The following is a 57,671-nucleotide window of genomic DNA, read 5'->3' on the forward strand; positions in this document are numbered from 1 at the left end:
CAATGCCAACCGCTATACGTTTGTCTGGGGGAAATCCGTTCTTTCTGAAAAACAATCCGTGAACCAAACAAACGCTGTAATAAACTTAATTAGGAGGAAAAAAGATTGATCGTACAACCGAGCTCGATAGATACCTTTATAAAAAGGGATAACGTTATTGATACAAACGTTTTATTGCAGGCCTATCAATGGAAGGGGATTGAGATGGATGCAGTGCTGGATCAATTAGCTCATTGGCGATGCTTTTCAGGCCGCGTCCGGCAGCGTATAGCTCGAATATCTTTCGAACAATTAAGGCTTCGTCTGGCACAATAATAACGGTCTTGAAACGCTTGGAAAGGTTGCCGGGGTCGGGGTTACCCGATACCCCAGCGGCAGCTTGCCGTAAGGATGGCCCTCAAACCTAAAGCCAAAGGGAGCCATGATATAAAGCGCTCCCTTTGGCTTGTCGTCTTTTTCTTGTGAGCCTCGATTACAGCGCAGGCTTATTATCTCTTGGCAGAGGATATTTTCAGTGTAACGCCTTCTGTTTTCCTTGTTCTCTGTCCCTGCATAGTGGCTAGAACTACGCCGGAAATAATAAGAACAGATCCTGCCACCTGCGTTAAGGAAATCGGGGTGCCGAGCGTGATATAACCTAAAATCATGGCGACAAACGGTTGTAAATTCAGAAACAGGGATGCTTTAGCCGCCCCTACCTTGCGAATCTGCGCATTCCAGATTACGGCGCATAAGCCCTGAATAAGCAGCGCCGAACCGACCAAGAGAACCCACCACCAAAAGTGAGGCTGTAATTGTACGTTAGGCTCGCTCCAGACCGCCACCGGGTATACCGAGATGCAGCCGAGTACGGTGGTATACACCGTTGCGACAAAGGCATCCATACGTTCCGTCAGCTTTTTCATGAGGATCATAGATCCCGACAATGCCAACATACAGATAAACACTATCCAGACGCCTTCGCTAATGGCTGTGCTCATCCTTCCGCCAGTTCCAACCACGAAGAAGACACCGGTGAGGGCGACAATCGAGCCTGCAACCATGCGTTTCGTTAACGGCTCTTTCAAAAATAAGCGGGCAAATAGCGCCGTAAAAATTGGAGCTAACGATAAGATGAGCGAAGCTGTGGTTGCGTCCGTTGTCCGGAGACCTGTAAAGAAAGAAACTTGGTGAAGCAGCATCCCGATTAGAACGAAGGGGACCAAATAAACGAAGTCGCGGAACGAATCTTCGCCAAGCCACGAGTTGCAACCAAATAAATAAGCAGGAACGCCGATGAAACCAGAAGCCGATATGCCGACAGATGCAAGGCGGGGAATGCTTCCAGCAGCAGCGAGCCTAAGACGAAGTTGCTCCCGTAAAGGGCTGCGCAAAACAAGAGAAGTAAATAAGTTCGCAAGCAGATGCGCCTTCTTTCACAGAAATAAAGGATAATGGAGCGGATTTAATTGCGTTTGACTGCGATAAGCTCTATTTCAATCTTGGCGCCTCTTGGAAGTTTAGACACTTCTACGGTTGTTCTGGCAGGGTGATGATCGCTGAAATATTGGCTGTACACTTCATTCATCTGCTGAAAATGCGCTAAATCCGTCATGAAAACGGATGTTTTTACAACGTCTGCTAAAGATAATCCAGCTTCAGCTAAGACGGCTTGCAGGTTCTTTATGATTTGATGGGTTTGGTCAACGATGCCTTCTTTCAGATTTCCTTCGGCATCAATCGGAAGCATGCCCGACGTATAGACGGCATTTCCTAAAGCGATGGCCTGCGAATAAGGGCCGATAGCTGCGGGTGCTTGTGTTGTTGTAATAGCGATATGGCTCATCGTATTTAATTCCTCTTTCGTCTCTTTGATAAATGGGTGAAGAAAAAGGCCCGAGGCGACAAGCCCGGGCCTCTCATTAGGCAAGCGATATAATCTTAGAATCCGACTGTGCAGCGGCAGCGTTACTTCGCTGGCGCGTACGCTTCATCCAAGAAACCGCGAATGGCTTGAAAAGCCTGAAGTCTGTTTTTCTCCAGCAATACCATGTGCGTCCCTTCACCGATTTCCACCCAGCGGCGGTAGGCGGCTCCTGTCAGGGAAGTGAAGAAACTCTGCGCCAATTCAAGAGGGACATCGATATCCCACTCGGCATGGACAAGAAGGACGGGAACCGTGATATCCTTAGGATCATAGAAAGCTTTGCCAACCGTCCAGTATTCGCGGATATCCAGGATAGGGCCGTTGGTCGCCCGGATATGCCCGGGATGATCGGTTAAGCTCCCCGGATCCGAAGCAAGAGTGGCTTCAACCCATTGTTCAAACCAGCCGTCCGGAATCAGATCACTGCGTTTATGCTCTGGCGCCGCGCTAAGCCAGCGTTCCTTCGTGTTGCCGGCAGCAACAAGGCGATACGAACCGAGCGGGCCTCCGGTATCGATCGGAACCGGTTTGGAGCTTAGCCATTGTGGTGCAACAAGCGTAAGCTTGTTTACTTTCTCGTTGTTTTGGCTGGTATAAGCTCCCGCAACGGTTCCCCCCCAAGACATTCCCAGTATGTTGACCTTCGTCAAATTCCGGCGTTTCAGAACGTAGTCCACGGCTTTACCAAAATCCCGGACACCTGTCTCCGTGCGGACAAGCGGCGGATTAAGGTCGGAAGGCTGCTCCATCTCAGGCGGTCTTGTCGAGCCGCCGTAGCCGCGAACATCCACGGCGTATACGTCATAGCCATGGCTGGCAAGGTAGTCCAGAAAAGTGAAGCCGTCCAGCTTCACATCGTACAGACTGCCAATTGAATAGGTAGCGCCATGAACCATTACGATTGTTTTTTCGTTAGAGAAGGTATTCATGGAAGCGGGACGTTTATTTCGTACATAAAGCTCAATTCCCGGCGTATCGCTCGGGATATGCAGGTCTTCGGTCACGATAGGGTTATTTTTAAGAAAATGATGGGTTGTCATAAGCTCAGCGCCTTCCGTTGGATTTTGTTATCAGGCTGTATTAAATAAAGGTCCACTTATACTTGCCCCCGCTGCGAGTCACGTACCCCGCCGCACTTCCGGGGAAATGCGTACTGAAATAAATGACCGGGCGATCCGCGATGAGCTCCAGCACCCGGAGCCGTGAAACACGCGCTTGATCGGAAAATTCGCAGTACATTGAATTCCATTCCGGATTATAGACCTGAAACGGATGATGCATCACATCGGCGCCGAATAAAGCTTCTTCTTCGCCGGATTTAAGACGGATAGACATTTGGCCGATGCAGTGGCCGGGTGTCGGAATGAATGTGAATAGATCAAGGAATTCCCCGCCCTCAGGGCCAATGGTCTGCGTTAAGCCGGCTTCAACAACAGGCAATACGCTTTCTTCGTAAACGTTAAAGTTTGCTTCGTTTGCCTCGTTATGGCTGGCCTCGCTGGAGTAATATTGCTGCTCTGCGAGAGGAAATACGTATTTGGCATTGGGGAAGGTCGGTACCCATTTTCCATCCACAAGCTTTGTATTCCAGCCAACATGGTCCACATGCAGATGCGTCAGTAGAACGTAGTCCACTTCCTCCGGTGTAACCCCAGCCTCCTTCAGCCGCTCGAGATAGGGGAGCTGGAGATTGGCTAGATCGGGATTTAAAGGCAAGTTTTTATCGTTTCCTGTAGCCGTATCGATAAGGATCGTATGCTTCGGGGTTTTCACCACCCACGTTCCAATGCTGACGATAAGCTGAGAATTGTCATCGATCAGGCCAGCTGGAAGAGAGTTCCGATTCTGCTCCAGGAACAGGGGGTTCCACGATCCCGGAAAATATACTTCTGGCGGAATACCGTCAAGCATCATCTCCGTGACACGCGTCACGGTAACATCACCGACTCGGTAGACCTTGGGAATTTTAGCGGTCATTCTTTTCACTCCTTTCGTCCTTCGGGCATATCTCTTTGAACCGAAAAACAAGGAAGCCGTTGCATCATTGTGATTCGTTTCTTATTATCTACGAGAATTTCGCTGTAAATGAAAATGATTCTGTTGGAATGAACGATGCTCAGATACCCGGGTAAGATTCGTTCACCAAGCTTGATTAAATGTTAGTCCAATAATGGCGCCAAATCAACGTTTTTACACCGTAATTTCGCACTAGTGAAAGGGCTTGATATTGCTCATGTTTACGCCTATTATAAAGTTATAAATTTCGCCGTCAGCGAAATCATATCGAAAATTAAGGAGGCTTGCATATGAATTCGATCGGCGAAGCCATTCGAAGCACGCGAAAAAAACATAAATTAACGCTCAAGAAGGTAGCTCAAGCAGCCTCTGTATCCGTATCTTTTCTTAGTGAAATTGAACGCGATAAGGCGAATCCGTCCATCAGTGTTCTGAAGCGTATAGCAAATGCATTAAACGTGAATTTTACCGATTTGTTTGGCGAGGAGAAACGAAGCATTGTCGTTAGGAAAAACGAGCGCAAACCTTTGGTGCATTCCGAAGGTTCCCGTATTACCTGGTACGCGCTCAGTCAAGGAAGCAGCAATCGAATGGGACCGATATGGGGAGTGTTGGAAGAAGGAGCGGCTTACGGCGACATTGGCGTCGGCCATAGCGATGGAGAGGAATTTCTATTTGTCCACTCCGGGCGTTTGGAGTTTATGCTGGGCAATGAACGTTACACGCTCGAAGAAGGGGACAGTATCTATTATGATGCCAGAATCCCCCATAGTTATAAGAATATTTGGGAAGGCGAAACGCTGCTCATAGCGGTTGCTACTCCGCCTACTTTTTGACGGAACGGAAGTGGAGGTACATCCGTACGAACCGCTGATGATCATTTATAAAGAACGGCGGAAGGGAACCCCTTTAGTATTTTTCGCCGATAGCCCCGTTAAGCTGAACCATATCACAAGTAGGGCGAAATTTTAGGAGAAGAGGCCGCGTGAGTGTGTTAATTACATTGCCTTTAGGGTATTACTGGTGTTGCTAGTTGGCAACAGTACGCTCAGCTAACATGGCGTACTAATTCCTTTAGTTCCTTTACCGCCTTCTTTTTAAGAATCTTTTTTAGGTATTCTGTATTCGTTTTTATGAGTAATGCAACTTTTCCCTGTATGTCACGTTTGATCTAGTAGAGAATGTAAAAGGGGGGACATTGTGAGAACAAAGGCGAAGCTGCGCAGCCTCCTGATCACAGCAACCTGTTTGGTTGTAGGGTTGTTGTTTACCGCGTGCGGAAGTGACAAACAAGCTACATCGTCTTCCTTGAAGGAGTTTGTCGTTCCCATGGCGGGCGAGGAGAACGAATCCGGTATCGTTGAGGAAGATGAGAAGGCCGGTTCCGAGCAAGAGACTGATCATGTGATGGCAGATCGAACTGTAGGATACGCATTTCCCGAGTCTATCGAACTCCAGTTCAAGCCAGTAGAATTGACCGCACTTGTCAATTCGAAGATTGGGGAAGGATGGGTAAAGACCCGAACCGTTCCGTTCGGTTCGATCAATGGGGATCCCGTCGTGCTGGACGTGTATAAAGTGCCGGAAGATGATTTATGCGGATTCGATTACGAAAGAGTCGTGCTTCTAACCCACAAGAACGAGAATTACAGGTATCCAGACTGTTTTTCGTCCAGTATTGAACACGAAACTCCCGAACAACAGCAGGCGTTGTTTAGGCTGGATTATAAGCAGAAAGAGCAAGGGGTACAGTCTATTGTGCATGGAGCCGTTGAATTGGCTGCCAATGGACCAGGTCGAATGGCTTATTATTATTACGATGGCATGCAAGGAGAATGGTTCGGATTCGAAGATTGGGGTTACCCAAGGGTCTCTGATTTGGATGGCGATGGAGTCGAAGAGCTCATAAATCAATTCCCTGGGTTGCACATGAGCTGGCCGGATGTAACCATTTACCGATGGAGTGACCAAGGTCTTTCGTATAGTGCTTCTATTAAGAATACGCTCAGGATGCCGAATGTTTCCTTCAGCAGTGCCACGCTAGACGAGCAGACCAATCACATCAAGGTCACGGCCGTTATGAGCCTCGAACAAGAAGCGTATGAAGCGGCAAACTATTTTTATGAAAGAGGGAAGCTCCAGCGTCAACCAAAGTGAACCTGGACATTTATGGGTGTGTACTATACTGAGAACTGAGAGGCCATCCTTTGCAGGATGGCCTAAAACTTGCCGTTACAGACAACGAGGAGAGCCGTATCATAAGTGACGGCAAGGTTGATCCATCCTAATGCAAACTAGAAATACTTATGCCAAAATAAGATAAAAGGTTGGGATGTGAGAAGGTAATGAAAACAATTGGACTTATAGGTGGGATGAGTTGGGAATCATCTTTACTCTATTACCAAATCATTAATGAAAGGGTAAAAGAAAGGAAAGGTGGACACCACTCTGCAAAAAGTTTGATGTATTCCGTAGATTTTCAAGAAGTTAAGGATCTCCAGCATCAAGCAAATTGGACAGCGGCAACGAAGATCATGATTGAATCGGCACAAAAACTTGAAGCAGGTGGAGCAGATGTCATCGTCATATGCACGAATACGATGCACAAGATGGCGTTGGAAGTGATGAACTCGGTATCGATTCCTTTACTTCATATTGCAGATGCAACAGCAAATAAAATTATTAGCGATAAAATAAAAAAGGTGGCTTTGTTAGGGACCGCTTTTACTATGGAGGAAGAATTTTATAAGGGTAGGCTTATCAACCGGTTTGGACTTGAAGTTATGGTTCCGGATGAAGCAGATAGAGTGGTCATCCACGATATCATTTATCATGAACTTTGTCTTGGCATTATAAATGAACATTCAAAGAATAATTTTTAGAGATAATTGACAGTCTTATCCGTAAGGGAGCGGAAGCTGTTATTCTAGGATGTACGGAAATCACAATGCTCATTTCGCAAGAAGACTGCAATATCCCGATTTATGATACAACACGACTTCATGCCGAGGCCGCCGTTGACTTTGCGTTAGGGGACGAGGCGTAAAATGAAGGCAATCCGTATGGACAGAATAGTAGAGCTGTATCATAAGTAAGCACAAACTCATCGCTAAGGGAAGCGTCAAAGAACAGTTCAATGTCCTTGACGCTTCTTTTGGTTGGATGGCGCCAGCATGCATAGTTATAATCTTTATCAGAAAAGAGAGGGACACAATTATTTGATCAATTCTTCTAGCGAAACGGGGAATAACGGTTTTACCAACTCATAAACTGCCGCAGCATATTGTTGAATTTCATATTGTGAGTCATGGGCAAGCCTTTGATTGAGGAAGTGACAAACAGATTGAAGTGAGGCTGTCCAATAATACGCTGTGTACATTCCATACGCTGAAGGGATAAGCAGACGTGCTTGTTCAGGAGCGATATTATTTTCTAAAGCCCATTCATAATCCTTTAGCCCTTGTTCAATCTGCCGAAGTAATCTTTGTGTGGCTTCAAGACCGATTGTATTAGTTACAGGCTCTCCGCTTCCTTGCTTGGAGTTCTCAGGCTTACTTCGCCAATCAGTTGGGTTAGGAACATAATTCTCTACATCAATCGTTATGTATCTTCTAGAAGCTTCATTCCAAGCATCCATTGTGTGGTCACTTCCCACTACGTACTTCCAATGTTGCCGCGCTACCATAAGGGGGGCGTAAACTTCAAATTGAATAGTAGCATGGCGGAAGGGGGACATGTGATCTTCCCTTGCTAAAAACTTGATAAGCTTAACATCGTTAGGTGTAAGTTCCTTTGATTCTTTTGCGTAGGAAACCCTTGCACTATTTACAACGGAGAGATCCCCACCCATATGGTCTACGAGTCTAACATATCCTTTATCAAGCACATTGATTTTCATGATAAGGCATCCCTCCTAACATCATATGTTCTCAAAGAAATATCATAACAAATAATGGGGAGGTGGACCAGACTCTTTAAGTGAAGATGGAACATGGTTATACTCACCCTATATATTAATTTAAACTTTGTGGTCAAACCGTAGGACGAAGATAGCAAAAATATATTGCATCGTATCATAGCAGAGTTCAATTGACCGTAGGGGCAAGATACTCAGAATAGTGAAAGCCATTCCATTAGAGGAGTGGCTTCTTCTTTATCTACTGATGTAGATTTAGCGGTCAAGCTTTGTACTTAGATATATTGCAGAGAACCGTACAATTGTAGGAAAAAATTATTATATTGGAAAATATTGAGAAGGAGAAGCGGTATATCTTAACGAATACTATAAATTAATTTATAGATGGGGGAGGGACTCATTATGAATAGATGAATGGAAAGTCGCGGTCATACGAACGCCTACGATCAAACGTAATAATAAGCTGATTAGCTACTAGGATAAGTCAGTGATTATATACTTCCTGAAGAATACCCGGATTTTGTTTAGAAGGTTTATATGTATACCGGCTTAACGAAAGCTGGTATAGCACAACTATAATCTATGGAGGTTTTAAAATGACTAATAAAAAGTTTTCTTTTAAAGCCCTCTCACTTATGCTGGTCTTTGCATTCATCGTATCCACATTTTACCCGGCCTTGCCGGCAGATGCAGCCGCTAGAGGAGCATGGGCTCCTAATACTGCCTATGCAGTAAATGATACGGTAACGTATAACGGAAGCACGTATACCTGTCTTCAGGCACATACTTCCCTTGTAGGTTGGGAACCGTCCAATGTTCCTGCTTTATGGCAGAGAGGCGGTGGTGGAACTACACCTCCAACCACGCCACCAGCAACAAACGGCGTGACATTCTATGCAGATATAAACTATGGTGGAACAGCAGTAACTCTTGGAGTAGGTAATTATACATTGTCCCAGTTGAATGCACATGGAATTCCGAATGACTGGATGTCCTCTCTTAGGGTTCCTAGCGGTTGGACGGTTGAAGTATATGAGAATGATCATTTTGGAGGAACAAAGTGGACCTTTACCTCGGATACCTCCTGGGTCGGCAATGCGGCCAATGATAAAATGTCATCGGTTAAGATTTATACGGGCTCACCATCTCCTGGAGTAACAAAGCCTGCCGAGGTGCCGAGTCATATATGGACCTATGTCATGAATGCGGATAATGCTTACGGTAAAGGCGGGGATTTTGCTTTATTGCTAAGTGCGGTTATCAAAAAGGAAAGCAGTTTTGGAGCAGGTTTACCAGGTAGTCCATCGGCCGGCGACGGATTGATGCAGGTAGAGCCAAACACACGCAGTGCTTATTCATCTCAGTTCGTTTCAAAATTTGGCCGTGCCTATAATCACAGCAGTGAACAAGATCAGGTATACTTGGGTGCATTGATTTTAAATGATAAAATTGTTAGATTCGGCAACATATATAACGGCTTACTACACTATAACGGAGGAGATAACTGGTATCCGGGCGCAACGGACTCTTATGGCCGTCCTATTCTGGCAGATCAATATGCAAATTCAGTTTATGCAACATATAAGGGCTATGGAGGCAGGAATTAAATCGAATAGGGAAATGCCCTGGGAAGACGCTGAGCGGATCAGCGTCTTTCTTGTGCTTGCGGGCATGGCTTATGTGAGTGTTACAGCTTCCATCGGCATTTCATCTTAGTGACCGCCATGAATATTTTTACGAGTTAATGAACTCAGTCCAATGACAGTAAAGGAACTGTTGAACAGCCACATTTTCCTATAAGGCACAGCTCAGTGCTGTTCCCAACAGCCAAAGAAGGAGCGGAGACATGCGCTCTTTCTTTGCAAGTCAATGAATCGCATTCAGTTTGGTTTCGCTTTCCGTGCAGCACCGATCAGCATCGGAATAGCAATCACAAGTCCTAGGATCACCGTGACAATAGAGCCCTCCAGGCCAAAATCCCCCCCTGTGAGCCATGCTGCTCCGTGTGCCTGCACAGTAAACAACCCGTCCGCAGGGAGTCCGGATACAGGAATGCCAAGCAAACTTTCGAGTGCATTCCAGGCAAAATGCAGCCCCATGACAAACCACAAATTGCGCCGCCACAAAAATGCAGCTCCGAGCAGAACCCCTGCTTCCAGGGTGATGGCAACAGCGCTCCATAGCGTTGCTCCTGGATTTCCAAGATGGAAGGCCCCAAAGGTAAGTGAGGTTACCGCAAGTGCAATCCAGCTGCCCCCTAATTTCTGTATAGCTTGAAGCATTAATCCACGAAACACCAGTTCCTCGAGTATCGCTGCGCCCAGCGCGATTTCAATGGACGCCATGACAATAGAACCCGGATCTGCCGCCGCCGCCCATTGAAAGGAGTAGCCGCCGAGCATAACAATAATAAGCGTGGACGCTGCGATAAACATCGCCCCCGTGATGACGCCTCGGACAGCTTCCACCCCAGCATGCTGCCGGGATAGCTCTGGAATGGGCCGCCGAGCCACGTATTTCATAGTAAGCTTATATACCAGGATGGCTACTAAGCCCAACAGGAGGGTTAAGAGTAGGGAGCCAGCCCCTTCTATTCGCTGGGTAAGCACAAAGAGTAATCCTTGTATAAGAATAATGACGACTGCACCCACAAGCATCCAGATTATTGGGAAGCGAAGCAGCCTCTCTATGCTGCTGGACCTTATCTTCTTCATGTCTTTCATCAACTCCTATCACATTTGGTTAGTTATGAGTTTAGGCTGAAAAAGTCATAAAGCACAGTGCGCTTTGGTCATGACATGGTTACTTGTGATCCAATATGCCCGAATCTCGGGCTAAGCGGGCAGCTTCTCGCCTTCCCTTGACATGCAGCTTCGAATAAATCGTTGAGATGTAATTCTTAACGGTCCCTTCACTGAGAAAAAGCGCCTCGGCAATCTCTTGATTGCGCAGGCCGGAAGCACATACTCCACTTCTCTATAAGAGGTCAGCATAATAATCTTGATATCAGGTAATCGCTTCTTGATCAGGGCCGTTGCCGCCACGCCGTCCATGACAGGCATGTTGATATCCATCAGCACAATGTCGGGCTGAAACTGCTCGCATCCGTGTTAGGCCCCATTCCATGAACGGTAATATTTTTTTCATAACATCATCATACAGGAAATCCATAAACTTGGAACCATTGTAAACATATAGATAGGCTTATGTGAAGAAATCCAACAACATGCATTTATTGACTTTATATTATAAGGTTAGTACAATTTTGTTGGTCAACCAACCAAGAAAGGGCGGTATTATATGAGCACACAGGATAAAAGGAAAGCATTAATCGAGGCGGCTTACAAAGTATTTGTGAAAAAAGGATATGTTAACTCTACGATAAAAGATATCGCAAACGAAGCCAATATGACATCGGGACTTGTTCATTATTATTTTAAAAATAAAGAAGAACTGTTGCTTTCCGTACAACATGAAGTCCAAAAGCATTACCACAGGCAATATGACAGACGGACAGAAGATGCTGTAAGCCACGAGGGACTTTTGCTTGAAATCAAATCCAGAGCGAAGGACAATCCCGACTGGTATCGTTGGAGATATGAAATTTATTCTTTGGGGATCAAAGACGAAGGTGGGCATCTTGAACAGCAAGTAGCGTCTATTCTCAAGAATGGGAGAGAAAGTCTTTCCACACCACTTCAGCACATATTAGGCGATTCCCATAATGCTTCTGCGCTTGCCAGTATACTGTTGGCTTGCTTCGATGGGTTAGCGCTTCAGAAAATTGTCGACGATGAATTTGATATTGACCACGCGTATCAACTTTTGGGCGAACTCCTTGAGCTTTATTTAAGCCAGTCCCATTCTGTATAAACTCTCATGTGTTCACTTGTATATACAACTAAACTAACCCGAAAGGTGATCATATGAAAAAAATAGTAATCGGTTTATTCATCTTCCTACTCGTCGCTCCCTCCCTTACTGTTGCCGCTCAAGATCGAGATACGGCTCAGCAAATCGAAACATTTATGAAAGAAGCGCTGGAGGAATATCGAATTCCTGGGGCTTCGTTAGCAATCGTACATAATGGCCAGACCATTTTTCAAGATAGCTGGGGAACAATGAGTGACGGGTCAGCAGTAACGGAAGACACGACTTTTCTTATAGGTTCAGTAAGTAAGCCTTTGACATCTCTTGCAATCATGGCGTTAGTGGAAGAGGGAAGAGTAAAGCTAGATGAACCGATAGAAGCTTACATCCCGTGGTTTAAGTATCGAACAGATGGAATGAAATCGATAACGGTGCGCCATCTATTAGAACAAACAAGCGGGATAAGCGCTTATGATGGATTGAAAGTGACAGATCAGCGAGGTCGTGATAAGGAGAAAGGTATAACTCAAGCCGTTACAGAGTTGAGTGGGGTAGAGTTAAGCCGTGTTCCGGGTGAGGCATATGAATATAATTCAGCCAATTATTTGCTCTTAGGAGCTATTATTGAAGCGGTGTCCAACCAGTCCTTCGCAGCATATATGGATACGCATATTTTCTCTCCTCTTGGCATGAACAACACGACTGCCAATTACGAAAGTGCGATAGACAAAGGATTTGTGCCCGGCTTTCATTCATGGGTCGGCAGACCCGTTAAAGGCGATGGCTTGTATGATCAATCGGGAGCGCCTTATGGTTATATGACTTCAACCGCCAGTGACCTTACCCAATTCATAAACTTCATGCTAAACGGCGGAGAATTATTAACAGAACAAAGTCTAGAACAATTACAAACCGCACCTGAACATGGCAAACGATATGGTTTGGGATGGCACTTCCCAAGAACGGGCAATACATATCCTTATCATACAGGTGCAACGCCTGAATATCGATCGGAAGTATTCTTTATACCCGAACAAAATTTGGGCGCCGTTCTTTTGACGAATAAATACCATGAATTAGAAGCTGTTTCGTATTTAAGTATCATGGAGGGAATTCGGGCCATTATGAACGGAGAAAATCCGGATTTGGCACAATTAGACGGTAGCACGCAATGGATTACACTTGGTGTTGTAATATTGTTGGCGATTGTATCTTTTCTTAGTTTATTCCGACTAAAACGTAGAACCACGATAAATAAAAAGTTATGGGTTACTATGGGGATCTTCTCCATCACATTCGCTGTCGGACTGATTCCATTATTCACATATAGTGTGGGTGTTTCGTGGAGGACGGTTGGTCTTTTCCTTCCAGACATCGAATTTCTCATTCAATGTCTGATTGCGATATTGGCAATTCACGGTCTCTTAATCTTCCTTATTATTGCAGTGAAACGAAAAAAACAACACTTGAATATCAGTCGATGAACTGGATAGCAATGAGGCTATAGTGTGTAGATCATTACCGAAACGGGTGTCATAAATACAAGTCTCTAAAAGCTATAGTATAATTGTTTATATGAATAACTGAAGAAGGAGGAATGATGGCAAGAGCGAAGCCATCGATACGAACGGAATTATGCATAAAGCTACGAATGTCTCCAGGCTCGATGAATAGAAAGATGACCAGGAGCAGGAGAAAATAGGAACACGGACCTTGCGAGCTACTGTATTATGTTGAGGAAGGAATGATTACCATACAACTGGTGCTGGACAAGATTACGAAGCAGTTCAACGAGAAGCAGGTGCTTCAAGGTGTGGAGCATCGATTCGAGAAGGGGAAGATCTACGGACTGCTGGGACGGAATGGGGCAGGCAAAACGACACTGTTCAATTGCCTTAGCGGCGAACTGAAGATGGATAGCGGCCAATCCTTGCTAGTGACGGACGGCGAGACGCGCGAACTGCGTGAGCAGGATGTGGGGTATGTCTATTCGCTGCCGATCCTGCCGGAATTCCTGACAGGCTATGAATTCGTGAAGTTCTTCATCGAGGTGACCCGCCGTCAGCAGGTGACGATCGACCATTCGATCGATCAATATTTCGACATGATGAGCATGGCGGAGGAAGAGCGGCATCGCCTCATTAAAGGGTATTCCCACGGCATGAAGAACAAGCTGCAGATGCTGCTGTTCTTGATCACGAAGCCGCCGGTCATTCTATTGGATGAACCGCTCACATCCTTTGACGTTATCGTCGCGCTGGAGATGAAGAAGCTGCTCCGCGAGATGAAGCATAACCATATCCTTATTTTCTCCACTCATATTTTGCAGCTGGCATCCGACCTTTGCGATGAACTCGTGATTCTGAATCACGGTCGGCTGTCGTCTGTATCGCCCGAACTGTTGCGCAGTCCGGAGTTCGAGCAGAGCATCATCGAGCTGCTGAAGGACGAGAGCCATGTTGAAGGTTCTTAGTACGTTGCTCGCGATCCGGACGTCGTCAGCGATCAATTTATTCTTCTACTATTTCCAGAGGCTGCCCTTGATTGGCAAGCTGGTCAAGAGTTCCATCTATGCAAGAACAGACTTGAAGCGCTCGGCCGGTGTTCTGGTGTTCGTGGTGTTGTTCTTGTGGAGCTTTGTGTCCAAGCTGCTGTACCTATACTTTTTTGTCTATTGGCCGGTGACGGCGTTCAGCGAATGGACGCGCACTCACGATCCGCTCACGCTGTTCGTTCACGTCTTTGTACTGATTAGCTTACTGGTTGCTGGAGTCAGCAGTGCCAATGTGCTGGAACCGAAGCGGGAGAAGTATGTGGCGGTAAAGCTGATGCGAATGTCGCCCAAGCATTATATGCACGCGGCTTTGTCCTACCGTTATGTCGTGTTCTTCATCAGTTACCTGCCGGCGCTGCTGGTATTCGTGCTGCTGCTGCAGGGCACGGTGATGCTGGCGGTGATGCTTGCGGTTGCCGTCACAGGGTGGAGGGTGCTGTGCGAGTACTTCCATCTGAAGCTATTCGAGAGGACGGGGATGGTGCTGGTCAAGCAAATGGCCATTGTATGGACCGTCATTATCGTAGGCTATGCCGCTGCGTATTTGCCGTTGTTCCTCGAGAAGCTGCCGGTAGTCCAGCCACTCCCGATGCATGGGTTAACGGTGCTGGTGATAGCAGGGGTAGGAACATGGGCAGCTGTTCAGCTGATGCGGTATCGTCATTACCGGGAGGCAGTGGATGCCACCACGAAGCGGGATGACCCGTACTTGAACGTCAGTGCCATGATTGCGGATGCCAATAAAACGAGCGTTCAAGCCCAAGAGAGCGACTATGCAGAGGAAACCTTGCGGCGTGAGCCAGTGGAGGGCAAGGAGGGCTATGGTTATCTCAACGCGATTTTCTTCGCTAGACATCGCAGCTTGGTCCGCCGACCGGTCCGCAAGCGTCTTGCAATAGTGGCCGGTGTCGGTATCATCGGCTCGATCGTGATGGTGGCCATGAGCCGGATTCTGCCGGAGTCCCCGCAGTTGGAGCTGAACATGGTGTTCTCTATTTTGCCGATTGCGATGAGCTTCTTGGCGGTTGGGGAAGCAACGTGCAGAGCAATGTTCTATCATTGTGACATCAGCTTAACCCGTTACAGCTTCTACCGAGACGCCGCTTATGAGCATTTCATGATCCGGCTTCGCAAAATGCTTGGGCAGAATCTGCAAATTGCTGCTGTGGTGGGGGGCGCGCTGACGTTGTTAAGCTTCACGTCGGGCGGGGACCTGCTGCAATGGGATACCGTACTGCTATGGCTCAGCATTATTGGGCTGGCGGTCTTCTTCACCAACCATCATTTGTTTCTATACTATATCTTTCAGCCGTATTCCACGGATCTGAACGTGAAAAATCCGCTATACTTCGTCGTGACGATGGTTGTGTCGGGGATCTGTGGAGCCGCGGTCTTTATTCCGCTGCCGCCCGTTATTTTCACGAGCTTTGTTCTCGTGGTTACACTTGCTTATTTGGCGGTTTCGGCTGTATCCGTCCGCAAGTATGCACATCGAACGTTTAGAGTGAAGTAACCGGAGAGGTGATGGAATCGCGGCTATAATTCTAATGATTGTAGAGCGAATCCACGGGGGTCTGATCTCTTGACAATCGGATCTATATTCCATTAAGAAGGCACCCTCATTCGAGGGTGCTTTCTGATTTCAGTATGTTTCCTAAAGGCATTTTACATGGGGTAATAAATGGTCATACTTAAACGAGCTAATGTTACTCCGGAATTATAATAGGTGTGGGGCCGATCCGCTTTAAATCGAATAGAATCGCCATTGTTCAGCTTGTATTGGCAATCATTCACCGTAATAGTAACCTCCCCCTCGAAAACCGTAATAAATTCTTCGGTACCCTTTCTATGGGGATCTGAACTTAACTTCGCCGCTTTATCCATTTCGATAGAGTAAACTTCAAAACGTCTCTCCTCCTCAAAGGGAAAGGAGGGAAATACCCTATACCTTCCATTGTCTTCAGATAAGACCTGCATCTCATTTCTTAAAATCACTTTGGCATCAGGCTGTGGGTTATGAATTAAAGAAGTAAAGGAGACCTTTAATCCATTAGCAATTTTCCAAATCGTTGAAAGTGTCGGACTGGATTCTCCTCGTTCAATTTGTCCGATCATAGCTTTACTGACACCGCTTAATTCTGAGACCTTTTCTAAGCTTAGTTTTTCCTTCTCCCTAATCGCCTTTAAATTTCTTGCCAATATCATGTTGATTTCTTCCATAAAAATCACCCCTATGTAATTTACATTATAACGTCCGTTATGTACAATATATTGCAATAAGTTATATTGTACGTTTCATACATTATAACATACGAAAGAAGGGGGGGAGATCAACATGCCTATGTTATCATTCTTGTTGTTTGTTTTTGTGAATAGCTTTACCCCAGGCCCCAATAACTTTATGGCGATGTCGTTTGGGAACAAATATGGATTAAAGAAAACAATGACGTTTTGTTTAGGAGTAGGAGCAGGATTTTTTGCTCTTGCCTTATTGTGTAGTTTTTTTAACCTTGTGCTTATAAACCTGCTGCCAGTTATAAAGCTTCCACTGACCATTTTAGGTGTAGGATATATGCTTTATCTGGCTTTCAAAACACTTACCAGTAATAATGACAATCATCATGGTAGGGAGAGGAATGAAGGCAGGGATCGAAATCTTTTTGTAATGGGGGTATTACTCCAATTTATAAATCCAAAGGGCGTGCTTTATGGCATAACCGTGGTAGCAACCTTCCTTCTTCCTTATTATAATTCCTACTTTAGTTACTTTATTTTCTCACTCTTTTTGGGGGCGGTTGGAATAATGAGTTCTTGCAGTTGGGGCTTATTCGGCGTTATATTTCAAAAGGTTTTAGTACAGTATAGAAGACCGTTTAATGTAATTATGGCGTTGTTATTGGTATATAGTGCTATTTCAATAGTTTTGCATTAATGGGCAATGGCGGCTGCATAGCCGCCATTTTGTTTACGCCGATAGATCCGATACATGAAGAAACCGAACCCAGGCTTACAGCTCGATTTTCCAGTTGCCCATCATCTTGGCGACCTCCGGATCGCGGTACGATAAGAATAGACTCTCCCGTGTATCGAGAGCCGAAATGCGTTCCATATCGTCCGCGCTTAATGCAAAATCAAAAATGTTGAAATTCTCAATGATTCGTTCTTTGCGAACCGACTTTGGAATGACAACAATTTCTCGTTGAACAAGCCAGCGCAATACAATCTGTGCGACGGACTTGTTGTGTTGTTCAGCAATCGAAGTCAATACTTCGTTGCCGAACAGGTTGCCCCGTCCTTCCGCGAACGGCGCCCATGACTGGTGCTGCACGCCCTGCCCTTTCAAGAAGGCAGCGCTCTCTGTCTGCTGATAGAACGGATGCGTTTCAATCTGGTTGACGGCGGGGACGATTTCGTTATGCACAATCAGGTCCATCAGACGATCCGGCATGAAATTGCTGACCCCGATGGCCTTGATGATGCCTTCCCGGTACAGCTCTTCCATCGCCCGCCAAGTGCCGTAGTAATCGCCGAACGGCTGGTGAATCAGGTATAGATCGAGATAGTCCAGCTGCAGCTTCTTCAGGGATTTGGCAAACGCAAGCTTGGTACTCTCGTAGCCAGCATCCTGAACCCAGATCTTGGTCGTAATGAACAGCTCTTCACGCGGCACACCGCTGCGTTTGATCGCGCGTCCGACCGCTTCCTCGTTAAGGTAACCGGCGGCGGTGTCGATCAAGCGGTAACCGGCCGACAGTGCTTCGTACACGGCGTTCTCGCACTCTTCTGCATCGGGAATTTGGTAGACCCCGAAGCCTAGGACGGGCATTTTCACACCATTATTCAAAGTTACAGTTTGCATTGCGATTCCTCCTATGGTTCAAATGTATAACAGCAACTGGTGCGTATCCCCGAGCATCGGGGACTGGAGCGGGATTTCCGATTACGGCTCAGCTGCTTTACAATAAGCTTAGTGCCTTCGTGTAACACGAAGGCAAGAGGCTTTTATTTTTTTTAAGGGGGAATCCACATGTATACGGTCAAAGAAGCCGCTCAGATTACGGGACTCACGGAGCACGCCGTTCGCTTTTACACGGATAAAGGTTTGGTGCCAAGCATACAGCGCAATGCGCATAATATTCGATTATTCGACGAAGAATCGATCAACTGGCTGCATGGCATCAAATGCCTCAAGCAATCCGGGATGCCGATCGATGTCATTAAGAAGTACATCGATTTATGTCTCGAGGGGGATTCGACCATTCCGCAACGCTACGCACTCATGATGGAGCATAAAGAAGCAGCGCTCGCTAAGCTCGAAGAAGCCAAACGGCACGTTGCCCATTTGGTAGAGAAGACAGCGCTGTACCAGGGCATTCTGGAGAATCGCTCTCCAGATACAATGAACCCCGCGCACTGGGACAGAATTCAGCATATGCATGGGGATGTGTTTTACTCCAGCGCTGCGCGTAGAGCGTGAGATCGTTATAAGCCTCTCGATAAAAACTTTTTGGCAGGCATTGACAAGATCACCTCGCAAGAGATATATTGTGAATACACGATATGCACAATTTGGTGAGGAGGGATGGATGAGGTGCTTGCATTAGACATTCGAAATGTAAATAAGACATACCCCAATTTTCAACTTAGGAATGTATCGTTTCAGCTGGAGAAGGGCTATATTATGGGTTTTATCGGTGCGAACGGCGCAGGGAAGACCACAACGATCAAATCCATTCTGAATATGACCCGCATGGATAGCGGAGAAATTCATGTATTGGGGAGAAATATGGCCGAGTACGAACTTGAACTGAAGCAGGAGATTGGGTACGCCATGGGCGGTGTAGATTTCTACACCCGAAGCAAATTGAAGACATTGACCAATGTGATCAAGAAGTTCTATGCCAAATGGGACGAGGGAACCTACCGCAATTACCTTCGGAGATTCAAGCTGGATGAGAACAAAAGGATTGCCGAGCTATCGACGGGAATGAAGGTGAAATACAGCATTGCCATCGCCTTGTCCCACGGGGCAAAGCTTCTCATTCTCGATGAGCCGACAAGCGGGCTTGACCCGGTGGCAAGGAACGAGCTGTTGGATATTTTTCAAGGACTTGTCGCCGACGGGGAAATCAGCATTTTGTTCTCGACGCATATTACTTCAGATTTGGAGAAGTGTGCGGATTATATAACCTTCATTGTAGATGGGCAAATCGTCCACAGCGGGGAGAAGGAAGAGTTCAAAGAGTCCTATCTTCTTCTCAATGGTTCTGCAGCGCAGCTGAACCAGGTGAAGGACAGATTGATTTCCTATAGGATGAATTCTTTTGGATTTACAGGGTTGATTCCCGCGAGTGACTTCGATAACTCCTGGAACATAAAGGCGGCAACGCCGAGCCTGGAGGAGATCATGGTCTATTATGCGAAGAAGGAGGATGAGTATGTATAACCTGGTGATGAAGGATGTACGGCTGGCCGTGCCCCCCTTTTTCTTTCTGTTTCCTCTCTTGTTTGGTGCCTTAATGCTCATTCCCGGTTGGATTTACTTTGTGGTTCCGCTGTATTTCTGCTGGATCACGATTCCGAATGTGTTCAACCAATTTAAAGCGCAGAACGATTTGATGTTTACGTCGGTGATGCCTGTCGCCAAACGAGATATGGTAAAAGCAAGGGTAACCCTTGTCGTCGGCTTTGAACTGCTGCATATTGTGATTGCCGCGATCTTCGGTTCCATTTCGATGAGCTTATATCCGAATGTAACCTATTATTTTTTCCCGCCGAATATGGGTTTCTGGGGGTTAAACTTTGTCATGTTTGCGATCTTTAACCTCATCTTTATCCCGATGTTCTATAAGACGGCTTACAAATTCGGCTGGGCGCTGCTCGCCGCCGTTACGGCCGCCATGCTGTTCGCCGGAATCACCCAATGGATCGGCATTCAAAGCCCGGTTGTGAATGAGATTTTCTACGGAACCGGCGCGCAGCAAGTGAGGCTCCAGGCCTTCATCCTGATCTCTGGAATCGTGATCTTCTCGGCGTTTTCCGTCATCGCTAATCGGCTTGCGGTGAAACGATTCCTCCAAGTGGAAGTCTAATGAACATTGCAATCTCGAACGCATCGGACAAACCGATATACCAGCAGCTTTTTGAGCAAATCAGCGCCCAGATTCTGAAGGGAGAATTGGAAAACGGCTATTGTCTTCCACCGATCCGACAAGCGGCTCAGGAGCTTAGCATCAGTGTCATTACGGTCAAAAAGGCTTGGGAGGCACTGGAGCGATACGGGTTGATTCATACCGTAACAGGGAAGGGCTGTTTTGTCGCCGAACTATCTGCTGATCGAAAATTGGAGATTCGCAATGAAATGATCCTGAAGCAAATGCTTCTTGACACCCCGTATTACAAATCCTTCGGGCTTACCCTGGATGAAACGATTGAGATGTTGAAGAAGGTATATTAGACAAGGAGGGAGCTGGTTGAGCAGCTCCTTTTTTTGCGATATGTATGAGCGAAAGAACCCCATCATATGGAAGGGTAAGGTTTTCACCTCTAAGATTTGTTCGTGAAAAGCAAAAAGCACAAGGATCTCCTTACGTGTCGGCATATACCAGATTGTTTTGTGCGATACTAACCGAAACATGAAGGATAGGGGTCGATGAAGAGATGAATGAATATCAACCGGGACAGATTGTGTATGTCATCATTCGTAACCCGCATGTCCAGGGTGTCGCGAATGTTCAGGAAGCTGCGGTAGTGAATGATCCTGACTCGCCAGGAAATTATGCGCTATTTATATATGAGACGTATTATCCATTGAACGATGAGGTCGCGGTATACTCAACAGCAAGTGAAGCTGAAGACGCTTATAGGGAGGCATTCGGTTTATCGGACATGGGGGCGTACTATGGTTAAGCCATTTGTGCCTCAACTCGTATATGTAGAGCCAAGGGCATTGGAATATCCGTTGGGACAAGAATTAATATCCAAGTTTGAAACAATGGGTATCGAAATTCGCGAGACAACCTCACATAACCAAATCCGAAACCTGCCGGGAGACAACGACTTTCAAAAATATAGAATAGCGAAGTCCACTTTAGTCGTCGGAGTTCGAAAAACCTTAAAGTTCGATACTTCAAAGCCCTCGGCTGAGTTTGCTATTCCGTTTGCAACAGGGTGCATGGGCCATTGTCATTATTGCTATTTACAAACGACGATGGGAAGTAAGCCGTACATTCGGACGTATGTCAATATTGACGATATCTTTGAAGCTGCGGATCAATATATGAAGGAAAGAGCCCCTGAGATTACAAGGTTTGAAGCATCATGTACCTCGGATATCGCGGGTATTGACCACTTAACCCATACACTTAAGAAGGCTATTGAGTATTTTGGCCAGTCTGAATTGGGGAAATTACGCTTCGTAACGAAGTTTGCCCATATTGATCATTTGCTTGATGCCAAGCATAATGGGCGGACTCGCTTTCGATTCAGTATGAACGACGAATATATTATTAAAAATTTTGAACCCGGTACATCCAGGCAGGCAGAGAGGATCGAAGCCGCCAGGAAGGTCGGGGAGGCAGGATATCCATTAGGTTTCATTATTGCCCCTATCTATTTGCATGACGGATGGAAAGAGGGTTACAAGGATATGTTCGAGAAATTAGAATCCGCACTCCCCCCTTCTTCCACTAAAGATTTGACCTTTGAGCTGATTCAGCATCGCTTTACTAAACCAGCGAAGAATGTCATTGAGAAGAACTATCCGATGACGAAGCTGGAGCTTGATGAATCCAAGAGGAAGTGGAAGTGGGGACGGTATGGAATTGGAAAATATGTGTACACCGATCAAGAGCAGGAGGATATTAAAGATACGCTAGGCAGGTATATCCAAACGTATTTTCCTAATGCAAGAATTGAATATTTTACGTAAACCCGATTCCTTCATGGATGATGCGGTTTCTCTCATTATCTGCACCGGCAAGTTATTTTTGGGCATCCAGAATAAACATAGAGGCGTCTTGTCCCATAAATAGCTTACTTCCAGAATAAAAAGTCTTGGATTGAATATGCTTATACCCTATTTTCGTCATGATGTGGGATAGCTCACCTTGATGGAATCCATTAGCGCCTAACGAAAGAGCTGGCGGAGAAATGCTACAAGTGGAGCTTGCTGGATTAAGGAGAATGCCACCCGGAATAAAATAGGAGCCGATCAGATACCCATTCCCAGGTGCATGTTCTATCCCGCTTGCGATATTATGGATGAAGGAAGTTATTGTTGGGGAGGGCATGTGATGAGCCAGGGAGTAACCGAATGTAACGTATCTTCGAAAAGGGCTTTGGCAGGCTGGACGGAGCACCGCTGTGTGCGCGTGGTTCACGAACCCATCGCAGACGTACCGTCCGATGAATGAGAAAATTCTAGTGGTGGAGGATGAACGGCAGATATCGGATGCTATCGCTTATGCGCTCAGAAGAGAGGGATATCGCGTCGAAGTGGTCGATCATGGCGCAGCGGCCATTCCGAAGATGCTTGAGTTTCGGCCGGATGCCGTTATTCTGGATGTGATGCTGCCGGGAATGGATGGCTACGATATTCTGAAGAAATTTCCTGACCGGGGCAGTACGGGCGTCATTATGCTTACGGCCAAGGAGGATATTGTCCACAAGGTGCTGGGACTGGAGCTCGGAGCGGATGATTATATGACCAAGCCGTTTGATATGCGAGAGCTGCTGGCTCGCTTGAAGTCACTGCTGCGGAGAATGCAGGCTGCAGCGGAGAAGCCGGAGCCGGAAGAGATCGACCTGGGCGGCGTGAGGCTGCATGTGGGCAGGCGAAGTGTGGTGGCAGGCGATATTCCTCTGGAGCTAACACCGAAGGAGTATGACCTATTGGCCCTATTGGCGGTAAACCCCGGCCGAGTGTATACGCGGGAGCAGCTGCTGGATTCGGTATGGGGAATGGACTACATCGGGGGCACACGCACCGTGGATATTCATGTCCAGCGAGTGAGAAAGAAACTCGGGGCGGAGTTCAGCGACCTGATCCAGACGGTTCATGGCGTCGGGTATAAAGCAGCAGGAGGGCGCAGTGACCAACAGCATAAGAATAAAATTTAGTGTTTTTCTGGCCGTCTTATTGCTGCTTACCGTATTTGTGTTGAGCCTGCTCGTATTGGAGGGAATCAAACGAAATCAGCAGAGCTCGTATGAGCAATATTTAGCCCAGCAGGCGGTCACGGCGAACATATTCTTTATCCAGACCATCCTGGCTGAACCGAGCAAGGTTCCTGAAGCGTTCCTTGCGTCCGAAGGAGAACAGTTTGCAGAGCGGCTGGCATTGATCAGCGGGCAGTCGGTTGTTCTATACGACCGGGAAGGGGCCGTCGTCAGCTCCAGGAGCCCCGCTCGTTTATCCGACGGCTTGAAGGAGACACTGACATTTGCACTTGACAATAAAACCGCTTATTGGGCTGAGCATGATTCCCTGTATTATATGACCCCGCTAAGGGTCGGTAACGATCAGGTGGGTGTCGTCCAGTTCTATTACTCCTTATCGGAGAACCTGGCGTTCTATAATCAAATCAGGCAGCTTTTTATTTGGATCGGCGGCGGCGTATTTATGCTTAGCTTTGTGCTGGCTTATGTCTATTTTAATTCATTCGCGAATACGATCATCCGGTTGAACCGCATGGTGAACAGTGTCCGGGAAGGTCGATATGAAACGACGGTCCTTAAACGCAAGGATGAGATGGGAACGCTCAGTGAAGGCATTCATGCCATGAGCGAGCAGATCAAGGGACATATCGAGCAGCAGAAGCAATTTATCGGCAACGTCACGCATGAGTTTAAAACGCCGCTCACCTCCGTGAAGGCCTATCTCGACTTGCTGGATATGTATCCGGACGATCCGAAGCTGTTGGAAACGGCAAAGGCGACTATAAGGAGCGAAACCGAGAGGCTGTACGAGATGGTCGATAAAGTGCTGCAGCTGTCTGCATTAGAGAAGTACGATTTCGAATTCAGCAAAGAGCGGCTGGATATACGGCAAGTGGTTGTACCGGTTCTGGACGGGTTGAAGGGGAAGATGGACAAGTTTGGCATTCAATTGGAACAACGTCTGACGGAAGTTTACGCCGAGGCGGATAAAGACATCCTGACCATTATCCTTGCTAACCTGTTGGACAATGCCATTAAGTACAATAAGCCTAGAGGGCGTATTGTGGTAAAGAATTACTTGAAGGACGGCCGGGCGGTCATTGAAGTTGCCGACACTGGCATCGGCATCCCGGATGAGGTGGCGCGGCAAATCTTCGAACCGTTCTATACCGTGGACAAGAACAGATCCCGGCAGAGCGGCGGGGTCGGCTTAGGGCTGGCACTTGCCAAGAAGTACGCCGAATCGCAGGAAGGCTCCGTCGAGCTGGTGCAGACCGGAACGGAAGGAACAACGTTCCGCGTCTCGTTGCCAGCCTGTGATTTCTCGGGTACGGGTGGACGGTAATATTTTCGAAACAATTGTTTACATCTTCGAAATAGGTGGCGGCGAATTCGGAAACAATCTCCTGATAGCATAAGGAGCAAGGAGGAGATGAACTTATGAAATATACAACGCTGCTAATAGCTGTGTCGATATTGGCATTGCTGTTCACCATAACAGCCTGTGAAGAGGAGAAGGAGGGGAATACAACCGTCATTGAAAAGCCGGGCGGCACGATTACCGTCATTGAAGATGCCGGTGAACCCGCAGGCAGGCCGAGCATCAAGGTAGAGCGGATCGACCCGTATGAGAATATGCAAATTTCCGACTGGCTGGATGAAGATACGGTGATCGTTGCCAAGGACAACGAAGCTTTGGAGAAGATGAGCCTGGCAGAGCTGTCGGATGCTTACCCGAGAAGCCTGTATGTATACCATCTTGATACTAAGGAATATGAGCTGCTGAAGGAACGGGAGAACGCCTTTCTGGGGGAAGCTGCCTTATCCGCAGACAAAGGCTATCTGCTCTATAGCGAAGTTTCTTTAGGCGACCCGGTGTACTATATGATGAACCTTGATACGGGGGAGGAAGTCGGTCTTTACGGCGAATCGATTGGTGGAGCTATGAGCGCCAGATGGGCCGATAATGATACGATCATCGGTGCGGCATACAGCGGCGGTGCTTATATGGCGACTAAAGCAGGGGAGATCACAACGATTGATGAATTACAGGAGGAAGCGTTATTCATCGTTCACAAGATGAAGGATAAATGGTATTACAACACCAGTGCCGATGAAACCTTGCAGGTGCTGGACCTTGCAACCAAGGAGAAGGCAAGCCTCGGCTTGGAGCATGTGTACGATGTCGTACCATCGCCGAGCGGAGATCAACTGCTTGTGCTGCAGCAGGTTGGGGATAGAAGCACACTGGTGTGGTGTGATGAGACCGGGGGCAATCGTAAGACGATTGCGGAAGGAGCCGAGCTTGGAGGCGTATCCTGGTCGCAGGATCAGCGGATGATTGCGTACAGCCTCAAAGCGGATGTCAGCGGGACGACTCACGGTCTTTATGTGTACGATATGCTAAGCGACGAGTCGACCCAGATTGCGGTGGGCATCGGAAATACCGTGACGCGATGGAGCCCGTCAGGCGAATCGCTGGCGTATACAGAATGGAGCGGGACGCAGTTCAATAGCCACATCGTTCATATAGAGTCTTCCTTGTAACCATAATGAGCAAGAGGGGGCTAGCCCTACAGTACTGGCCTATAACCCGCCGCAGATGAATTCCCCGGTTGGCACGGAACAATTTGTAGCAGGGCTAGACCGGTTTTATGGGCTTTCGCCCAAGCAACTTCTCCGCGAATGCATATGATGATTATGCCTATTCGTTGGAAAGGAGCGATTATATATGGGGTTTTTTCCATCCCCTGGAGCCGGGGGAGGATTTCCGGGACCTCCAGGCGGACCCGGCGGGCCGGGCGGACCGGGGTTTCCAGGTGGATTTCCGGGGGCACCAGGACTTCCGGGGGGGACACCGGGAGGAGCTCAAATGCCGACAGCTCCCCCACCGCAATTTGTACCGCAAATGCAGGCTACCCCTTTTGCCGTTGACCCTGGAGCGATCAGAGGCTGCCTGTTCCGCTACACATACGTATGGCTGAACAATGGTGAGCAATTCTGGTTCTTCCCGGTATTCGTCGGGCGCACTTCGGTTGCAGGGTTCAGATGGTTCGGGTTCTTCTGGGCGTACTTCGGCATCGATTTGAATCGGATTCGTTCGTTTACTTGCTTTTAACGCAGATGGCAGAAGGGAACAGCTTACGGGCTGTTCTCTTTTGTTATGCATCTTTCTGTATTTGAGGGAGATCACAAGCGAACCTACTCTTCATGACCTTCGATATATAATTAGTGCTTTAGACCCGCATTAACTTGAGCTTGTAGTCGGGAATTGTCGAGAAATTGTATAGTTCTCAACGGTATAATGGGCGGGGACGCCACCAATATGGCGAATTTTACTAAATTATATTAGATGTGGTGGAGATGGCCAAGGAAAGGAGGCACAGCGACTGGCCTCTGCTCAAAATTTTAGGAGTGAGGAGATTTTCGCATTGAAACCAAAACGCAGTATAGGTAAAGCTACGATATCCTTCTGTCTGGCAGTCCTGCTTCTCTTGCAGACAGTGGTATTTCCTGCTGCTACATATGCGGACGTTGCATCCGGTTCGCCTGACGCGGCTGACTCACTGACGGTACCTGATGCGGTGAACGACGCGCCAGTCGAACCGCCAGCGGTAACTGACGCAGTGTATGATGTCCCGTCCTCTTTTGCGCTAACGGCCATGCCGGGCGACAAGACGGCGGTGTTGGCCAACGCCAATCCGACGTTTAATCTCACGGTGAAGCAGGGTAACCCTGCGGTTGTGATTCCGCTTGGAGGCGAGATTAACGGCCGGGAGGATTTTGTCCTTGAGCTGGATAATATCGCGGTGCCGACTATAGGCGACGATGTCAATGCTCCGCCTGAAAGCGTGATTCAGCAGGGGGATTATGCCATCCTGGATAAGGCGATCTACTTTCCGGATGTGAATTTGACACCTGCAGGCCCTTTAGCCATCAACGAGGGCAACCGGAAAATTGCAACCGTTCAGTTTTTTACCGATTCCATCAGAATTACGTTTGATGGCACAGAGGTATATGACGGCAGTAGACGCGACGTCAAAATCGGCTTCTCCGCTGCTGCCAAGGCTGCGGATCAGAGTCCGGGCGGCGGCGGCGATACGACCCTTTTCGGAGATGGATACAAGCTCCAAAACTCTGATTTGGTGCCGGAGTACAGCATTGACGTCAAGTCGGCAAGCAACGGTGGAGATAATAGCGAAATCAGCACCGCCCATTTTCAAGAAGGCATCATTACATGGCGGGTGGTAGTGACTGCTACCGACACAGACGATAAGACAATCCCCATGCCGCTGGATGGACTGACCTTCTCTGACCCGCTTGCGGATGTCGGTGTATATGTGCCTGGGTCCTTCAATGTAGATGGAGTTGCGGCAGATCCAATCTATGCTGCTGACCGCACAATTTCATATAAGTTCCCAGATGTATCCACGGTAGATAAAGTTAGGAACACGGCGACCATCACCTTCCAAACATGGATTCCCAAGGATAAGTATTACTATGAGAAGAACGGTGCATGGGATTCGTATGGCTGGACTGCTGTAACCAACAGCGCAAAGCTATTGGGTGACAATGAGACTGATGTGAAGGCTTCATCGAATACGCATCGGGTTGCTGTGCGTCCCAACTGGATTGTGGTGAGCGGCAAGCCTTCCAGAAGCGGCAACGATACCCTTATTACCTGGACGGTTGAGGTAAACAGGGCAATTAGCAATGGCCGGGTGCTTTCCAAAACCGGCTTGCAGAATGTTAAGATAACAGACATCCTGCCTGACGGGACAGAGTTTGAGTCGGCAACTTATAAGAACGGGGATAGTGGTGCAGTTACCCCAATTACCCGCAATGCCGCAGGCGAGTACGATATCGCAGGCGCCATCGGCGGAGATTTGGACGGCCCCCTCTATTTGACCGTTGTAACCAAGGTGTCAGACAGCAGCAAGTCAACCTTTGAATACAAGGCGCGCGCTAACTGGGAATTGGACGTTATGGATGGAGGAGATGCCATTCAGAACAATGATGCGACCGGTTGGACCGCTCCTGCTTCCGTTGTGGACATTGCGAGGGTTACCATCGGGGCACATGCTTTCACGAAAGTAGCCGAAGCAGACTCAAGCCTCGCGTACGCGCTGCACAACGTAGCCGGTGCGAAGTGGAAGATTAGTCTGACACTGCAGTACGATCTGGATAATCCGGTTGTCTATGATTTACTGATTCATGGTGATTCTCTTGCTGTATTGGATCATCTGGATACAAATCCGAATGTATCGCCGGAGACCTTGAATGCAATCAAGAGTCAAATCGACGACAAGCAGCTCTGGCAAAAGTATCGTAACAATTCGCTGACCGTGAGCAATGGGCTGACGGGTGAAGTGATCACCTTGACAGTAAATGGTGAGCCGGTCGCGGATCTTATCAAGGTAACTGGGTTTAAAGGAGAGGTAAGGGGTGATGTTTCATTCGAAACATTCACGACCAACCCGGACAACCTGTTCCGTCAAGATAGTAAAGGTGCGTGGAGCAATCGCGGCTTGCTCTTCGATGGTGACAGTTATCAGGCCAGATCTGATGCCACTGTAAAGAATTGGGTGCGAATGCTGAATAAGGAGATGCTGTATGCGAGTGCAGTTGACGAGAATGGCAACCCGCTAGGGAACATAGCTGCCGATTGGAACCGCAACTACAGCAACTGGAGCGCCAGTGTTTGGACGAGACCGATTGTTGTCAATGACCCGAATTTGTATTTGGACAACAGCCGTGGTGACAATTACGTTCTGGCAGGCTATGACCGCAAAGATAGAACGGTCACCTTCCGACTGGCAGTCAACATGCCGGGCTTCAATACAGAAGAGATGGCTAAAGACGGCGGCGTCCGCATAGCCAGCGACATCAAGCTAGTGGATACACTGCCTGACGGATGGGAATTTGTAGATTATGCCCCCGGCGAAGCATATCGACTTTATAAAGGTAATACAGGTTATCATGGGAACGCTGGCTTGGGAAGACAAAGCGGCGGTGGTTATGGACAATATGCACAAGCAACAGAGATCATTCAGCCGAGCGATCCAAGACACGTGGTGAGCTTCACTAAGAACGGCAATGTAGGTTCTTTCTCCTTCTCCAAGCTGGAGAGTCCTTACGTCATTCTGGTGAAGGCGCGTCCAACCAATGCAGCGCTTGCGACCTATAATCTAGGCAATAATGATGCTGGTAAGAATCAGGCTGTGTTCTCCATGAAATGGGGAGACAAGCTGTATAGTGCCACCGAAGAGCACAGAATTATTGTGCCTATGAAGTCTCTAAGCAAGACGGGACAAAAGCCTGTTGCTGGTGTACAGGAATGGACCGTGAATTACACGCCACCGTTCGAGATGAAGCAAGGTGTCTATTTGCTGGATACCCTTGCCAACGGATTGAAGCTGCGCACAAATCCAGATGGCAGTCTATCTCTCGAACCTTCAGACATTGCTGTTTATCCTGGCAACCTGAAGCCGGATGGCACGCTGGAGCGTGACGGAGGACCGCTGAATCTTGCGGATCCAGATAGTGAGGTGAAGGTCACCGCGGGTACAGACCCAGCAACGGGGGGATCGACGCTCAGGTTTGATTTTGAAGACCCTAACAAGCTCTATCAGATCGTTTACCAGACCGAATCCCAGGGCATGCAGCCTGGAGCGGCCGGGAATTCCATCCGGCTGATGGGTGACGATACCCTTCCGCCGATCGAAGCACAGAGCAGTATTATGCTCGATACGAACGATGTGGCGGGAAGCTCTAATGAGAATGGTCTGCTCTACCTCTTGAAGGTTGGCCCCGACGGCAAAACACCGCTGAGTAAAGTAAAGTTCAGGTTGTTTAATCCTGACGGTACTCCAGCCCAGGCTATAGATGGCAAGCTGCTGGAGGAAAAAGAGACGGGCACGGACGGCAAGACGAATTTCATTATTCAGGTGCCGGGGGACTATGTACTCAAACAAACGTATATCGATCTCGAAACCTACTTGCCTACGACTACGGAATACCGGGTACGTATCATTGATGCGCCGGGCAAGCCTGTTCTTGTAGACGGCATCAAGGTGGATTCAAACAATCCGCTGATCGTGCCTACACCGGCCCAGGGCAAGCTCACCATCACCAATAAGGTGGAAGGCAACGGCAGCGATCCTGATAAGGATTTCGAGTTCACCGTAACCTTCACCGGCGAAGGTATGGATGGGGAGTACGCTTATAAGAAGCCGGATGATACGTATGGCACAATCAAGAGTGGTGACACAATCACCCTCAAAGATGGGCAATCTGTGGTGCTCCCTGCATTGCCTGCGGGCCTGATCTATACGGTTACAGAGGATGATTATACAACCGTTGATGGTTACACGACGGATCCGGAGACGAGAGAATGGTCCGGTACCATCGTGAATCAAGGTGACCATAAGGCGGACTTCGTTAACAAACGATACGTTCGCAATCTGATCGTCAGCAATACCGTTACAGGGGATGGCGCAGAATTGGATAAGCCGTTCAAGTATACGGTGACCTTTGACGGTACAGGAAAGGGTCAAGAGTACAACTACGAGCATTCAGACGGTACGACCGGCACGATCAAGTCCGGTGACACGTTCGAGATCACGGATGGTGAGACCTTTACAATTCAGGATCTTCCAGAGAATTTGAAGTATACGATCACTCAGGAGGATTACCGGAACGACGGCTACGCGACTACACCTGAATGGTCTAATGAGGGAGTCATGGCGCGCGTCGATCGCCAGGCGGACTTCACCAATGAACGGACCGTGAACAAGCTGACGATCAGCAACATGGTCATGGGCAACGGCGGTGACAAGACGAAGACGTTCGAGTATACCGTCCTCTTTGAGGATACAGGCAAGGATGGAAGCTACACTTACGAGAAATCGGACGGCAGCACGGGCACGATCAAGTCCGGCGAATCCTTCACCCTTATCGATGGAGAGACATTGGAAATTGTGGGTCTGCCTAAGGATCTGAAATACACGGTAACGCAGAAGGACTACACAACGGACGAATACGTGACCCTGCCTAAAGAACGGTATTATACCGGGGTCATGGCGGGCCAAGATGAAATTGCTCCGTTCACGAACGTGCGAGTTATCGAAGGCGGGTTGATCATCAGCAACACAGTTGAAGGTAAAGACAACGACAAGGCCAAGCCGTTCAAGTACACGCTCACCTTCACAGAGGGTGCGGACAAATCCTATGCCTATGAGAAGTCGGATGGCAGCACAGGCACGATCACGAGCGGAGACACCTTTGAGCTTACCGATGGTCAGATTTTCGTTATCGAAGGACTCCCGACTTATCTCAAGTACACGGTGACCCAGGATGATTATACGCAGGATGGCTATGTGACTAAGCCTGAAAGCTTCGAACACACAGGCACCATTCCGGAGAAATCAGACGCTGAGGCGCACTTTGTCAACATTCGCCCATATCTGGAAGGCGTACTGCGTGACAACAACACAGGCGAAGTCATTCCGAATGCACCCATCACGATTACGAATCTGAAGACAGGCGAGAAGCAGACGATTCAGACGAATGGGGAGGGTGAATATTCCGTCCCTGCCGAGGCGGACACCGACTACACGATCACGTATACGAAGGTGTATACAGTAGGCGGAAAAGATGTGCCTATCGAGTTCACGCAAAAAGCAAATGTGGACAGCAGTGTGACAGGGGAGACCGTGCCGGCGGATATTACGGCCGTAGGGATCGTTCTGTTCAAGCAGATGGACGGAACAACCGAGCTGTTCAATCCTTCGCTTACCAGTCAGATGCGCATCTACTTGAAGGATAAGGACGGCAATTATATTCAGGAGAACGGTCGCCCTAAGGCGTTCCCGCTGGCTTCGAACGGCACCTTCTCCATAGAAGACGAAGAGCTGAGAGCGCAGCAGTACACGATGGAAGTTCGCTATCTAGCTGACACGGGCGAGGAACTGCTCTTCAAGGTGACGCAGCTGGACGTGAAGGCTAACGGGGAGCTGAATATCTCCGAGGAGTTAGTCGACCCTTACGGTACGGTGTATGATGAAACGACAGGCGATGCCGTCACGGGCAAGAAAATTGAAGGAGCTATCGTTACCCTGTATTATGCGGATACGCAGCGGAATCGAGATAAAGGACGTACTCCGGATACGAAGGTGACACTTCCTCCGGTTCCGAATTTCCCGCCACACGACAACAAGAGTCCAGAGCAGGATAGCGACGCAAATGGCTTCTATGCGTACATGGTATTCCCTGAAGCAGATTACTATCTGATCGTCACGAAGGACGGATACGAGACGCACAGAAGTGATACGATTTCTGTCGATTATGACATTGTGAGATACGACGTACCAATGAAGCCGATCATTTCCGGCGGCGGACCGGGTCCTGTCAATCCTGCCCCAGAGCCGGAGAATCCAGGTCCTGTTAGCCCGGCCCCAGAGCCAGAGAATCCAGGTCCCGTCAACCCTGCTCCAGAACCGGAGAATCCAGGTCCTGTTGATCCTGACCCTGTCAGCCCGGTTCCGAGCCAGCCTGGCAACATGGATAATGGATCTAACAACAGCGATCAGGTGACGGATCGCGAGGACAACGGCGCTGGTCATGACGGCGATGTAGCGGATAAGGATACGGGCAAAGGAAGTAACGAGCTGGACGATGCTCCGAAAACGGGAGACAATGGTCCATCGCCAATCGTCTATATGGTTCTGGCACTGATGTCCTTATTTACGATTGGATTCTGTTTATTCACAGGTAAGAAGAAGCAGCAAATTCAGTAAACGGAAAGGCGGTAAGAAGATGAGCAAGATTAAAAAAGTTCTTATCGCCGTTTCCTTCCTTGTGCTGGTATTTTCCCTTGTTAAGTTAGCGACAGCGTTCCTGGAGGGTTATGCCGAGCAGGGGAAAATCGATGAGCTGACCCAAATTTGGGAAGAATCGGACAAAGGAGAAGGGGAGGCGCTCCCCTCCCCTTTCATTATGAAAGCGAACGAGCCGGTCATGCTCCCCGAATTTCGAAAGCTCTACGAAAGAAATCCAGACATCGTCGGTTGGCTCAAGATCGACGGCACCCGAATTGAGTACCCGGTCATGCAGAATCTACAAGACGAGCAGTATTATCTCGAGCATGATTTCGATAAGAAGAAGAGCAATGGCGGCCTCCCCTTTTTGGACAAGCACAGCCGGATCCATGGTTCCGACATATTGCTGATTCATGGACATCATATGAAAAATGGCTGGATGTTCAAGGACTTGATGAAGTATAAGAAAGAAAGCTTCTACAAGGAGCATGCCACGTTCCAGTTCAGCACGCTTTACGAACAGGAGGAGTATGAGATTGTTGCCGTTATTCTGTCACAAGTGTATCGCAAATCGGATGATGTATTTAAATACTATCAGATCGAGAAGGTAAATACGCCCGCTGAGTTCGATTCGTATGTTCGGAATATCAAACAGCTTGCTCTTTACGAAACGGGGATCACCCCCCGTTATGGCGACAAGCTCATTGTATTGTCCACCTGCGAGTACTCGACCGAAAACGGTCGGTTGGCGGTGGTCGCTCGAAAGCTTAATTGACGATGTCGACATACAGCGTTCTAGCTGGAATAAATCGCGTTCTCCATTGGAGGGCGCGATTTTATTAGATTTCTAGAAAGTAATTCCCAGGTGTTGACAGGGGGCTTTATCCCATGTTAGGATCAACCTAATTGATACGAACGGAGGGGTTACGTGTGTTGAACTAATTCTTCGATATTCTTTGCACAATGAATTAAGCGGTGGTTTAAGGCTATTTAACGTGCAATCGTAATCGAAGAATGGTTTGCCTCATGGTAACCGGATTAGTTATATGCGACTGGGGATAGGGAATAATATCTCCGTTATGTCATATACAAGGATTTTAGGAGAACTCATTATATTGCGTTCATTCTCAAATTCTCTATTCGATTACAGCATGCACAGGCCAATAACCTGTGTTTTTTTATATTTCTATTAATCAGTGGAGGATTTAAATATGAACGAACGATTCATAAAAGTAGATGGAATTCATATATGTACAGACAGTTTTGGAGAGCCTGTTAATCCCGCCATTTTGTTGATTATGGGTGCCCAATCCTCAATGATTTGGTGGGAAGAAGAATTTTGCCAACGTTTGGCGGAGACAGGGCGTTATGTCATTCGTTATGATAACCGCGATGTTGGACGTTCAACAACTTATGAGCCTGGTCACCCGGGCTATACATTTGAAGACATGGCTGATGATGCCGTTCGTGTATTGGATGCTTATAAGATTGAGCAAGCGCATATCATAGGCATGTCCATGGGCGGTATGCTGGCTCAAATGATTGCACTGCGGCACCCGGGAAGAGTTCTAACCATTACCCTCTTGGCAACGTCCAATTTTGCTCCGCATCTTCCTCCGATGGAGGAAAGGATTATGGATTTTTTCTCGAATATGGGGGTTATTGATTGGTCTGACAAACAATCGGTAGTCGAATTCGCAATCAATCGGTCCAAAATCTTAACGGGATCAAAGCATATTTGTAATGAGAAGAAAACAGGCATGCTGGCTGGAAAAGAGTTTGAAAGAAGTAACAATATAGCCAGCATGAGTAATCACGCCTTGGTGACTGGTGGAGAATCTTATCTGGCTCGGACGAGTGAAATCAACGTGCCCGCGCTCATTATACACGGTACAGAAGATCCCATTATCCCTTATGAACATGCAGAACATGTGGCCCAAGAAATTCCGGGCGCGGTTTTACTGACATTGGAAGGCGCAGGGCATGAACTTCATGAGGATGATTGGGATATCATCATCGATGCGGTTTCAGAGCTTACTTCAATGCCAAATTGAAAGCCCACAACTCTTGGTTCAATCCGATCACTCATCTCGACATTTAGGGTCGGCATTATTCATTAACAGGGAAGCGGAGAGGGCCTATTCAGAGGTCCTCTCCATTGTGCATTGAAGTGATCCGCGAAAGATATATAGGATTTCCGTCAATGGTTGCCGGATCCTATGAAGCGATGATATATTTTGGATAGATTTACGTCTATATCAATGAGAAAAATAATAATCGTTGAGAGAGGTGTGTTTCAACATGGGAACCACGAAGGTAAGCGTTGAAGCCGTGATTAAAGCACCGATTGAGAAGGTATGGACGTATTGGACGGAGCCCGAACACATTACAAAGTGGAATCAAGCATCTGAGGATTGGCATGCACCACGGGCTGAGGATGATTTGCGGGTCGGCGGGAAGTTCGTAACCCGAATGGAAGCAAAAGATGGCAGCATGGGATTTGACTTTTCCGGAGTGTATGACAACGTGAAGCCGCATACGTTGATTTCCTATACGATGGAGGATGGGAGAAGTGTTGAGATTGCCTTTCGATCCGAAGGAGAAGAAACGAAGGTCATTGAAACCTTTGATGCTGATAGCGCCCACCCTGTTGAATTTCAACAAGCTGGCTGGCAGGCGATCATGGACAATTTCAAAAGGTACACCGAATCACGCTAAGTAAGCCTCTGGGGGCGTATTTATTCGCAGAGGTTTCCATTTAGCTTCGGCTTATGTAAAAGCAGAAGGCACCCGATTTCATATCGGGTGCCTTTTTGAATGAAACTTCATATCTGCATTACTGTGCTTGCAGGCGCTGAATCCGGTCATCCAGATCCGGATGCGAGGAGAACAGCATCATGCGCTTTTTCCCGCTGCTAATCTTCAGTGTGGCAAGGGATGAGGCCTCGCCTTCGTTGGCCTGATTCATATAGGCTTTAAGCGATTGGAGAGCATGGACCATTTTGTCCTTGCCGGCCAGATCCGCTCCTCCCCGGTCGGCATGATATTCGCGGTAGCGCGAGTAGGCCATGACGACCATGCTGCCGAGGATTGAGAATGCGATTTGGAACACGATCACAGCGATGAAATGAACGATCGGAGCCAGCTCTTCCTTGACAAGGCGGGATGCTGCCCATGCGGCGATGCGCGACAGGAACACCACGAACGTATTGACAACGCCTTGGAGCAGCGTCATGGTCACCATGTCGCCATTGGCGATATGAGCGACCTCATGGGCAACGACACCCTCTACAGCATCGCGGTCCATATTATCCAGCAGTCCGGTCGAGACAGCCACAAGCGAACGCTTCTTCGACGGTCCGGTTGCAAATGCGTTAACCTCTGGCGAATCATAGATGCCAACCTCCGGCATATGCATAAGACCGGCCGCCTTGGACAGGCGATCTACCATTTCGACGAGCTCGCGTTCTTCACTGGACAGATTGCCATGAGGGTCCAGAACTTGAACGTTCATCATCTTCTTGGCCATCCAGCGCGACATCGCTAACGAGATAAAGGCTCCCGTGAAACCGATGACGGCGCTGAAGGCGAGCAGCGAGCCCATGTTGAGGCCGCCTTGCTCATTAATATAGCCCCCGATGCCGAGCAGCGAGAGAATAATGCTGATCGTCACCAATACTAGAATATTCGTAAGAATGAAGAAAAAAATCCGTTTTGCCATGCGTCTCCTCCTAGCGCTTCTATTTGCACTTTGTTTCTACTATTTTAACATACTTTGCATGATGATCCCACGAGTTTTCGGGACCTTCGGCATCCGTCGGTGGCTTAAGACGTAAGAGGAGCCGTCCGATTAGGATTTGCGATCTGGTCAGCATGGCTCTCCAATGGGTTAAAGCACAACAATGATCATAAGCATACATTCAACGGGACTTATAATGGTATCAGGAGGGAGGCAAATGAATGAGTATATCCAACAGATGATCGATTGGATCGAAGAACATCTGAATGAGAAATTTTCGCTGGAGGACTTGGCTCGTTATATGGGGTATTCTCCGTATTATTGTTCTTTTAAATTTCATCAGGTAACAGGAATAAGCATGAGACGCTACATTCTTCTGAGAAGATTGTATTTATCTACAGAAGATTTAGCGAATCAGCGAAAAATTCTCGATGTGGCGCTGGATTATCATTATTCATCGCAGGAAGCCTACAGCAGGAGTTTTAAATCCGTATTTGGTGTCAGCCCAAGAGAATTTCAACGCCATCAAATGCCTGTTCAATCATTTGCCAAGCTCACAATATATCAGAGTGAGGACGGTCGTAGAATGAAAATAGCTAGAGAACATGAGGTTGAACAATTAAAGAAGAGGAAGATCGAATTATTCGACGACAATGTACTGAATATATTAAATGGTCAACTCATGTATGAGGCGTTTAAAAACAAAAAGCTCATGGGAGATTCTGATTATGCACCATTCAATGAAGCAATGTGTGTGAACGCCACGACATCATCTATTTTCGATCATGCTTTTATTAATACAAGAGCGGCAGGGCATCGTGAGTCCGTAGAAAATTACACCAACAAGGTCATAAGGCCCTTAGCTCCTTTGTTGGATAAACACTATGACTACATTGTTTTATGGTTTGGCGAAGACATGTTCTGCCAGATGAATCTTCTAACGCTCCTTGCTTATCTTGAACAGTCTCAGTATCAAGGTAAGGTGTTTTTTAATAGCTTTAGAGAGGATGAATTTAAAGTCAGCCAAACGGAGGTTCCTTTAGGAATCTATCATTCGGTCTATGAAGAAGTATTGGTCCAGCACAGGAATCCAAGCAATGAGCTGCTCCCCGTGATGTACCAGGCGATAGAGCTGTTCTTAGAGATGCAGAAAGAAGATAATCCAGTAATAAAATATATCTCAAACCATAAACACCTGCCTACAACGGAACTGCTGAAGCGATTATTTGAGGTTTTCCCAAACGTGGGATATGGAGATGCGCAGTATTTAGAGCTGATTCGCAAGGTAGAATGAACGGCCTTGTTGCTTCCGCGGTAAGCTTGTTATTCCTGCAGCTGTTATAATTATACAATATTCATATGCGTTTCAATTGCGAGAAACCAAAGGAGGGGCAAGGGTGGCAAAATGGGACAATATGCTGTCCATGCTATGGATGCTGCGGACCGGAAGGAAGCTCACAGCTGCGCAGATTGCAGACCATTTAGAGATCAGCGTCCGCACGGTGTACCGGTATATCGATGCATTATGCGCAAGTGGCGTGCCGGTGGTCGCGGAATCGGGACATGACGGCGGGATTCGCATTCTGGAGAGCTTCAAGGATACGCCGCCGTTGTTCTTCAGCGCCGAAGAGTTGAAGGCGCTGATGGATGCGTTTAAATTTGCCCAAGGTGCAGGCTATCCATATACGGAGGAGATTCTCAGCGTGCTTACGAAGGTGGAGAACGGGCTGCACGAAGAGCTGCACCATGATCTGTCCCGCCGAACGAGCGGCCTCGATGTGATTTCTCCGGCGCGGCCGCCCTCCCTCATTCCGCTGCTCAGGGAGCTCGAGCAGGCAGTGAAGGATGGGCGCACGGTCCGTATCGCTTATCGCAAAGCGAATGCGGAGCAGGAGGATGAACGTGAAGTCGATCCGTACGGGCTCGCATACGACCGGAACGAGTGGTACATCGTCGCGTTGTGCCACCGGTCGCAGGCGGTCCGAACGTTTCGCGTGGACCGAATTGCGCAGCTGATACCGACCGGGGCGCTGTTCGAGAAGCCTGAGCGCTTCTCCGCGTCCGCCTATTTCCGCGACCAGTCCAACCGGGATCGTGAGGCGGACGGACCGTTGACGGTCATCCGCATTGAGGGAGGGCAAGATGCGCTGAACGCGATTTGCCACCACTGGCATCTGCGCCATTATCTGACGGAACGTACTGATCGGGAGGCGCGGTTTCTGATCGATGCTCCGACGATGAACAAGTACCTTCCGATGTATCTGATGACGTTTGGTCCGGTTATTCGTGTCCGGGAACCGCTGGAGTTGAAGCGCCGGATTCGGGAAATGGCAAGCAGCATCGTACAGCTCTATGAGGATGTTGATCTCGTTTGAACTTCACTGACAGCCGTTGTCAGCGAACCGGGTATACGATAGAGACAGGACTTCGATAGCTTAACGACTAAAAGGATAAGGAAGGTGCATTATTCATGCTTAGACACTCAGATCAGTTATACGATTATCATGTGTGGGCGAACGATCGGGTGTTCGCTCATCTGGAGCAGCTTCCGGAGGAAGTGTTTCATGCGGAAGTCACAAGCGTGTTTCCGTCCATATCACAAGCACTCGGACATATCTACTTGTTTGATCAGCTATATCTGGATGTGCTCGGGGAAGTTCCGAATGAGGAGATTTTTGTGAAGATGCCAGGTTGGAAGGAGGAAACGCAGGGCAAGTCGGTAGGGGAGATGCGCCAGCTATTTGCGAACGTCACGGAGCGGTACCGCGACTTACTGCGTCGCATACCCGACCCCGACAAGGCGATGACGATCGAGCATCCACGATACGGACGTCTCGATACGCGTTTCTCCGACATCCTGCAGCATGTGGTGAATCACGGGACGTATCACCGAGGCAATGTCACGGCTATTCTGAGGCAGCAAGGGCATCCCGGGGTCCCGACTGATTATTTATTTTATTTGATGGAGCGGCAGGGATAACCGCTGGAATCGGCCCATGATTTATGGGCGGCTTTGCATGTTGATCCCTTGTGATCAAGTCGTGAAACGGGCGGAGGAGGCGAAGATGTTTCCCTCCTGCCCGTTTTGGGTTCCCTCTTATTCTTGAATCCGAATCTATACCTGGTCCTAGTGGTCATCCCCTTCTCTCAAACCACTTCTCCCTGAACGAAAGGGATAGCGATGCAAGGAGGGGGAGAAGACGGGACTTCTGTTTCCCTCATATCCATCCGTTCACCGCCTGCTTGGACGATATGAAGCTGCCTAGCTGCTTCCGCTTAGTGCGGGTGTGGTAGTGAACCTTTGTTCAACCTCATGCTATTGGAGTGTGACCTCAGGGTTGAGTGTGATTTCAAAGGCGCGCCACCAGATGAAATCCGGATTGTCGTAAGCAAGGCAAGCGCTGCTGTATTCTGCCAACGTCCACGCACACCCGTTTATCTCCTTGACACTGCATGCCGGAGCGGAGGTGCCGATTAGGAAAGCGTTCCTTCCGGCCAGTGTTGTCGTATGAATCTGCATTTGATCCCGGAGGATCGTGAACACATGCTGGTAAGCTGACTCCGTGTTAAAGAGACGCATGTTCTGATCAGCGAACGAGGCTTGCAGATTATCATAACGAATATGGCTTGGCGTTCTGGAATAGCTCCGGACTTCGGCTATAGCTAGCCTTTTATAGTAGTAATCCTTCAAAAACCGTTTGAACAGCAGCGATCCATGCGCGTTAACGGCCGACTTCAGCTCGGAGGCAGCGGTCTCTGTGACCAAGAAAGCATACCGTGCTTGCCCCATGCCAAGCGAGAGGCCCATAATGTTCCCGGCCGTATTCCATGCGCTATAACCCAGCAACCGTCCCGTATAATTGCTATCCAGCAGCGGTTCCGTAACCGCCTGATTGGCTGCGCCTCTTCCGGTGAAATCCATAACTACCGTTGCTATGGAGCTTTCTCCATTGGCATCGATACGGTTTACGGCACTGGACACCTGGGTTTCGTCTGTAATCGCCACAATTTCAATGTCTGGTGTGCTGTCTACATATAGGCCGTCAATCACATCGATATGCCGCAGAATGTTGTGATGTAGCGTCATATATTCATAGTTGTTGATGATTGTGGAACCATGAGGACCGTAATATTGGATGGAAATTTTCGTTTTACTGCCTCCGCGATGCAGTTGATTAGCCATCCGTGCTACCAGCGAGTGACCCAGCCCGTCTGCATCAGGCAAAATAACAGCACGATCCGGATTCTGCCCCTCGCAACCGCCTAGATAAGTGTCAATGTAGTTCTCGACAAATCTAATTTCATTGATTTGCACACCTTCCTTGTTGGCATCGTCGACACCAATGGCCAGGAAATCGATATAACCGTGACGTACAAGCTGGTCGAGTACATAGTAGTTCGTTTTAAACTTATGTTGTCTAGTGTTATAGTAATGGCTTTTATTAAAATGAATGGTTTCGCCCAGCTCCGTGCCATCACTGGATACATTATAACCGCTCACAATGTCGCCAAAGTCTGTATATTCTCTTCGAGCTATACCCATGAAGCTACGAGACTCGGTGTACGCATCGTAAGAGAGTCCTTCCACATAAGAGGTGGTAGCGAGTCGCATAATGGTATCAAGCACATAGACCGGCTTGTCCGGATAAAGCTGTTTAATCTCACGGATCACATCAAGCAAGTCCGTGGTCTCCGAATCATAATGCGGATACATCCCTGTTCCGCTTGTCCGCAAACGTCTACTGCCGATTAACCCTCCATAAACAAGCATATCGATCGAAATAATGAATCCCTGTACAGAAGCGGCATGACTCAGTATGAACTGACGAATATTATCCGGTTTACCATAAGAAGGTGCCGAGGTGCCCATAAGCTGGCTGCCTGTAGTTTCTGCGACCGAGTCGATTCGGTTACGAATGTCCTCAGCATTCGGTGTAATCACGTTCAACCCTGAAGCTTGCCCCAATTTGATTACATCATCAAGATTTACCGGACGGTCGTCCAAGGGTACATATAATACATTTTTCATCGGTGATCTCTCCTTTTGATGATTTTAATTGGCCTTCATCTATATAGGTAAATCTATCGTTCCGTTAACAACCGCGGATCATATATTTTTGTTAAGAATACGTACCTGAAACTTTAGCATCGAATAAAAGGAGATAGAGGAAGTGCGAAGAATCATTTTAATAAGGGAGAGGTGAATGAGGAATGGATAAAAAAGCAGCGGCTATTGCAGCGAATGAAATGCCTGAAGGAACGCAGGTGATTTACGGACAGTACGCCGAACGAGGGGCTTATTATTCCTGTTCTTACCGGCCGGATATCGTATATGCCCAGTATGGGGATGTACAGAGACGGCTTCAGATTATTATGCCGCATCGTGCGGGGGCTCGTTTTCCTTTAGTTGTCTTCGTTCAAGGCTCGGCTTGGAGGAAACAAGACATTCATGTCAACATTCCAAACCTGTGCCATATTGCAGCGAAAGGGTATGTGGTAGCCAGTGTGGAGATTAGAGAGTCGGACATAGCGCCGTTCCCGGCCGCTCTTGAAGATGTGAAATGCGCGATCCGGTTTATGCGCACGAACGCAGCAGAGTACGGGGTCGATCCCAAGCGGGTTGCGGTATGGGGAGATTCATCGGGCGGGCACCTTGCCTTAATGACGGGACTTACCATAGGCGAATATGATAACGGCCTGTATAGTGAGCAGACAGATGAGGTGTGTGCAGTCATCGACTATTATGGCGTTACGGATCTGCTTACCCTAGGGAAGTATAATGACATTCTTGACCATGATGCAGCCGATTCACCAGAAGCGTTATTCATTGGAGGAAGAGTGCCGGACCATGTGGAACTGGCGAAGAAGGCTAGCCCCGTCCGTCAGGATCTGGATAAGAAACTCCCACCATTTCTCATCATGCATGGAGACAGCGATAACATTGTCCATGTGAATCAGAGCATAGCGATGTACAAAGCGCTCCAGGAGCATGGACAGAGCGTGGTGTTCTATAAGGTGCTAGGTGCGGATCATGGGACAGGCTTTTGGAATCCGCAGGTGCTGGAGATAACGGAGAGATTCTTGTCTGCCCATTTATATCGTCCCATCCTTGATCCACCGCAATTTCAGCATGATCAGCATGAGGAATGAAATAAGTTGTACAGTGAGCCTTCCATCATACGTGTGGGGGCTTTCTTTTTCAGCGGGAACTTGCTATGATGAAATCACTTATTAAACGCGTTTAATAAGTCTCCGGAAGGATGGGATATTGTGCAATACAAGAAGCATTGGTCGATTCGGAAGATAAGAATTGGTAATGAAATCTGAATGGAGTCTAAGAATGGGAGCACACACAGGATGAGTACGCTTTTGTTATTGATAATTTATTTGGCCTTTATCAGCCTTGGGCTGCCCGATTCTCTGATAGGCGCATCGTGGCCTGTGATGCGGCAGGAGCTGGGCGCACCGATCGGAATGGCAGGACTGCTGTCGATGATGGTGACGGCGGGCACGATTGTATCCAGCTTGGTGAGTGGATTCGTTGTAAGCCGGTTTGGCACAGGCCGCGTGACGCTGGCGAGCTGCATTATGACGGCTGCGGCGCTGATAGGATTTTCTTATGCGCCATCGATCGCGTGGCTGATCGTGTGCGCCATTCCGCTCGGGCTCGGTGGAGGCGCGGTCGATGCCGCGCTGAATCATTATGTAGCGGCGCGCTATAAAGCCCACCATATGAGCTGGCTGCATTGTTTCTGGGGCATCGGAGCGACGGCCGGTCCGATGATTATGGCTGCATATTTGTCCGGAAATGCATCTTGGAGAGAGGGATATTTTGCCGTAGGGAGTATACAGTTTGCGCTGGTGATCATTCTGTTCGTTTCGCTCCCTTTATGGGGCTATATCGCCAAGCATCACTCCGGAGGTACGGAACGGCAGCCATCGGGCGGGCAGGAGCCCCACGATCTTACGGCGGGGAGCAAGCTTAAGAATGCAAGGGGAGTCAAATATGCCTTGGCCGCCTTTCTATTCTACTGCGGAGTGGAGACAACGGTGGGTCTGTGGGGGAGCAGCTATCTGGTCAGGGTACACGGGCTTCCGGCTGAGGAAGCCGCATTGTGGGTTTCGATATACTATGCGGGCATCACGATCGGAAGGTTCATCACCGGATTCATCACGTTCAAGGTCAGCAATCTGCTGCTCATTCGAACAGGTCAGATTATGACCTTTGTCGGCGGACTGCTTCTGTTGCTGCCGCTTCCGCCAGGCTTCGCGCTAAGCGGATTGCTGATGATCGGACTAGGACTCGCACCGATCTATCCGAGCATGCTGCATGAGACCCCTGCCCGATTCGGTGAGCGGCATGCAGGGAAGATCATGGGGTATCAGATGGCTGTTGCCTATACGGGGACGACGCTGTTGCCTCCGTTTCTGGGGGTGTTGGCCGGTTATACAACAATCGGCATATTCCCGCTCTATATCCTGTTTCTCGTTGCGGGAATGCTGTTATTCTCTGAAATTCTGAATTTCCTGATCAAGGGACGGAGTGAGGAAGGCCAAACCTGAGTCGATCGTGGTTCGAAAGGGAATAGAAACAACGGAGCACAATAATACCCCGGCGATCTTCGCCGGGGTATGTTATGTAATATGGAATTGCGCATACAAAAACACTGTGGTATGATAAAAAAACCGCCACTGCATCTTTTTAAAAAGATCATAAATAACCCATCTTATCTTTAATTTAATCTTAGCATCTGGTGCGGTGGTTTGTCAAATGTTTTTTTCGGAATAATCTGAAGGGGAGTGTGCGCTCGCATATGGTCAATGAGCAGGATTGGATTCAGGAACAGGAACGGCTGCATGTCGTAACGCAAAAGCTGCAAGCAAGAATTGCTGAGCTGGAGCCGGAGGTAGCTGGACTACAGAGTCACACGGCGGAAATTCGCCGACGCTTCTGGGAGGAAGTGACGGTGAATACAAGCACGGATGAGGATCTTGAAGAGACATTCTACAGCATTAAACAGCAGGAGGCATTGTTATCAGAGCGGGAGAGAAGCTACCGGCTGCGCGTGCAGCAATGGCACGACTTGCATCGGCTGCTCAAGTCACCCTACTTTGGACGCATCGACTTCCAGGAGGATGGGCTCGGCTATCGTGAACAAATTTATATCGGTGTGTCCTCGTTCGTGGAGTCGGACGGGTTGAATTTTCTGATCTATGACTGGCGTACCCCCATTGCGAGCATGTATTACGATGCTTCCCCTGGACCTGCTGCATACGACACACCTGGCGGACGGATCACGGGAACGATGGAATTTAAGCGTCAATACCAGATTAAGGATGGTCAGCTTCTTAACGTGTTCGATACAAGCTTAACGATTGGCGACCAATTGCTGCAGCAGGTGCTGGGCAAGGGTGCGGACACACAAATGAAGAGCATCGTGGCTACCATCCAGAAGGAGCAGAATGCGATCATCCGTGACGACACCAGCCGAATGCTGATTGTGCAAGGGGCGGCAGGCAGCGGGAAAACCTCGGCGGCCCTGCAACGGGTCGCTTACTTGCTCTATAAACACCGGGAACGGTTAAAGGCAGACCAAATCGTTCTGTTCTCGCCCAATCCGATGTTTAACAGCTATGTATCAACCGTCCTTCCGGAGCTTGGCGAGGAAAATATGCAGCAGGCGACGTTTCAGGAATATCTGGAATACGGACTGGGTACAGGGCTGAAGTTGGAGGACCCGTTCGACCAGATCGAATACGTGTTGACAGAGCAGCACACACGCCAATACGAGGCCCGTCTGAAGGGGATTGCATATAAAGCTTCCGCGGAATTCCTCCAAGCGCTGAAGAATTATTCAGTGTGGCTAGGACGTGAAGGCATGTGCTTCAACAGCATCCGGTTTCGGGATCGCGAACTGATCGCTGCGAAACGGATGGAAGAACAGTTCTACAGCTATGATCCCTCCATCCGCCTGGCCAATCGCGTAGCGATGCTGCAGGAGTGGCTGCTGAAGGAGCTAACCTTGCTGGAGCGTAAGGAGCGGGAGGAGGATTGGGTCCAGGAGGAGCTGAATTACCTCGACAATGAGCAGTACGATGCCGTCCACAAAGAGCTGCACCAAGAGCGCGGGGTCTTCGATTTCGCCGAGCAATATGAGCAAATTCAGGAGAAGCTGCAGAACAAACGCCGCCGTGATGAAGGCGACTTCGATTATGCCGAACGGGAGGAAGAGCTGCTCGTCCGCGAGATTGTGAAGGCGCAGTTTCTACCGCTGAGACGAAGTGTAAAACGGATGGCGTTCATTGACATGCTCGGGTTGTATGCCCAGCTGTTTGGAAGCCAGGACGCATATACGAGAATGACGGGCGGGGCAGAAGTTCCGGAGTTATGGGCGGACATAGGCGAGCAGACCAGGGAGAAGCTAGGCCGATATGAACTGTTTTACGAGGATGCCACGCCGTTTCTGTATCTAAAAGAGCTGGTTGAGGGCATGCGCATGAACACGGAGGTCCGGCATGTCTTCGTTGATGAAGGGCAGGATTACTCCATGTTTCAATACGAATTTCTCAAGAAGCTGTTTCCCCATGCCCGCATGACGGTGCTTGGCGATTTCGGTCAGGCCATCTTCACACAGGCAACGGAGCTCTATGGCACGAACTCACCCTTGCTCCGGTTATATGGCGAGTCAGACACCCGGCTGATTCGGCTTGTGCGCAGTTATCGCTCCACCCGTGAGATTGTGGAATTCACCCGAGCGCTGCTGCCGGGCGGTCAGGATATCGTGCCTTTTGACAGAAGGGGGGCGAAGCCGCTTCTTATCAAGGCAAGCAGCAGCGGGGACCTGGTCATGCGAATGGCAGAGGATCTTGCGGCGCTTGAGGCCGAGGGCTACCAATCCATTGCTGTCATTACGAAGACCGCCGCCGAGAGCAGCGAAGCCTGGCATCGTCTAGAAGAGAGCGGTGCGTCCGTGCGGCTGGTCACGAAACAGACGCCCACCTTCGAGCATGGGGCGGTCGTCTTGCCCGCCTATCTGGCCAAAGGTGTTGAGTTCGACGCCGTTCTGATCTATGACGCCTCGGCACGGGTCTATCACCGGGAAAGGGAGCGCAAGCTCTTTTATACGGCCTGCACTCGTGCTATGCACCGGTTACAGTTATATACGTCAGGGGAGTGGTCGCCATTCATTCAGGCGCTGGATGCATCGCTGTATGAGGTCCGGGCTGAAGGCGAGGGAGATTCCTCCGAAGTACCGGCAGAAGGCCGTTGAGGCCCATGACGGCTGTGAGCTGATCGTCCGTTCGCTCACACGAACCATTCACCCATCTAAACAATTCGATTCACACAACCCATTCGTCAATAGCCGATTCATGATCATGAATGAGCCATCCGCTCGGGATGGCTCTCTTTCTGTTTCTACAACCCTGGATCAGTATGGGGCTGTCCTCATCCAGACCTCAGTTAAATCTCCGAATCGATCGGCAGTTTCTTGATCGGGGCATAGATGTGGTAGGCGGCATCCAGATGCTGAACATCATCAAACACTTGAATAAGCTCGATATGCGAATCCTCGGTCTCCTGTCTGGTGATTTTCAGAAATCTTGCATAATCAGTTTTCAGCACGTCCCCAATGTCCAGGATATCTCCCGTATATTTGAATTTGGCACAGAAGAGCTGGGGGACATCCACGGTGAAATAATACGGCAGATCGATCTGCACTTCACGCGGAATGCCGAACAGCACCTTGAACCGGGTGGAGTGGGGCTCGCAGTTGGAATAGATCACATAGCATGGGTCGTCCGCGGTATCATCCATGTGATTGAACAGCATTTGGGCATGGGTTCGAATCCGCGCTTTGTAATCCCCGGCCAGGTCCACTTCAAAGGCGATGCCGCTCACCCGGAGCGTGCCCAGTTCCGTCAGAGTGAAATCGGTGACAATATCCCCGTTCACGTTCTTGACCGGTCTTTGTACAACAGCAGGAATCGGTTCAGGCGTAATAACGGCCTGCTCTGCTCGTAACGATTTGGGCGGCACCCCGTACTGACGCTTGAAGGCGCGTGTGAAAGAAGCTTGTGTACCGAAGCCCAGCTCATATGCGATGTTTGTCAGGGACATTGTTTTGTTGTGGATGAGCGGCAAGGACGCATTCAGCCTTCGCTTCAAGATGTACTGGCTTAACGAGCAACCCATCATCGCCGAGAACAAGCGGTGGAAATAAAATTTTGACATATGAAAAGCATCTGCAACGGAATCCAGTGACAAGGGCTGCTGCAAGTTGTCCTCGATATGCACCAGAGCCTGCTCGACCACTTTGTGATGGTCCATTGTCACCCCCCCTTTTTCCGGGTTCTAGTGAATGTTGTGGTCAGTATACCACACCGCAATTAGCGGAGGATCAAATGATTTGTAAAATCAGAAGAACACGCTGCGGAGCCTGCATTCACCAGCCCCTTCTTCTGCGTTCCTTCCGGGGAGCAGCGTAGTACCGGCGCATTACAGCAAGATTTGAAAAGTAATGACGGGCTGGCCCTGGTACATTGGTGTCATACGGGAGGGCAAGAGGATATTTGCCTGGGCAAAATGGTCGCACACACCTTGGCATCTGGTCAGCATGCACCCCCGGTCATATAGGTACTTGAATGGAGGTCGTCTCAATGGATATCAAGGATAACAAGCAAACAGGCAAGCCGCATATAACCGCATCCGGCCTGATGCGCGGTACCGGTGTATTTGCCATCTTGGCTGGACTGTTATACATCGCCATTCAGTTTATTCATCCTGCTGAGGAACTGTCCGCTGTCCGTACTGCCCCGTGGGTCATGGTTGCCGCTTTGAGCATGCTTATGTCCCTGTTCTTCCTGATCGGGTTGACCGGGATTTATGTGAAACAAGCGCAGGAGGCGGGCTGGCTCGGGGTGGCAGGATATCTGATCTTCAGCCTGTTCTGGCTGGCCTCGACCGCCTTCAGCTTCGTGGAAGTGTTTGTGCTGCCATTGCTGGCCACCGACGCACCACTATTCGTGGAAGGGTTCCTTGGGATTTTTGGCGGCGGCAGCAGCGAAGCTGACCTGGGCGCCCTTCCGGCATTGGCGCCAATAGCAGGGGGGCTGTACTTGCTGGGCGGTCTGTTGCTGGGGATCACTACCTTTCGCTCCGGTGTTCTGCCCCGTGCGGCGGGGGCCCTGCTTGCGTTCGGGGCGGTGGTGACGCTCGCTGCTGCTGTCATTCCTCATCCGCTAGATCGGATTCTGGCCATTCCGATGGGGCTGGCCCTGATATGGCTGGGCTATGTGCTCAGCTCGGGTCGCGAGCGAAGTGCCGGTGTGTGAATGAAACCCACAGGTTCATGATGGCCGGGGGCTCAAGCTTCCCGGTTATTTTCCATGTTCCCATAGGACAACAAGCTTCGGCGACCATATCATATATATGTCGTAACATCCAGTATCCGAAGGAAATCAAGCCCCTTCGTCGAACTGATATATAAGTAGCGAACGGAATAGTATAAATGGAACGCGCTTATATGCAGAGCGGGAAGAGAGGGGCGTGCGGGCAGCAATGAAGGACATTTTGAATAAATATATGAACAGACTGACCTCACTGAGTGAAGAGGAGCAGCAAGCCATTATCGAGGAGCTGAATATCGAGCACTTTAACAAAGGGGAGGTCCTGATTCGGCAAGGGGACATCCCCACGAAATGTTATTTCATCCTGCAGGGCTGCGTAAGGCAGTACTCGGTGGATGAAGAGGGACGGGAGATTACTTCGAATTTTTATACCGAAGAACAGGCGATAGCAGTGTTCAATCATCACCGGGAAGACAAGTCGTCAGACCATACATTCACCTGTATGGAGGATGGCGTGATGGTTGTAGGCCAGCTCGACATTGAACAGGACATGTACAACAAATACACGCAATTAGAGACGATGACTCGCAGAATGATTGAAGAGAACTTAAGTCAGGTTCAGGCCGAGTTTGCCGTCTTTATCGCCTCATCGCCTGAAGAACGCTACAAAACGCTGTTGAAGAAGCGCCCTTCCCTCATCGACCGTGTGCCCCAGCACCAGCTGGCAAGTTATCTGGGGATGACCCCGGAGTCCCTGAGCAGAATCAAGAAGAGGGTGTTTCGGGACTCGATGTAGCCGGGAAGCTGGGCAACGGACGCTTTCCTGTTCCCCCTCTGAACAGCAGCCATAGGGCGAAGCCCGCTTCTCCGGCTGTCATCGGCAGCATAAATACCATTTCAAGCACTGAGCCGATCCCCTCATGCTCCGCAAAAAAGATCTGAGCCCCGTGAACCAGGCCATAACCGGCTGAAGCAATCAGCAGCAGAATGCCAATCCATCTGGGCACATGGCCGGATTTCAGAGCCAGCAGCCCTAGAATCAGCAGGTGTCCGCCAAAGATAATTAAACCCACCGACCATATCTGTTCAAACGCTTCGAAATACAGCAATACCTGTGCTCCAACCTGCTCTTGCGTAAAACCCGATGACACGGCATCACCGCCGACCAGCAGCTGAACGAACAGCAGCTGCATAATCGCTATGCCCAGAATCGCCGAATACGTGATCCGAAGCCACCCGCCTAGCAGGGATAGATGGGGATGAGTAGGTTTGAAGAAGACATAACAGGCCCAGGCCACAACAATATCGCACAGTAAAATGACGAGCCAGCCCAAGATCTCTCCCCGAAAAAGAGCGCCGCTGGTGGTTACATGATTCAATGTGGCAGCTGCATCTCCAGGAACGAGCAAATTTCCATGGACATATCCATATGAAAACGCCGCGGCGATCATCATGATCACAAGTGCCGTACCGGCAATGAGCGCTGGTTTTCGCCGTCCCGCAATATCGTTTCTTAAAGGATTCATTCAGGCATTCCTCCCGATTGGTGATGACCCCATTGTAGCCGGTCAGGGCGGGATGTTCATTGACTTAAGTCAAGAGTTCGATTGAATGGACGGAGACCTTTCGAATACAAAAAAAGGCCTCAACGCCCACCATAAAGTGGGGATGAGGCCTTTTTGATTAAAAAATTACTGATTTCTTCTTTTCTCCAGTTCTTGCATGAATGCTTCTTCATTCTCAAACAATTCGACACCCATAAGGTAGGAGAGAATGCGCGGCAGGTTCGTGTTATCGATCAAACCAACGAATTCGTTGGCGCCTTTGCCGTACGCATACAATGGAAGCTCTTCTCCTGTATGATGACGGGATCCCCAGCTGATCAATGCGTGACCGGATACCACCGTTCCGACTTCATTAATGAGCGTAGTGGCATTATTCCAGTTGACGCTTGTCAATTGAGCAACATCCTCTTCGGTCAGCTTGAAACCAACAATAGGTTCAACAACTTGCTTCACATCAACCCAATAGGCTGTTGTAACGTTGCCATCTTCATCTTGTCCATAGGCTACTTGCAGTCCAATTAATTCGGCGATGGATTTCAGGTTGAAGTACGCTGTGCCATTCTCCACAAAGAAGTCGGATTCTTGCTCCTGCGAAGCAACTTTCACCGATTTCTCTGGCAGATTCACCGTAAATGCCGAATTCGCAATTTCAACATCGACAGTGAGATCAGTACCGTTGTAATCCAGTTTTCCGTCCAGCTGGTCAACGACTTCTCTCAGCGGCATGTAGATGTCATGATTAACTACCCGAACCGAGCTGCCAACATCGGTGGTGATTGCCTTGGAGAGCAGTTCCGCGCCGACGGTATTCACGCTTCCGGTTGCATTCTTCAATACAGCGATATTTTCTTGGTACCCGCCTGGCGTGTTACCGATGTTCATACCGCCTGTTTCGTGGTCGCCAACGACAACAACCAGCGTGTCCGAGTTTTCTCTGGCAAACTCAAGCGCGACGTCAACCGCTTCTTCAAATGCCAGCATGTCAGTAATCAGGGCGATAGGATCGTTGGCATGGCCGGCCCAATCAATCTGACTGCCCTCAACCATGAGAAAGAATCCTTTATCGTTCTTGCTAAGCGTATCCACTGCCAGCTTCGTCATTTCAGCCAAGCTTGGGACATTTTGTTTGTCGCGGTCAATTTCATACTTCAGATCACTCATGGCAAACAAGCCAAGAATTTGGTCTCCGTCTACTTGTCCAATTTCGCTGCGATTTGTAATATACTCATAACCCGCAGCCTTTGCTTCCTCTACCAAATTACGCTCCGGCTGTTTACCACCCTCAGACTCAGGCAAGAACATATCACGGCCACCGCCGAGAATAACATCGACATTATTGATATATTCAGTAGCAAGTGCCACTTCATTGCCGCGGCTTGGATCATGTGCCGTGAATACCGCAGGCGTTGCATGCGTAATCCGAGAAGTAGCAACCAGTCCCGTTGACTTGCCGCTCTCCCGAGCTGCGTCGAGAATCGAATCCGGTTTCACACCGTCCGGCGTAACCGAGATCACACCATTATTCGTTTTGTATCCGGTTGCCATCGCTGTACCTGCGGCGGCAGAATCCGTAACATTGGTATCTGCGGAGGCAGTCTTCATTAATCCTTTCACATAGCGTTCAAAGGACAGTTCCTCTCCCTTGTAAATCCGTGTTGCTGTCAAATAGCTGATACCCATGCCATCCGGAATTAACAGAATCACATTTTTTGCGCTGCCCTTTTCTTCCGCTCCGACAACGCTTACTAAACTGGTCCAAATGAGTACCGCTGCAATGAAAACCTTTGCGGATCTGCTGTAGAATTTCGAGAACATAATCTAACCTCCTACTAATCCATTGGAATAGCTTTACTATAATAGCAAAATATTAACGTATTATTCGAGGGAGGTTAAGATATTGTTAATTAAGGGTGTTTGTCTAGTCATTAAAATGATAACTTTAGTGTTTACAATCTGACTGTAGTCAGGTAGTATGTTTCCATACTGTAATTTTGGAGGTTCATATGGAAACGAAAGTGATAGAAGTCAGAAGGGCTGCTTTATGGGGGAGATCCTTTATTTTTATTATGGCTGCCAATGCCCTTCTGTTTATGGTGTTTGAAATGATGCTTCCGACATTACCACTGTTTGTCTCGCATCTTGGCGGAGGGGCTTCGGAAATAGGGATGGTAACGGGGGTGTTCATGTTCTCGGCGATCTTAATTCGTCCATTTACTGCGAAATTGGCAGCGCGTATAGATAAAAAGTATCTGCTGTTGATCGGCATCGCAATATGTGCGGCAATGACAGGTCTATACTACCTTGCGTCAGGTACGGCGATGATTTTGGTCCTCCGGGTCATCCATGGGTTTGGGTTTGGAATAGCGACCACGTACTTCGCTACCTTAGCGACAGAGAACATTCCAGTGGAACGCCGCGGGGAAGGAATGGGCTATTTTGGGGTAGGGGAGACCGTGGCGGTCTCGGTCGGACCTTTAATCGGGATGAGTGTGTTGACTCAATATGATTTTCACGGCCTCTTTTTCGGAGGGATGTTTATTTTGCTCCTGGCACTGCTGATGGCTGTGTTCGTCTCCCGGAAGCCGCATACTGGCACTGTGGAAGACCAACCGGAAGTTCCCTTTAAGCTGATTGAAAAAAGAGTACTCTTTCCTTCACTGCTCATCATGCTGATAGGGGTTGCGGCAGGCTCGATCATGTCGTTCATCGCGCTATACGCTGCCGAAAAAGGATTTGATAAGATAGCCTGGTTCTTCTTTATCGTTGCTTTGGCCAGCTTCGCGGTTCGCCTTGTATCCGGAAAAATGTTCGACCGTTTCGGCCCAGGCTCCGTGCTTGTACCCTCAGCTGTATTTATGGGTGTAGGCATCTGGTTGCTTACACAATCCGGAAGCGAAGCGTGGTTTCTCGTGTCGGCGGCCGTCTACGGACTAGGTTTCGGCGCTGTTTTTCCAGCGATTCAGACCTGGTGCATCAATCTGGTTGATGAACATGAGCATGAGAATGCGATGGCTTCCTTCTTCAACTTTTTTGACCTTGGCATAGGTGGAGGGGCGATGATTCTGGGCCTGGTTGCTTCAGCATTCTCCTATGAAGTAGTGTATGATGTAGCTATAGCCATCATGATCTTATACTTGCTTTTGTATATTGGTTATGCCAGAAGGAAGAGAAACGGATAAGTGAATGCATTGTGTCGGAGGTAAATCTAGTTGAGTAAAGACAAAATTAAGGAAATTGCGATTCAACACTTTAATCGTTACGGGTACGAGGGGACCCGGATGGCAAAGATCGCCGAAGAGGCAGGGATCCGCAAGCAGTCCCTTTCGTACCATTATTCGAGCAAGAAGGAGCTGCTGCTGGAGCTGTACGCGGAAGCAGTGCAAAGTGAAATCGAATTTGTGCATCATTATTTTCACCGTGCCGGCGGATGGTCTTGGGAAGACAGATTGTATAACTTCTTGGTGGAGCATAAGAACCGCTTCTTGATGCATCCTAACGTAAACTTAATGTTTGTGTTTTCATTTATCCCGCCACTTGAAGTGAATGACTATGTCTTATCTCAATACAGACGCTATCTTGCCGTGCTAAAAGGGGAGCTGACCGCGTTATTTGAGGAGGCTGGACACCCATCACCGGAGGAATGCTCGGTAGCCTATGTTACCCTATTGGACGGACTTGATGTGCAGCTGGTCTATGAGACACATCAATCGTACGAGCGCACGATGGCGATTGCTTGGAGCGTATTTCTTGCCGGAATACGGCATGTCTAAGCTAGATTCGGCGGCTAAAGGTACCTTCCATACACTATAAAACAAGCTCTTCAATAAAGTGAAGAGCTTGTTTGCTTAACTCACGCAGTGGCGGGATCCTGCCAGACATTAAATTTATTACCGTCAGGATTCTTAAATTTAAACTGCAGGCCGCAGCTGCCTTGATCGATCAGGGTTGGCGGTACCATTCGTTGGCCTCTTGCAACACCTCATCCCCGCCAGCTTCCATAAATTCCTTCACGAAGTGGTCGAACTGATCTAAGGGCCGGTCGCCCGTAATAAAGGAGATGTATGCCTTGTTTCTCAGCTCGAGAAGCTTGGGGCCATTCATGACCAGAGAGGGCGTCGCCACCTCCAATGCATTATAGATTCCGTCCTGATCCAGATTTAAGGTCGAGGCCCACTGCTCTCTTCTTGCAGTCGGGGGAGAGGGAACCATCATGCCGATATTGGCGCCGATGACATTCTGATAGCTGAACATGCTGTCGTAAGGGGGCAGCAGGATGACTTCATCTTGCTCTCCCGCGGCTCCGGCCCATATCCAATGCTTGCCCTTAACCCCGTACTTCATCGCTGTACGCACTTCCGCGTCGGGATTCGCACTCACATAATCAAGAATTTGAAGAATCTTCTCGACTTTTCCAGGCTCTGTGGCCGCGCGGGCGCCAATCGCGGTGAAGCTCATTAACCTGTCATAAGCTTTAGTGCCCCGCTGCCCGTATGGTCCGGCAATCGGGGGGCCGAATACAATCCGGGCTTGCGGATGTTTGGCCACCAGCTCTTTGGCGTTATAGGTGGCCTCTACGGGCGTCTCTTTCCCTTTCCGATCGCTGTCATAAGTCCATGCCACATAATCGCCGGTTTGAATCCAGTGATAGTAGTTGCCCATGGATGTCATGCCGATCCTTCCATTAATGAAAGCATGGGACAGATGCTTGTATCCCCCTTTATTCTCGCCGGTTACAAACTCCGGATCGATGACCCCATCCTGGTACCATTGATGCAGGTATTCCAGAGCCTCCTTCATCTCCGGCTCCAGCGCCCCAATGACCAGATGCGGATCCTTTATTCCAAAATAGAGCTGATCGGCAAAGACAATCTGGCCAAAAGCGCCAAACACCATGTTCATGCCCTCCAAAGACAACCCGTACGTATCGTTCAATCCGTTCCCATCGGGATCTTCGTGGGTAAACGCATAGATCACTTGTTCATATTCGGCCAGCGTCTCCGGAACGGGAAGGCCCAGCTTGTCCAGCCAATCCTGTCGATAGATGACCGGAATGCGGTAAATGTTCGTGGGATTGATGACCGGAATGCCGTAATACTTCCCGTCCATTTTCCCATAATCCATATACTCCGGCGCATGATCACGTAGAGCCTTCATGATATTGGGCGCATATTGATCCAGCATCGCTTCAGGAATTTCGGCAAGCAGGCCCAATTGCTGATATTTAAGCAGATCCTGCGGCTGTCTGATTCTGAACAGGTCGGGGATCTCCCCTTGCGCCAATTTCGTATCCAGAAGCGCCTCATAGTTGTTGTTCGCCAGATTCCAGATGTCCAGATCGACCTCAAACTTGTCCTCTACATAGCGCACCATCTCGGCATTCTCAGGGACCGGCAGGTTCTGATGCATGGTCCAGGATATGGTGTGCCGGGGGGCAGCCGATCGGATCGGGTCCGGCGCATCCGTTGCAGAAGAAGGGGAGGCCGGTTTCGTATCACAGCCGATAATTGAGCCGAGTATGAGTATTGCGCCAAGGATGGCTATGCGCGAACCAAACGTTTTTTCCATAGGAGGACCTTCCTTTACCAGTAATCTTCCAGTCAGAACGGCCGGTTACACCTGCTTGGCCATATTGCGCAAATAATTCCCAGGCGTACAGCCATACATCTCCTTGAACTTCTTAATAAAATACGCAGCAGTTCCATATCCGACGCTAGCAGCAACTTGTTCGATTGACATGTGATTGCTCTCGATCAGCGTCTTAGCCCGCTCCATTCGCTGGCTGGTGATGTAGTCGGTATAAGTCATGCCAAGCTCTTCCTTAAACAGCCTGCTCAAATATTTCGCGCTGATAAATACCTTGGACGACACCGTCTCGAGAGACAAATCCTCTGACAGATGGTTTTCGATATACTCCTTGGCCAGCTCCAGAGTGGAAAGAGCCCGTTCGCTATTCCGTTTCTCGGTAAGCGCGATACATGTATTCACGGTATCCAGCAGCCATTGCCGAAACTCATCAATGTTTTGAACCTCGATGTACTGCTTGTACAGATCCATAGGTCCCTGAGCCGGGTGCTTGAAACGGACACTCTTTAAGTAGTCAGAGAATACGAAAACCGTATTGGCCAGTATAAAATGGCAATAATCCGCCGGATACGCTCCATCTCGCATGGTCCCGATCAGGTCGTCAACCGCAGCGGCAATCGCTTGAGACTGGCGAGCGTACAGTTTTTCCTTGAACCGCAGAAGCGTGGATTGCGGGATTTCGTCAACACAGTCCTCTCGCTCCAGCAGTCGTCGATCCTTGAGAACCGCTTGCTCCGGCAGAAAGTAGGCGTATTTCATTAACGTTTCAGCCTCGATATAGCTGTGGTGGAGATCGCCCATGCTGTTCACCCAGGAGCCCCATGAGAGCTGGAGATCAAGACGAAATTGCTGCCTGCCCTCCGAGAGCACCAGCTGAGACAGCTCATCCTGAAGTCCGTCTGATATGTGATTGGAACACAGCATAACAACGATCTTCTTGTCCGGGAGCTCCTCAGCAACAATATGGGCTCCCGGCAGTCTGATCGACTCCAGCTGCTGAATCATCCGCGACATGATCATCTGCATATTTCCTGAGCTGAGCGGGGCAAACGTCTGGCCGGAGTTCAGCAGCAAGCAGCCGTAATGGCTGTATGTCCGGGACAAGCCTAACAGGGACAGCTTATCAGCTAATTCCGCGTCCGGCATATGGTTCCGGAGGATATTCAGAACCACGTTGCGCTTGATAATTGGGCTGCT

At 48.8% G+C, this 57,671-nt stretch carries 49 protein-coding genes and 2 pseudogenes (1 of these 51 running past the window's edge); 33 read left to right on the forward strand and 18 right to left on the reverse strand.

Translation table 11 applies throughout. From position 1 onward, the window contains the following. Positions 1-154: 154 nt before the first annotated feature. The 5 genes from CHH75_RS25550 to CHH75_RS17195 form a co-directional block, all read right to left on the reverse strand. On the reverse strand, positions 155-310 hold the full coding sequence (locus CHH75_RS25550) for a recombinase family protein (RefSeq protein WP_217989084.1): 156 nt from the start codon (positions 308-310) through the stop codon (positions 155-157). 178 nt (positions 311-488) lie between these two features. Then, the gene (locus tag CHH75_RS25610) at positions 489-1,373 is read right to left on the reverse strand and encodes a DMT family transporter (RefSeq protein ID WP_483310956.1); all 885 of its coding nucleotides are present in this window, start codon (positions 1,371-1,373) and stop codon (positions 489-491) included. A gap of 71 nt (positions 1,374-1,444) precedes the next feature. Then, positions 1,445-1,825, reverse strand: a complete 381-nt coding sequence (locus CHH75_RS17185; protein ID WP_095398748.1) for a RidA family protein — start codon at positions 1,823-1,825, stop codon at positions 1,445-1,447. 122 nt (positions 1,826-1,947) lie between these two features. After that, positions 1,948-2,946 (reverse strand): alpha/beta hydrolase, encoded by a 999-nt coding sequence (locus CHH75_RS17190; RefSeq protein WP_095398749.1) that lies wholly within the window; start codon positions 2,944-2,946, stop codon positions 1,948-1,950. A 40-nt stretch (positions 2,947-2,986) separates the two neighbouring features. Beyond that, positions 2,987-3,883, reverse strand: a complete 897-nt coding sequence (locus CHH75_RS17195; RefSeq protein ID WP_095398750.1) for an MBL fold metallo-hydrolase — start codon at positions 3,881-3,883, stop codon at positions 2,987-2,989. Positions 3,884-4,212: 329 nt separating this feature from the next. Between CHH75_RS17195 and CHH75_RS17200 the strand changes: the two genes are divergently transcribed. The 3 genes and pseudogenes from CHH75_RS17200 (at position 4,213) to CHH75_RS17210 (ending at position 6,968) form a co-directional block, all read left to right on the forward strand. Next, the gene (locus CHH75_RS17200; RefSeq protein WP_095398751.1) at positions 4,213-4,758 is read left to right on the forward strand and encodes a helix-turn-helix domain-containing protein; all 546 of its coding nucleotides are present in this window, start codon (positions 4,213-4,215) and stop codon (positions 4,756-4,758) included. Positions 4,759-5,122: 364 nt separating this feature from the next. Continuing rightward, entirely contained in the window at positions 5,123-6,079 is a 957-nt protein-coding gene (locus CHH75_RS17205) for a hypothetical protein (protein ID WP_095398752.1), read from the forward strand. Between the two features lie 188 nt (positions 6,080-6,267). Next, positions 6,268-6,968, forward strand: a pseudogene (locus tag CHH75_RS17210) (aspartate/glutamate racemase family protein). 168 nt (positions 6,969-7,136) lie between these two features. Here CHH75_RS17210 and thyX read toward each other — a convergent pair. Continuing rightward, the gene (gene thyX / locus CHH75_RS17215) at positions 7,137-7,820 is read right to left on the reverse strand and encodes an FAD-dependent thymidylate synthase (RefSeq protein WP_095266701.1); all 684 of its coding nucleotides are present in this window, start codon (positions 7,818-7,820) and stop codon (positions 7,137-7,139) included. Between the two features lie 614 nt (positions 7,821-8,434). Between thyX and CHH75_RS17220 the strand changes: the two genes are divergently transcribed. Further along, entirely contained in the window at positions 8,435-9,445 is a 1,011-nt protein-coding gene (locus tag CHH75_RS17220) for a carbohydrate-binding protein (protein WP_095266703.1), read from the forward strand. A gap of 273 nt (positions 9,446-9,718) precedes the next feature. Here the strand turns inward: CHH75_RS17220 and CHH75_RS17225 are convergent, their stop codons facing one another. From CHH75_RS17225 to CHH75_RS25560, 3 genes and pseudogenes are all read right to left on the reverse strand, one after another. Next, complete coding sequence (locus tag CHH75_RS17225; RefSeq protein ID WP_255223055.1) at positions 9,719-10,306, reverse strand: CPBP family intramembrane glutamic endopeptidase; 588 nt, start codon at positions 10,304-10,306, stop codon at positions 9,719-9,721. 334 nt (positions 10,307-10,640) lie between these two features. Continuing rightward, on the reverse strand, positions 10,641-10,790 hold the full coding sequence (locus CHH75_RS25355; RefSeq protein WP_341036287.1) for a response regulator transcription factor: 150 nt from the start codon (positions 10,788-10,790) through the stop codon (positions 10,641-10,643). A 59-nt stretch (positions 10,791-10,849) separates the two neighbouring features. Next, a pseudogene (locus CHH75_RS25560) lies at positions 10,850-10,912 on the reverse strand (hypothetical protein); the annotation flags it as partial. 226 nt (positions 10,913-11,138) lie between these two features. On the opposite strand from CHH75_RS25560, the gene CHH75_RS17235 reads away from it, so the two are divergent. From CHH75_RS17235 to CHH75_RS17250, 4 genes are all read left to right on the forward strand, one after another. Next, a complete protein-coding gene (locus CHH75_RS17235; RefSeq protein ID WP_095398754.1) occupies positions 11,139-11,711 on the forward strand; it encodes a TetR/AcrR family transcriptional regulator in 573 nt (190 codons plus the stop codon). A gap of 53 nt (positions 11,712-11,764) precedes the next feature. Then, entirely contained in the window at positions 11,765-13,192 is a 1,428-nt protein-coding gene (locus tag CHH75_RS17240) for a serine hydrolase domain-containing protein (RefSeq protein ID WP_095398755.1), read from the forward strand. Between the two features lie 260 nt (positions 13,193-13,452). Then, on the forward strand, positions 13,453-14,181 hold the full coding sequence (locus tag CHH75_RS17245) for an ABC transporter ATP-binding protein (RefSeq protein WP_155618909.1): 729 nt from the start codon (positions 13,453-13,455) through the stop codon (positions 14,179-14,181). Continuing rightward, positions 14,165-15,775 carry a hypothetical protein gene (locus CHH75_RS17250; RefSeq protein WP_095398756.1) on the forward strand — a complete coding sequence of 537 codons (1,611 nt, stop codon included), beginning with the start codon at positions 14,165-14,167 and terminating at the stop codon, positions 15,773-15,775. Before CHH75_RS17245 ends, CHH75_RS17250 begins: the two co-directional genes overlap by 17 nt. Before the next feature lie 152 nt (positions 15,776-15,927). Here the strand turns inward: CHH75_RS17250 and CHH75_RS17255 are convergent, their stop codons facing one another. Continuing rightward, complete coding sequence (locus CHH75_RS17255) at positions 15,928-16,539, reverse strand: helix-turn-helix domain-containing protein (RefSeq protein ID WP_095398757.1); 612 nt, start codon at positions 16,537-16,539, stop codon at positions 15,928-15,930. A 58-nt stretch (positions 16,540-16,597) separates the two neighbouring features. Between CHH75_RS17255 and CHH75_RS17260 the strand changes: the two genes are divergently transcribed. Continuing rightward, positions 16,598-17,194 carry a LysE family translocator gene (locus CHH75_RS17260; protein ID WP_095398758.1) on the forward strand — a complete coding sequence of 199 codons (597 nt, stop codon included), beginning with the start codon at positions 16,598-16,600 and terminating at the stop codon, positions 17,192-17,194. A gap of 75 nt (positions 17,195-17,269) precedes the next feature. Here CHH75_RS17260 and CHH75_RS17265 read toward each other — a convergent pair whose 3' ends face one another. Beyond that, the gene (locus CHH75_RS17265; RefSeq protein ID WP_095398759.1) at positions 17,270-18,121 is read right to left on the reverse strand and encodes an aldo/keto reductase; all 852 of its coding nucleotides are present in this window, start codon (positions 18,119-18,121) and stop codon (positions 17,270-17,272) included. 168 nt (positions 18,122-18,289) lie between these two features. On the opposite strand from CHH75_RS17265, the gene CHH75_RS17270 reads away from it, so the two are divergent. From CHH75_RS17270 to CHH75_RS17340, 14 genes are all read left to right on the forward strand, one after another. Then, a complete protein-coding gene (locus CHH75_RS17270; protein WP_095266731.1) occupies positions 18,290-18,739 on the forward strand; it encodes a MerR family transcriptional regulator in 450 nt (149 codons plus the stop codon). Positions 18,740-18,853: 114 nt separating this feature from the next. Then, positions 18,854-19,708 (forward strand): ABC transporter ATP-binding protein, encoded by an 855-nt coding sequence (locus CHH75_RS17275; RefSeq protein ID WP_095266750.1) that lies wholly within the window; start codon positions 18,854-18,856, stop codon positions 19,706-19,708. Further along, the gene (locus tag CHH75_RS17280; RefSeq protein ID WP_095398760.1) at positions 19,701-20,354 is read left to right on the forward strand and encodes an ABC-2 transporter permease; all 654 of its coding nucleotides are present in this window, start codon (positions 19,701-19,703) and stop codon (positions 20,352-20,354) included. Before CHH75_RS17275 ends, CHH75_RS17280 begins: the two co-directional genes overlap by 8 nt. Beyond that, entirely contained in the window at positions 20,354-20,719 is a 366-nt protein-coding gene (locus tag CHH75_RS17285) for a GntR family transcriptional regulator (RefSeq protein WP_095398761.1), read from the forward strand. The genes CHH75_RS17280 and CHH75_RS17285 overlap by 1 nt, the downstream gene beginning before the upstream one ends. 203 nt (positions 20,720-20,922) lie before the next feature. Beyond that, positions 20,923-21,171 (forward strand): transcriptional regulator SplA domain-containing protein, encoded by a 249-nt coding sequence (locus CHH75_RS17290; RefSeq protein ID WP_095398762.1) that lies wholly within the window; start codon positions 20,923-20,925, stop codon positions 21,169-21,171. Continuing rightward, positions 21,164-22,192, forward strand: coding sequence for a spore photoproduct lyase (splB, locus tag CHH75_RS17295; RefSeq protein WP_095398763.1), 1,029 nt, complete (start codon positions 21,164-21,166; stop codon positions 22,190-22,192). The genes CHH75_RS17290 and splB overlap by 8 nt, the downstream gene beginning before the upstream one ends. Positions 22,193-22,668: 476 nt before the next feature. Continuing rightward, positions 22,669-23,382: a response regulator transcription factor gene (locus tag CHH75_RS17305; protein ID WP_095398781.1), complete on the forward strand. Its 714-nt coding sequence runs from the start codon at positions 22,669-22,671 to the stop codon at positions 23,380-23,382. Continuing rightward, positions 23,354-24,766 carry a sensor histidine kinase gene (locus CHH75_RS17310; protein WP_176475606.1) on the forward strand — a complete coding sequence of 471 codons (1,413 nt, stop codon included), beginning with the start codon at positions 23,354-23,356 and terminating at the stop codon, positions 24,764-24,766. The genes CHH75_RS17305 and CHH75_RS17310 overlap by 29 nt, the downstream gene beginning before the upstream one ends. Before the next feature lie 95 nt (positions 24,767-24,861). Then, positions 24,862-25,968 carry a TolB family protein gene (locus CHH75_RS17315; protein WP_095398765.1) on the forward strand — a complete coding sequence of 369 codons (1,107 nt, stop codon included), beginning with the start codon at positions 24,862-24,864 and terminating at the stop codon, positions 25,966-25,968. 184 nt (positions 25,969-26,152) lie between these two features. Then, positions 26,153-26,539, forward strand: a complete 387-nt coding sequence (locus tag CHH75_RS17320) for a transporter (RefSeq protein WP_095398766.1) — start codon at positions 26,153-26,155, stop codon at positions 26,537-26,539. 313 nt (positions 26,540-26,852) lie between these two features. Beyond that, a complete protein-coding gene (locus tag CHH75_RS17325) occupies positions 26,853-33,218 on the forward strand; it encodes a DUF7601 domain-containing protein (RefSeq protein WP_095398767.1) in 6,366 nt (2,121 codons plus the stop codon). A 19-nt stretch (positions 33,219-33,237) separates the two neighbouring features. Continuing rightward, positions 33,238-34,014, forward strand: coding sequence for a class B sortase (gene srtB / locus CHH75_RS17330; protein WP_095266754.1), 777 nt, complete (start codon positions 33,238-33,240; stop codon positions 34,012-34,014). Positions 34,015-34,450: 436 nt separating this feature from the next. Then, positions 34,451-35,293, forward strand: a complete 843-nt coding sequence (gene mle, locus CHH75_RS17335; RefSeq protein ID WP_095398768.1) for an alpha/beta fold macrolide esterase — start codon at positions 34,451-34,453, stop codon at positions 35,291-35,293. A 247-nt stretch (positions 35,294-35,540) separates the two neighbouring features. Beyond that, positions 35,541-35,957, forward strand: a complete 417-nt coding sequence (locus CHH75_RS17340) for an SRPBCC family protein (protein WP_095398769.1) — start codon at positions 35,541-35,543, stop codon at positions 35,955-35,957. Between the two features lie 118 nt (positions 35,958-36,075). Here the strand turns inward: CHH75_RS17340 and htpX are convergent, their stop codons facing one another. Next, positions 36,076-36,960 carry a protease HtpX gene (gene htpX / locus CHH75_RS17345; RefSeq protein ID WP_095267993.1) on the reverse strand — a complete coding sequence of 295 codons (885 nt, stop codon included), beginning with the start codon at positions 36,958-36,960 and terminating at the stop codon, positions 36,076-36,078. Positions 36,961-37,195: 235 nt separating this feature from the next. Between htpX and CHH75_RS17350 the strand changes: the two genes are divergently transcribed. The 3 genes from CHH75_RS17350 (at position 37,196) to CHH75_RS17360 (ending at position 39,958) form a co-directional block, all read left to right on the forward strand. After that, positions 37,196-38,272 carry a helix-turn-helix domain-containing protein gene (locus CHH75_RS17350; protein WP_095398770.1) on the forward strand — a complete coding sequence of 359 codons (1,077 nt, stop codon included), beginning with the start codon at positions 37,196-37,198 and terminating at the stop codon, positions 38,270-38,272. 103 nt (positions 38,273-38,375) lie between these two features. Continuing rightward, positions 38,376-39,353, forward strand: coding sequence for a helix-turn-helix transcriptional regulator (locus CHH75_RS17355; protein WP_095398771.1), 978 nt, complete (start codon positions 38,376-38,378; stop codon positions 39,351-39,353). 95 nt (positions 39,354-39,448) lie between these two features. Beyond that, a complete protein-coding gene (locus CHH75_RS17360; RefSeq protein ID WP_095267996.1) occupies positions 39,449-39,958 on the forward strand; it encodes a DinB family protein in 510 nt (169 codons plus the stop codon). Between the two features lie 336 nt (positions 39,959-40,294). On the opposite strand, the gene CHH75_RS17365 is transcribed toward CHH75_RS17360, so the two are convergent. Further along, positions 40,295-42,007, reverse strand: coding sequence for a DUF4127 family protein (locus CHH75_RS17365; RefSeq protein WP_095398772.1), 1,713 nt, complete (start codon positions 42,005-42,007; stop codon positions 40,295-40,297). 182 nt (positions 42,008-42,189) lie between these two features. Here CHH75_RS17365 and CHH75_RS17370 point away from each other — a divergent pair, with 182 nt between their 5' ends. The 3 genes from CHH75_RS17370 (at position 42,190) to helD (ending at position 47,249) form a co-directional block, all read left to right on the forward strand. After that, on the forward strand, positions 42,190-43,128 hold the full coding sequence (locus tag CHH75_RS17370; RefSeq protein ID WP_095398773.1) for an alpha/beta hydrolase: 939 nt from the start codon (positions 42,190-42,192) through the stop codon (positions 43,126-43,128). A 207-nt stretch (positions 43,129-43,335) separates the two neighbouring features. Continuing rightward, positions 43,336-44,541, forward strand: a complete 1,206-nt coding sequence (locus CHH75_RS17375) for an MFS transporter (RefSeq protein ID WP_095398774.1) — start codon at positions 43,336-43,338, stop codon at positions 44,539-44,541. A 251-nt stretch (positions 44,542-44,792) separates the two neighbouring features. Then, positions 44,793-47,249: an RNA polymerase recycling motor HelD gene (gene helD, locus CHH75_RS17380; protein WP_095398775.1), complete on the forward strand. Its 2,457-nt coding sequence runs from the start codon at positions 44,793-44,795 to the stop codon at positions 47,247-47,249. Positions 47,250-47,440: 191 nt separating this feature from the next. On the opposite strand, the gene CHH75_RS17385 is transcribed toward helD, so the two are convergent. Continuing rightward, positions 47,441-48,307 (reverse strand): helix-turn-helix transcriptional regulator, encoded by an 867-nt coding sequence (locus CHH75_RS17385; protein ID WP_095398776.1) that lies wholly within the window; start codon positions 48,305-48,307, stop codon positions 47,441-47,443. Between the two features lie 329 nt (positions 48,308-48,636). On the opposite strand from CHH75_RS17385, the gene CHH75_RS17390 reads away from it, so the two are divergent. Together CHH75_RS17390 and CHH75_RS17395 are read left to right on the forward strand one after the other, a co-directional pair. Beyond that, positions 48,637-49,311: a hypothetical protein gene (locus CHH75_RS17390; RefSeq protein ID WP_095398777.1), complete on the forward strand. Its 675-nt coding sequence runs from the start codon at positions 48,637-48,639 to the stop codon at positions 49,309-49,311. A 226-nt stretch (positions 49,312-49,537) separates the two neighbouring features. After that, a complete protein-coding gene (locus CHH75_RS17395) occupies positions 49,538-50,122 on the forward strand; it encodes a Crp/Fnr family transcriptional regulator (protein ID WP_095398778.1) in 585 nt (194 codons plus the stop codon). Here CHH75_RS17395 and CHH75_RS17400 read toward each other — a convergent pair. Both CHH75_RS17400 and CHH75_RS17405 read right to left on the reverse strand, forming a co-directional pair. Further along, positions 50,091-50,852: a DUF4386 domain-containing protein gene (locus tag CHH75_RS17400; RefSeq protein WP_095268004.1), complete on the reverse strand. Its 762-nt coding sequence runs from the start codon at positions 50,850-50,852 to the stop codon at positions 50,091-50,093. The genes CHH75_RS17395 and CHH75_RS17400 overlap by 32 nt on opposite strands. 165 nt (positions 50,853-51,017) lie before the next feature. After that, a complete protein-coding gene (locus CHH75_RS17405) occupies positions 51,018-52,706 on the reverse strand; it encodes an alkaline phosphatase (protein WP_095268005.1) in 1,689 nt (562 codons plus the stop codon). Positions 52,707-52,894: 188 nt separating this feature from the next. On the opposite strand from CHH75_RS17405, the gene CHH75_RS17410 reads away from it, so the two are divergent. Further along, positions 52,895-54,070, forward strand: a complete 1,176-nt coding sequence (locus CHH75_RS17410) for an MFS transporter (protein WP_095268006.1) — start codon at positions 52,895-52,897, stop codon at positions 54,068-54,070. Between the two features lie 30 nt (positions 54,071-54,100). Continuing rightward, positions 54,101-54,661, forward strand: a complete 561-nt coding sequence (locus CHH75_RS17415) for a TetR/AcrR family transcriptional regulator (protein WP_095268007.1) — start codon at positions 54,101-54,103, stop codon at positions 54,659-54,661. Between the two features lie 169 nt (positions 54,662-54,830). Here CHH75_RS17415 and CHH75_RS17420 read toward each other — a convergent pair whose 3' ends face one another. Then, on the reverse strand, positions 54,831-56,456 hold the full coding sequence (locus tag CHH75_RS17420) for an extracellular solute-binding protein (protein ID WP_095398779.1): 1,626 nt from the start codon (positions 56,454-56,456) through the stop codon (positions 54,831-54,833). Between the two features lie 45 nt (positions 56,457-56,501). After that, a protein-coding gene (locus CHH75_RS17425; RefSeq protein WP_095398780.1) for an AraC family transcriptional regulator crosses the window boundary here: on the reverse strand, positions 56,502-57,671 show its 3' portion. It continues 1,140 nt past the right edge of the window; the window shows 1,170 of its 2,310 coding nt (coding positions 1,141-2,310); the start codon falls outside the window, past its right edge; its stop codon occupies positions 56,502-56,504.

This window comes from Paenibacillus sp. 7541, from assembly GCF_002276395.1.
GTDB lineage: Bacteria > Bacillota > Bacilli > Paenibacillales > Paenibacillaceae > Paenibacillus_AQ > Paenibacillus_AQ campinasensis.

Bases quoted from the DNA above. Each gene is read 5' to 3' on its own strand.
- CHH75_RS17195 (WP_095398750.1), bottom strand. From the start codon at position 3,883: ATGACCGCTAAAATTCCCAAGGTCTACCGAGTCGGTGATGTTACCGTG.
- CHH75_RS17350 (WP_095398770.1), top strand. From the start codon at position 37,196: ATGAATGAGTATATCCAACAGATGATCGATTGGATCGAAGAACATCTG.
- CHH75_RS17385 (WP_095398776.1), bottom strand. From the start codon at position 48,307: ATGGACCATCACAAAGTGGTCGAGCAGGCTCTGGTGCATATCGAGGAC.
- CHH75_RS17290 (WP_095398762.1), top strand. From the start codon at position 20,923: ATGAATGAATATCAACCGGGACAGATTGTGTATGTCATCATTCGTAAC.
- splB (WP_095398763.1), top strand. From the start codon at position 21,164: ATGGTTAAGCCATTTGTGCCTCAACTCGTATATGTAGAGCCAAGGGCA.
- CHH75_RS17265 (WP_095398759.1), bottom strand. From the start codon at position 18,121: ATGCAAACTGTAACTTTGAATAATGGTGTGAAAATGCCCGTCCTAGGC.
- CHH75_RS17360 (WP_095267996.1), top strand. From the start codon at position 39,449: ATGCTTAGACACTCAGATCAGTTATACGATTATCATGTGTGGGCGAAC.
- CHH75_RS17315 (WP_095398765.1), top strand. From the start codon at position 24,862: ATGAAATATACAACGCTGCTAATAGCTGTGTCGATATTGGCATTGCTG.
- srtB (WP_095266754.1), top strand. From the start codon at position 33,238: ATGAGCAAGATTAAAAAAGTTCTTATCGCCGTTTCCTTCCTTGTGCTG.
- CHH75_RS17235 (WP_095398754.1), top strand. From the start codon at position 11,139: ATGAGCACACAGGATAAAAGGAAAGCATTAATCGAGGCGGCTTACAAA.
- CHH75_RS17260 (WP_095398758.1), top strand. From the start codon at position 16,598: ATGCCTATGTTATCATTCTTGTTGTTTGTTTTTGTGAATAGCTTTACC.
- CHH75_RS17320 (WP_095398766.1), top strand. From the start codon at position 26,153: ATGGGGTTTTTTCCATCCCCTGGAGCCGGGGGAGGATTTCCGGGACCT.
- CHH75_RS17365 (WP_095398772.1), bottom strand. From the start codon at position 42,007: ATGAAAAATGTATTATATGTACCCTTGGACGACCGTCCGGTAAATCTT.
- helD (WP_095398775.1), top strand. From the start codon at position 44,793: ATGGTCAATGAGCAGGATTGGATTCAGGAACAGGAACGGCTGCATGTC.
- CHH75_RS17405 (WP_095268005.1), bottom strand. From the start codon at position 52,706: ATGTTCTCGAAATTCTACAGCAGATCCGCAAAGGTTTTCATTGCAGCG.
- CHH75_RS17185 (WP_095398748.1), bottom strand. From the start codon at position 1,825: ATGAGCCATATCGCTATTACAACAACACAAGCACCCGCAGCTATCGGC.
- CHH75_RS17370 (WP_095398773.1), top strand. From the start codon at position 42,190: ATGGATAAAAAAGCAGCGGCTATTGCAGCGAATGAAATGCCTGAAGGA.
- CHH75_RS17190 (WP_095398749.1), bottom strand. From the start codon at position 2,946: ATGACAACCCATCATTTTCTTAAAAATAACCCTATCGTGACCGAAGAC.
- CHH75_RS17245 (WP_155618909.1), top strand. From the start codon at position 13,453: ATGATTACCATACAACTGGTGCTGGACAAGATTACGAAGCAGTTCAAC.
- CHH75_RS17375 (WP_095398774.1), top strand. From the start codon at position 43,336: ATGAGTACGCTTTTGTTATTGATAATTTATTTGGCCTTTATCAGCCTT.
- CHH75_RS17285 (WP_095398761.1), top strand. From the start codon at position 20,354: ATGAACATTGCAATCTCGAACGCATCGGACAAACCGATATACCAGCAG.
- CHH75_RS17240 (WP_095398755.1), top strand. From the start codon at position 11,765: ATGAAAAAAATAGTAATCGGTTTATTCATCTTCCTACTCGTCGCTCCC.
- CHH75_RS17400 (WP_095268004.1), bottom strand. From the start codon at position 50,852: ATGAATCCTTTAAGAAACGATATTGCGGGACGGCGAAAACCAGCGCTC.
- thyX (WP_095266701.1), bottom strand. From the start codon at position 7,820: ATGAAAATCAATGTGCTTGATAAAGGATATGTTAGACTCGTAGACCAT.
- CHH75_RS17410 (WP_095268006.1), top strand. From the start codon at position 52,895: ATGGAAACGAAAGTGATAGAAGTCAGAAGGGCTGCTTTATGGGGGAGA.
- CHH75_RS17250 (WP_095398756.1), top strand. From the start codon at position 14,165: ATGTTGAAGGTTCTTAGTACGTTGCTCGCGATCCGGACGTCGTCAGCG.
- htpX (WP_095267993.1), bottom strand. From the start codon at position 36,960: ATGGCAAAACGGATTTTTTTCTTCATTCTTACGAATATTCTAGTATTG.
- CHH75_RS17395 (WP_095398778.1), top strand. From the start codon at position 49,538: ATGAAGGACATTTTGAATAAATATATGAACAGACTGACCTCACTGAGT.
- CHH75_RS17340 (WP_095398769.1), top strand. From the start codon at position 35,541: ATGGGAACCACGAAGGTAAGCGTTGAAGCCGTGATTAAAGCACCGATT.
- CHH75_RS17200 (WP_095398751.1), top strand. From the start codon at position 4,213: ATGAATTCGATCGGCGAAGCCATTCGAAGCACGCGAAAAAAACATAAA.
- CHH75_RS17220 (WP_095266703.1), top strand. From the start codon at position 8,435: ATGACTAATAAAAAGTTTTCTTTTAAAGCCCTCTCACTTATGCTGGTC.
- CHH75_RS17280 (WP_095398760.1), top strand. From the start codon at position 19,701: ATGTATAACCTGGTGATGAAGGATGTACGGCTGGCCGTGCCCCCCTTT.
- CHH75_RS17390 (WP_095398777.1), top strand. From the start codon at position 48,637: ATGGATATCAAGGATAACAAGCAAACAGGCAAGCCGCATATAACCGCA.
- mle (WP_095398768.1), top strand. From the start codon at position 34,451: ATGAACGAACGATTCATAAAAGTAGATGGAATTCATATATGTACAGAC.
- CHH75_RS17270 (WP_095266731.1), top strand. From the start codon at position 18,290: ATGTATACGGTCAAAGAAGCCGCTCAGATTACGGGACTCACGGAGCAC.
- CHH75_RS17420 (WP_095398779.1), bottom strand. From the start codon at position 56,456: ATGGAAAAAACGTTTGGTTCGCGCATAGCCATCCTTGGCGCAATACTC.
- CHH75_RS17305 (WP_095398781.1), top strand. From the start codon at position 22,669: ATGAATGAGAAAATTCTAGTGGTGGAGGATGAACGGCAGATATCGGAT.